General features: G+C 44.4%; 50 protein-coding genes (1 of these 50 running past the window's edge). 16 read left to right on the forward strand and 34 right to left on the reverse strand.

From position 1 onward, the window contains the following. Positions 1 to 590 precede the first annotated feature (590 nt). Positions 591 to 3716, forward strand: a complete 3126-nt coding sequence (locus GCHA_RS12615; RefSeq protein ID WP_007988777.1) for a S8 family serine peptidase — start codon at positions 591 to 593, stop codon at positions 3714 to 3716. An 843-nt stretch (positions 3717 to 4559) separates the two neighbouring features. Here the strand turns inward: GCHA_RS12615 and GCHA_RS12620 are convergent. Then, positions 4560 to 5099, reverse strand: a complete 540-nt coding sequence (locus GCHA_RS12620; RefSeq protein ID WP_007988778.1) for a PEP-CTERM sorting domain-containing protein — start codon at positions 5097 to 5099, stop codon at positions 4560 to 4562. Between the two features lie 246 nt (positions 5100 to 5345). Next, positions 5346 to 6182: a CDP-diacylglycerol--serine O-phosphatidyltransferase gene (gene pssA, locus GCHA_RS12625; RefSeq protein WP_007988779.1), complete on the reverse strand. Its 837-nt coding sequence runs from the start codon at positions 6180 to 6182 to the stop codon at positions 5346 to 5348. Positions 6183 to 6557: 375 nt separating this feature from the next. Between pssA and xdp1 the strand changes: the two genes are divergently transcribed. Next, complete coding sequence (xdp1, locus tag GCHA_RS12630; RefSeq protein WP_007988781.1) at positions 6558 to 7364, forward strand: exosortase-dependent surface protein XDP1; 807 nt, start codon at positions 6558 to 6560, stop codon at positions 7362 to 7364. Positions 7365 to 7521: 157 nt separating this feature from the next. After that, entirely contained in the window at positions 7522 to 10317 is a 2796-nt protein-coding gene (gene prsT, locus GCHA_RS12635; protein WP_007988782.1) for an XrtA/PEP-CTERM system TPR-repeat protein PrsT, read from the forward strand. A 379-nt stretch (positions 10318 to 10696) separates the two neighbouring features. Here prsT and clpB read toward each other — a convergent pair whose 3' ends face one another. From clpB to rluD, 3 genes are all read right to left on the reverse strand, one after another. Then, positions 10697 to 13273 (reverse strand): ATP-dependent chaperone ClpB, encoded by a 2577-nt coding sequence (clpB, locus tag GCHA_RS12640; RefSeq protein ID WP_007988784.1) that lies wholly within the window; start codon positions 13271 to 13273, stop codon positions 10697 to 10699. Positions 13274 to 13394: 121 nt separating this feature from the next. After that, entirely contained in the window at positions 13395 to 14129 is a 735-nt protein-coding gene (gene pgeF / locus GCHA_RS12645; protein WP_039992500.1) for a peptidoglycan editing factor PgeF, read from the reverse strand. 6 nt (positions 14130 to 14135) lie between these two features. Then, positions 14136 to 15119 carry a 23S rRNA pseudouridine(1911/1915/1917) synthase RluD gene (rluD, locus tag GCHA_RS12650; RefSeq protein WP_007988787.1) on the reverse strand — a complete coding sequence of 328 codons (984 nt, stop codon included), beginning with the start codon at positions 15117 to 15119 and terminating at the stop codon, positions 14136 to 14138. 175 nt (positions 15120 to 15294) lie between these two features. On the opposite strand from rluD, the gene GCHA_RS12655 reads away from it, so the two are divergent. Next, positions 15295 to 16059: an outer membrane protein assembly factor BamD gene (locus tag GCHA_RS12655; protein WP_007988791.1), complete on the forward strand. Its 765-nt coding sequence runs from the start codon at positions 15295 to 15297 to the stop codon at positions 16057 to 16059. 81 nt (positions 16060 to 16140) lie between these two features. Here the strand turns inward: GCHA_RS12655 and GCHA_RS12660 are convergent, their stop codons facing one another. The 3 genes from GCHA_RS12660 to GCHA_RS12670 are packed head-to-tail and all read right to left on the reverse strand — an operon-like array spanning position 16141 to position 18042. Continuing rightward, positions 16141 to 16812 (reverse strand): ChrR family anti-sigma-E factor, encoded by a 672-nt coding sequence (locus GCHA_RS12660; RefSeq protein ID WP_007988793.1) that lies wholly within the window; start codon positions 16810 to 16812, stop codon positions 16141 to 16143. Beyond that, positions 16805 to 17419, reverse strand: coding sequence for a sigma-70 family RNA polymerase sigma factor (locus tag GCHA_RS12665; protein ID WP_039992445.1), 615 nt, complete (start codon positions 17417 to 17419; stop codon positions 16805 to 16807). The genes GCHA_RS12660 and GCHA_RS12665 overlap by 8 nt, the downstream gene beginning before the upstream one ends. A 56-nt stretch (positions 17420 to 17475) precedes the next feature. Further along, a complete protein-coding gene (locus GCHA_RS12670) occupies positions 17476 to 18042 on the reverse strand; it encodes an LON peptidase substrate-binding domain-containing protein (protein ID WP_007988797.1) in 567 nt (188 codons plus the stop codon). A 161-nt stretch (positions 18043 to 18203) separates the two neighbouring features. Between GCHA_RS12670 and GCHA_RS12675 the strand changes: the two genes are divergently transcribed. From GCHA_RS12675 to GCHA_RS12705, 7 genes are read left to right on the forward strand one after another with little or no spacing between them, the layout of a single operon-like run. Beyond that, positions 18204 to 18626, forward strand: coding sequence for a nuclear transport factor 2 family protein (locus GCHA_RS12675; RefSeq protein WP_007988798.1), 423 nt, complete (start codon positions 18204 to 18206; stop codon positions 18624 to 18626). Next, positions 18623 to 19339 carry an SDR family NAD(P)-dependent oxidoreductase gene (locus tag GCHA_RS12680; protein ID WP_007988800.1) on the forward strand — a complete coding sequence of 239 codons (717 nt, stop codon included), beginning with the start codon at positions 18623 to 18625 and terminating at the stop codon, positions 19337 to 19339. The genes GCHA_RS12675 and GCHA_RS12680 overlap by 4 nt, the downstream gene beginning before the upstream one ends. A gap of 16 nt (positions 19340 to 19355) precedes the next feature. After that, on the forward strand, positions 19356 to 20627 hold the full coding sequence (locus GCHA_RS12685; RefSeq protein ID WP_039992502.1) for an NAD(P)/FAD-dependent oxidoreductase: 1272 nt from the start codon (positions 19356 to 19358) through the stop codon (positions 20625 to 20627). Beyond that, positions 20627 to 21367, forward strand: a complete 741-nt coding sequence (locus GCHA_RS12690) for a DUF1365 domain-containing protein (protein WP_007988804.1) — start codon at positions 20627 to 20629, stop codon at positions 21365 to 21367. Before GCHA_RS12685 ends, GCHA_RS12690 begins: the two co-directional genes overlap by 1 nt. A gap of 1 nt (position 21368) precedes the next feature. Beyond that, on the forward strand, positions 21369 to 22622 hold the full coding sequence (locus GCHA_RS12695) for an SAM-dependent methyltransferase (RefSeq protein ID WP_007988814.1): 1254 nt from the start codon (positions 21369 to 21371) through the stop codon (positions 22620 to 22622). Between the two features lie 3 nt (positions 22623 to 22625). Next, the gene (locus GCHA_RS12700; RefSeq protein ID WP_496196113.1) at positions 22626 to 23150 is read left to right on the forward strand and encodes a chalcone isomerase family protein; all 525 of its coding nucleotides are present in this window, start codon (positions 22626 to 22628) and stop codon (positions 23148 to 23150) included. An 8-nt stretch (positions 23151 to 23158) separates the two neighbouring features. Continuing rightward, on the forward strand, positions 23159 to 23716 hold the full coding sequence (locus GCHA_RS12705) for a DUF3833 domain-containing protein (RefSeq protein WP_007988817.1): 558 nt from the start codon (positions 23159 to 23161) through the stop codon (positions 23714 to 23716). Between the two features lie 140 nt (positions 23717 to 23856). Here GCHA_RS12705 and GCHA_RS12710 read toward each other — a convergent pair whose 3' ends face one another. Further along, positions 23857 to 24774 carry a flagellar motor protein MotB gene (locus tag GCHA_RS12710; protein WP_007988819.1) on the reverse strand — a complete coding sequence of 306 codons (918 nt, stop codon included), beginning with the start codon at positions 24772 to 24774 and terminating at the stop codon, positions 23857 to 23859. A 3-nt stretch (positions 24775 to 24777) separates the two neighbouring features. Further along, complete coding sequence (gene pomA, locus GCHA_RS12715) at positions 24778 to 25542, reverse strand: flagellar motor protein PomA (RefSeq protein WP_007988820.1); 765 nt, start codon at positions 25540 to 25542, stop codon at positions 24778 to 24780. A 339-nt stretch (positions 25543 to 25881) separates the two neighbouring features. Here pomA and xseB point away from each other — a divergent pair, with 339 nt between their 5' ends. Genes xseB through dxs form a run of 3 tightly spaced genes read left to right on the forward strand, consistent with a single transcriptional unit; the run spans position 25882 to position 28934 of the window. Next, entirely contained in the window at positions 25882 to 26133 is a 252-nt protein-coding gene (xseB, locus tag GCHA_RS12720) for an exodeoxyribonuclease VII small subunit (protein WP_007988821.1), read from the forward strand. Beyond that, on the forward strand, positions 26133 to 27023 hold the full coding sequence (gene ispA / locus GCHA_RS12725) for a (2E,6E)-farnesyl diphosphate synthase (protein ID WP_007988822.1): 891 nt from the start codon (positions 26133 to 26135) through the stop codon (positions 27021 to 27023). Before xseB ends, ispA begins: the two co-directional genes overlap by 1 nt. A 45-nt stretch (positions 27024 to 27068) precedes the next feature. Beyond that, positions 27069 to 28934, forward strand: coding sequence for a 1-deoxy-D-xylulose-5-phosphate synthase (gene dxs / locus GCHA_RS12730; protein ID WP_007988823.1), 1866 nt, complete (start codon positions 27069 to 27071; stop codon positions 28932 to 28934). Positions 28935 to 28976: 42 nt separating this feature from the next. Here dxs and GCHA_RS12735 read toward each other — a convergent pair whose 3' ends face one another. From GCHA_RS12735 to GCHA_RS12830, 20 genes are all read right to left on the reverse strand, one after another. Next, positions 28977 to 29420 (reverse strand): YaiI/YqxD family protein, encoded by a 444-nt coding sequence (locus GCHA_RS12735; RefSeq protein ID WP_006992178.1) that lies wholly within the window; start codon positions 29418 to 29420, stop codon positions 28977 to 28979. 121 nt (positions 29421 to 29541) lie between these two features. After that, positions 29542 to 30030 (reverse strand): phosphatidylglycerophosphatase A family protein, encoded by a 489-nt coding sequence (locus tag GCHA_RS12740; protein ID WP_007988824.1) that lies wholly within the window; start codon positions 30028 to 30030, stop codon positions 29542 to 29544. After that, the gene (gene thiL / locus GCHA_RS12745; RefSeq protein WP_007988826.1) at positions 30030 to 31040 is read right to left on the reverse strand and encodes a thiamine-phosphate kinase; all 1011 of its coding nucleotides are present in this window, start codon (positions 31038 to 31040) and stop codon (positions 30030 to 30032) included. Before thiL ends, GCHA_RS12740 begins: the two co-directional genes overlap by 1 nt. A gap of 71 nt (positions 31041 to 31111) precedes the next feature. Continuing rightward, a complete protein-coding gene (nusB, locus tag GCHA_RS12750; RefSeq protein WP_007988828.1) occupies positions 31112 to 31534 on the reverse strand; it encodes a transcription antitermination factor NusB in 423 nt (140 codons plus the stop codon). Continuing rightward, the gene (gene ribH / locus GCHA_RS12755; RefSeq protein ID WP_006992174.1) at positions 31535 to 32011 is read right to left on the reverse strand and encodes a 6,7-dimethyl-8-ribityllumazine synthase; all 477 of its coding nucleotides are present in this window, start codon (positions 32009 to 32011) and stop codon (positions 31535 to 31537) included. A 299-nt stretch (positions 32012 to 32310) separates the two neighbouring features. After that, positions 32311 to 33408: a bifunctional 3,4-dihydroxy-2-butanone-4-phosphate synthase/GTP cyclohydrolase II gene (gene ribBA, locus GCHA_RS12760; RefSeq protein ID WP_007988830.1), complete on the reverse strand. Its 1098-nt coding sequence runs from the start codon at positions 33406 to 33408 to the stop codon at positions 32311 to 32313. Between the two features lie 95 nt (positions 33409 to 33503). Then, on the reverse strand, positions 33504 to 34169 hold the full coding sequence (locus tag GCHA_RS12765) for a riboflavin synthase (protein WP_007988832.1): 666 nt from the start codon (positions 34167 to 34169) through the stop codon (positions 33504 to 33506). Positions 34170 to 34329: 160 nt separating this feature from the next. After that, positions 34330 to 35448: a bifunctional diaminohydroxyphosphoribosylaminopyrimidine deaminase/5-amino-6-(5-phosphoribosylamino)uracil reductase RibD gene (gene ribD, locus GCHA_RS12770; protein ID WP_007988835.1), complete on the reverse strand. Its 1119-nt coding sequence runs from the start codon at positions 35446 to 35448 to the stop codon at positions 34330 to 34332. 57 nt (positions 35449 to 35505) lie between these two features. After that, a complete protein-coding gene (gene nrdR, locus GCHA_RS12775; protein WP_006992170.1) occupies positions 35506 to 35955 on the reverse strand; it encodes a transcriptional regulator NrdR in 450 nt (149 codons plus the stop codon). A gap of 128 nt (positions 35956 to 36083) precedes the next feature. Then, entirely contained in the window at positions 36084 to 36758 is a 675-nt protein-coding gene (locus GCHA_RS12780; protein WP_007988838.1) for an SPOR domain-containing protein, read from the reverse strand. An 82-nt stretch (positions 36759 to 36840) separates the two neighbouring features. Then, positions 36841 to 39921 (reverse strand): SPOR domain-containing protein, encoded by a 3081-nt coding sequence (locus GCHA_RS12785; protein ID WP_007988840.1) that lies wholly within the window; start codon positions 39919 to 39921, stop codon positions 36841 to 36843. 87 nt (positions 39922 to 40008) lie between these two features. Then, positions 40009 to 40839: a fimbrial biogenesis chaperone gene (locus GCHA_RS12790; RefSeq protein WP_007988842.1), complete on the reverse strand. Its 831-nt coding sequence runs from the start codon at positions 40837 to 40839 to the stop codon at positions 40009 to 40011. Between the two features lie 29 nt (positions 40840 to 40868). Beyond that, positions 40869 to 41369 carry a hypothetical protein gene (locus GCHA_RS12795; protein WP_007988846.1) on the reverse strand — a complete coding sequence of 167 codons (501 nt, stop codon included), beginning with the start codon at positions 41367 to 41369 and terminating at the stop codon, positions 40869 to 40871. Between the two features lie 21 nt (positions 41370 to 41390). Beyond that, positions 41391 to 41990, reverse strand: a complete 600-nt coding sequence (locus GCHA_RS12800) for a hypothetical protein (protein ID WP_007988848.1) — start codon at positions 41988 to 41990, stop codon at positions 41391 to 41393. Between the two features lie 212 nt (positions 41991 to 42202). Further along, positions 42203 to 43294, reverse strand: coding sequence for a FlgO family outer membrane protein (locus GCHA_RS12805; protein WP_007988850.1), 1092 nt, complete (start codon positions 43292 to 43294; stop codon positions 42203 to 42205). Positions 43295 to 43344: 50 nt separating this feature from the next. Continuing rightward, on the reverse strand, positions 43345 to 44013 hold the full coding sequence (locus tag GCHA_RS12810; protein ID WP_007988853.1) for a FlgO family outer membrane protein: 669 nt from the start codon (positions 44011 to 44013) through the stop codon (positions 43345 to 43347). A gap of 13 nt (positions 44014 to 44026) precedes the next feature. Further along, positions 44027 to 44611: a FlgO family outer membrane protein gene (locus tag GCHA_RS12815; RefSeq protein ID WP_039992452.1), complete on the reverse strand. Its 585-nt coding sequence runs from the start codon at positions 44609 to 44611 to the stop codon at positions 44027 to 44029. A gap of 223 nt (positions 44612 to 44834) precedes the next feature. After that, entirely contained in the window at positions 44835 to 46091 is a 1257-nt protein-coding gene (gene glyA / locus GCHA_RS12820) for a serine hydroxymethyltransferase (RefSeq protein WP_007988858.1), read from the reverse strand. Between the two features lie 280 nt (positions 46092 to 46371). Continuing rightward, a complete protein-coding gene (locus tag GCHA_RS12825) occupies positions 46372 to 47391 on the reverse strand; it encodes a Gfo/Idh/MocA family protein (protein ID WP_007988860.1) in 1020 nt (339 codons plus the stop codon). A gap of 94 nt (positions 47392 to 47485) precedes the next feature. Continuing rightward, on the reverse strand, positions 47486 to 48790 hold the full coding sequence (locus GCHA_RS12830; RefSeq protein WP_007988861.1) for a M20/M25/M40 family metallo-hydrolase: 1305 nt from the start codon (positions 48788 to 48790) through the stop codon (positions 47486 to 47488). Positions 48791 to 49063: 273 nt separating this feature from the next. Between GCHA_RS12830 and ettA the strand changes: the two genes are divergently transcribed. Together ettA and GCHA_RS12840 are read left to right on the forward strand one after the other, a co-directional pair. Then, entirely contained in the window at positions 49064 to 50731 is a 1668-nt protein-coding gene (gene ettA / locus GCHA_RS12835) for an energy-dependent translational throttle protein EttA (RefSeq protein WP_007988862.1), read from the forward strand. Between the two features lie 172 nt (positions 50732 to 50903). Continuing rightward, complete coding sequence (locus GCHA_RS12840; protein ID WP_007988865.1) at positions 50904 to 54578, forward strand: PAS domain-containing protein; 3675 nt, start codon at positions 50904 to 50906, stop codon at positions 54576 to 54578. Positions 54579 to 54619: 41 nt separating this feature from the next. On the opposite strand, the gene cyoE is transcribed toward GCHA_RS12840, so the two are convergent. The 4 genes in view from cyoE to cyoB are tightly spaced (at most 14 nt apart) and all read right to left on the reverse strand, a layout consistent with a single transcriptional unit that may run on beyond the window. Further along, positions 54620 to 55510 carry a heme o synthase gene (gene cyoE, locus GCHA_RS12845; protein WP_007988867.1) on the reverse strand — a complete coding sequence of 297 codons (891 nt, stop codon included), beginning with the start codon at positions 55508 to 55510 and terminating at the stop codon, positions 54620 to 54622. A 14-nt stretch (positions 55511 to 55524) separates the two neighbouring features. Continuing rightward, positions 55525 to 55842, reverse strand: a complete 318-nt coding sequence (cyoD, locus tag GCHA_RS12850) for a cytochrome o ubiquinol oxidase subunit IV (RefSeq protein ID WP_007988869.1) — start codon at positions 55840 to 55842, stop codon at positions 55525 to 55527. Next, the gene (cyoC, locus tag GCHA_RS12855) at positions 55842 to 56489 is read right to left on the reverse strand and encodes a cytochrome o ubiquinol oxidase subunit III (protein WP_007988871.1); all 648 of its coding nucleotides are present in this window, start codon (positions 56487 to 56489) and stop codon (positions 55842 to 55844) included. Before cyoC ends, cyoD begins: the two co-directional genes overlap by 1 nt. Continuing rightward, a protein-coding gene (gene cyoB / locus GCHA_RS12860; RefSeq protein ID WP_007988873.1) for a cytochrome o ubiquinol oxidase subunit I crosses the window boundary here: on the reverse strand, positions 56486 to 57671 show its 3' portion. 809 nt of this gene lie beyond the right edge of the window; the window shows 1186 of its 1995 coding nt (coding positions 810-1995); its start codon lies beyond the right edge, outside the window — the gene reads right to left on this strand; it ends in the stop codon at positions 56486 to 56488. The genes cyoC and cyoB overlap by 4 nt, the downstream gene beginning before the upstream one ends.

Raw genomic sequence — 57671 nt, forward strand, 5'->3', positions numbered from 1 at the left:
AAAAAACTGTTCAACTGCCGAATTAATAAGCAAAACCATTTTCTATAGCTATGCGGGTAAAATGCTTTATGTGGTTGAAGTAGCAGAATAGTTGAAGCTGTCCAATGCGCCAGCGGCCTATCTATCTGCATAACAATCTGCATAACAAACAACAGAACAGCAATTTACTATCAACAAGCTTTTCTAAACAAATCCCTCTGGGTGATATATGTCAATTAATGTAAAGAAGTGTCAGCTTTATTTACAATTATATTTCCTTCATTTTTAGACTGCTATTAAAATCCATATTTATCAGCAACCTATATTAAAGGTGTAATATTTGCTTCCCCCACTCGGTAACTTTGTTAGGCATGGATTATTGCTATTGAAGTTATTTATTCGCTATATTTTGCAAGTGTTAGTTGAAACACGTTACAAAGTATTAATTCCATTACAGAGAAAATAAGGAGTAGAAGAGCACAGCTATATTACTTCAGGGGGTAAAATAGCTTCGAATACGTTCCATAATACGTTCAGTATTGTTATTTCAATTAAACAAAAATAAACAAATACTGGAATAAATATAAAAATAAAGTAAGTCGGAGAATCAAATGAAGTTTAAGCGTTCAATTTTAGGCAGTATGATTTCTGTTGCAATGGCAGCACCCTTAGTTTCAGCAGGTGAAATCAATCAACCAGTAGATATGAGCACATTAACTGAAGCTAAATCATCTATCACAGCAGTGAAAGGTTCCGGAATTTATATCGTTCAATTAAAAGGCGAGCCCGGTATAAGCCAAGCTCAAGCAACAGGTGAATTGCTTCCAAGCAATCAGTTAGTCGCTCAAGGGAACCGATACAACGCTAAATCGCCAAGAATGCAAGCCTACACCAATCAATTAAAAGCCAGACAAACTGAAATAAGCAGCTCTGTTGGTTCAATGGAAGTATTGCATAATTATGTGCATAGCTTTAACGGCTTTTCAGCCAAGATGACATCCTCGCAAGCCAAAGCACTAGAAAATAATCCGAACGTAGTCAGCGTTTTTGAAGACAGGGCTTTTGAACCTGCAACGTCTTCTACCCCAGACTTTCTTGGATTAACGAGCGCAAACGGGCAGCATACTTTAGGAATCAAGGGCGACGACGTCATTGTCGGTGTACTAGATTCAGGTATTTGGCCCGAAAACCCAAGTTTCGCAGATGACGGTAGTTACTCTGACCCAGTTGAGTTAGGTTGGACGGGTACCTGTGACACCGGTGAGGAAGCTGAAGCTAATTCATTTGAATGTAATAATAAACTCATTGGCGCTCGTTATTATAACGAATCGTTTGCCTCGACTTATGAGATACAAACCGCTTTAGGTGAATTTATTTCACCACGAGATGCAGATGGTCATGGAAGCCACACAGCAAGCACTGCTGCGGGCAACGAAGGCGTAACAGCAACTATCAGAGGCACCGACGTCACTACCGTTACTGGTATTGCCCCCCGTGCTCGTGTGGCTATGTATAAAGTATGTTGGAATGCCGATTATGTAAGCCCTGAAGGCGTTAATGAAAGAGGCTGTTTCTTTGGTGATAGCATGGCGGCAATTGACCAAGCGATAGTTGACGGCGTAGACGTCATTAACTATTCGATTGGTAACTCTGAAGACTTAACTACCCCGGTATACACCGCGGGTTTGAGAGCTGCACAAGCTGGAATATTCTTTGCTGCCTCTGCTGGCAATGATGGCCCTGATGCTGCAACCGTCAGTAATATCGCTCCTTGGTTAACTACGGTAGCCGCGTCTACCCATGACGGTACTATCTATAATAGTGGTGTCGGAGCCACTATCGATGGAGAAGAGCAAATATTTGCAGCGACTGTTGCTGATTTTTCTCCTGCATTAACGGATATCGAACCAGTAGAGGCTCAATTGGTTATCGCCGATCCGCTTCTTGGCTGTTTTGAAGAAGAAGGTGTAGCCACTCCTCTCATAAATGCAGACCAATTAGCAGGAAGAATCGCATTACTTAGTCGTGGTGCTTGTGCTTTCGTCGAGAAAGCTGAGCGAGCTCAACTTGCTGGTGCGGCTGGGGTGATTATTTATAATACAGATGGCCGCCCTGCATTTGGGATGGCAGGAGACTTCCCAGCCGAAATTCCGGTTGTCGGGATATCAGCAGCTGCAGGTGAAGCGTTAAATGCAGCCATTTCAGAAGGAAAAGATGTTAGCGCGGTACTAAGTGCTAGCACCTTTGTTCAAACCCAAGAAGTGCCAAATCTTATAGCTGACTTCTCATCTAGAGGTGTTAACCCAAGTACTGGGGATATCATAAAGCCTGATATTACCGCACCAGGCGTTAATATCTTAGCTGCGAACAGTGAGCAGCAATTTAACGGCGGCAGTCAAGGCGAGGCATTCCACTATTTAAGTGGTACGTCTATGTCAGGACCTCATATTGCAGGTATGGCTGCACTACTACGAGGCCAATACCCTGACTGGTCACCTGCTCAAATCAAATCAGCATTAATGACCTCCGCACGTCAAGATTTATCAAAAGAAGATGGAGAAACACCAGCAGACCCGTTTGATTTTGGAGCAGGGCACGCTTCGCCAGTTGCGGCAATGGCACCAGGTCTAACATACGATGCAAACGTAAATGACTACCTAGCATTCATGTGTGGCCAAGGGCATGAAGATTTTGTAGAAGCGCAATCTAATGAAACCTGTGACACGTTGACTGAAGCTGGGTTCTCTACAGATGCTAGTCAACTTAATTACCCATCAATTGCTGTAGAATCGTTACTTACAGAAGAAACGGTTAGCCGCACGCTAACGGATGTTTCAGGTGTTGGAGGCGATTATGTTGTTTCTTTAGATGTTCCAGAAGGAATATCAGCAACGGTGAAAACCTTTGATGGTGAAGGCGTCGAAACTGAGTCAGGTAATTTAGTGGTGGCTCCAAACGGTAAAGCTAGCTTTACTATCACATTTGCCAAAACAGACGATTCGATTATAGATGAGTGGGCATTCGGTGGGATTACGTTTACCGGTGCAGACGGAACGGTAGTACGCAGTCCAATAGCTGTAAAACCCGCACCTAGTATAGATATCGATGTGCCCGAAAGCATATCACTGGATCTAAATCGAGGGCGAGCTAGTTTCCCTGTGCAAATGCTTTACTCAGGTCGAACAAGCTTAGATTACACGGGCTTGGTAGCGCCTTTTGGAGCATCAGGTACCGTTAGTCAAGATCCTGACCAGACCTTCGGCTTTAATGAAGCGGGTTTAGGAACGCACTTCTTCGTAATACCTGAAGGTACTAAGGTTGCTCGATTTAGTCTGATTGACGCCTTAGTAGCGCAAGAAGGCGCGGATTTAGATCTATACATTTATAGCTGTGTTGGAGGTTTATGTTCTCAAGAGGCGGTTTCGTTCAATAGCGGCTCAAATGAAGATATAATCTTGACCAATCCTGCACCGGCTGATTTCTACATCGCTTGGGTTCACGGTTGGAGTTTAGCGGGTGCGGAAACGACTGACTATACCATGTTAGGCTGGATTGCAGATCAAGCTGAATCGACCACTCGTGTATCAGGTTCAAGTAGAGCAATTGATGGTAGGTTCAACAACATTCGTATAACCACTAGAGGTCTAGATCCTAACCTATACATGGGAGCGGTCACCTTCTATAACGAAGATGGCACGCCTCAAGGTACGACTGTACTAGAGGTAGTGCAACCATAGAGCAAAATCTTAGCGTGTGAGAGATTCTCACTCTAGTATTATGTACTGTAAAGCCTCGCATTCGCGGGGCTTTTTTATTAACAAGAATAAAAGGCTACTGTGTATTATGAACATCTTAGCTACCGGTCATAAAATAGGCTCGGAATATGGAATATCGCCCTAACTTCAATTCCAATAAATAACCACTCAGCGAAAACTTAAAAGGTCTCAATCAAAGCGCTTGAATGATAGCCCTTTATTAAAAATTAACCTGTGCTCTTTCAACTTCGAACAACACAGAGTAAGCCCTTTTAAACTCGCCCGACGGGGATTTCCCCAGAAGGTTTTGCACAGCAGCGTCCTCGATATTTAAAATGGAACAACCATTACTGCACACAGACGCTTTGTTCAAAACCCGCTGGATAGCTTCTGAGAGAGCAATTATTTAATGAGGTTGATATAAAATAAAACTAAGCCTGCACCTGTTTAGACATATTAGTGATGCCATAAAAACTTGATTTATAAGAAGCGACAATCACTAATATAAAAGTGGGATGAATCAGTTAAGCTCGTTAATGAGACAGACGAGTACGTCAAAGGGCTGTATATAGGGCTTTATCTGTCACTCAGATTGGCCCGCGATCAATTTGTCATCAGCATGCTACTAACTGATCGTAAATTCGCTTCCTCAAACGTGATAAACAATAGTAAAAGTGAGGGAAAGGCCTTTAGGTGTATATAGTCATTGACTAATACCATCCCTCTACTGAGTAAAATTAAAAAATATGAACAATAGCCAAGGTGGGGCAAATATAAAAAAAGAGAGCATATAGCTCTCTTTTTTCAATATAATTACGAAACCTGTTAGTTTTTACGACGACGAAGGCCCATTGCTACTAAGCCTAAGGCAAGAATCGCAACACCAGCAGGAGCAGGAACTCGAGCCTCACCCAATGTAGCTGCTTCCGAAAAGAAAACGAAATCCCCGTTAGCATCGAAAATGTCTACGTAGGTATTTTCCGGTGTAAATATGTCAATGATGACTTGATAAGACCACATATCTGCACTATCCAGCTCAGTCACATCAAATGCTAAAAACTCAATACCCGAATTGACAGCACTTAAAGAGCTTGCATCTACAGTTGCTTCAAAATCAAATACGTCAAACTCTGTACTATCAAATAAATTCAGTGAAACGAATTCAAAAACAGAAACGAGTCCGCTACCAATTTCGCTTGAGTCGAGATCAATAACGACTTCACCCAAGTTAAAGCTACCAAAAATTGGATCATCAACGATTTCTATTGACTGTGTAATTAATACTGCGTTCGCTGAAAAAGAAGTAAACCCTAAGCTCGCGACTACTAGTGCGACGGCAGCACCGAATTTTCTTATAGACATCATATATTCCCATACCTTTGTAATTATTAGTTGATTTGGTCAGATCGTGTGTTTGTCTAACCTGCTAAAAAACAAGCAGGTTTTACGCCAAAAAAAAACAACTTACTTTTCAGGTGGTTAAAAAAATGAATGATAACTATGTAAAAAAAACTGACACTAATGAGTAAGAGAATATCGGGTCGAATTATTGACCCGATAGAATACGAAAGCTAAATCGTGAACGCCCGGAGCTTTGACTCAATGGTGACGTTAGGTATTTTCGTCTGTGTTGTTTTTTACGTGAGGTTCTGTTTCTGCTTGCTCTTTGGGTGCATCACCATCAGTTGACATAAAGTCTGCGTCATTTTCATCGGCATCCCCTACTACATGCTCCAGCTTGACTTTATCTACACTTCTAAAGGTATTAATAGGCCCAGCGAGTGCATATAACGCAAAAACGACAAACAACACCAATGCAGGCTCAGTCGCTACAACAACGAAAATCAACATAATGAGTAGCAAAGCCACAAACGGCACTTTGCCATGCCAGTTGACTTCTTTGAATGAATTGTACTTAAAGTTACTGACCATTAATAAACCCGCTAGGCTTGTTACCAAGGCCACAATAACGCCATAATCATCACCGTTCACGTCGTACTCGCCACCAACCCAGACTAAACCGGCGACCAATGCGGCGGCGGCCGGGCTTGCAAGGCCTTGAAAGTAGCGCTTATCGGCAATACCAATTTGTGTATTAAAACGTGCTAAACGTAAAGCAGCACCGGCTACATAAATAAAGGCGGCTAGCCAACCAATTTTGCCTAAACCGCTTAAACCCCAGTTATACGCAACCAAGGCTGGCGCCATACCAAAAGACACCATGTCGGCCATTGAATCGTATTCGGCACCAAATTCACTTTGGGTATTGGTCATACGCGCAACACGACCATCAAGCCCGTCAAAAATCATTGCGATAAATATCGCTACGGCAGCAGCTTCGAAGTGCCCATTCATAGATGCAACAACAGCATAAAAGCCAGAAAATAGACCAGCAGTAGTTAATAAATTGGGTAAAAGATAAATACCTTTACGCTTTGATTCGGGCATAACAGCTCCTTTGATAAAATAACGGCGCCAAGATAGCATAAACGTTTGGCGTTAGTTATTGGGCAATTTAAAAAATAGTCAGATTAATTCGTTATTATTCTCGGTAACGCATTCCTGACGTATTATTAGGCATACCTATTATACGTATTTCCTATATTCGCTCCTATCAATAAATGTATAATTGCTTCATGTATATATTTTGAGCCACAGGTCAGACGTGCTGTCTGCTTTCTTTACACAGGAATTATTTTCGCACGCTTGCATTTAGTAACCAGCTGAATACAAAGGAATAAAAAAACATGGCACATTTACTGCTTCGTTGGCGAAATAAGAATTTTAAAACGCTCAGCATCTTTAAAGGACTGGAAGGTTAATATGAAGAAACTATTTATTTTGCGCAGTGCAGCGCTCGCGACATCGTTAATGACAATGTCATTTGCTAGCTTAGCAACAAGTACAACAGGTCCTAGCGACGATACATATTGGAATTTTAGGTCTAACGGTTTAGCTGCAACTAATGGCCAAGGCACCACTTGGGGGAGCGGAGCGAATTTTGGTAATAACATGTTATTATCAAACGATGGCATCGAAGTTACTATTACCGCGTGGGCAGATACCGGCGAAGTGTCCGGAGATGATAAAATCGAAAGCGCAGCGGTCTCAAGAAATAATAGTGGTTTATTAAATTATAACCGTCACTATAATGACAACAATGATGGTCACTATGTAGATAATAGCGGTGATACTGATATGTTATTATTTACGTTTGACGAGTTGGTGTCTATTACCGGTATCAATCTCGGGTATTTTAGTGACGATTCTGATATATCTATTGCTGCGTTTGATTCACTACCAACATTGCAGGGTCAGACTTGGGCGAATGTAGCTAGTGCTGCGTCTTACAGCGCAAGCTTCAGTGACTTAGATACGAGCAACTACTCAATTGCGACTAGTACTGCGGGTGTTGATTCAAAATACTGGGTAATTGGTGCATACAATGGTGCTTTTGGCTCACCAGGATGGAGCACTGGCAACGATCACCTCAAATTAGCTGGTATATCTACAGTAGCAGGCACTGGCCCAGATCCTAAGCCGCCTACAGATGTTGCAGAGCCTAGCTCATTAGCAGTATTAGCTTCATTCGGTTTGTTTGCAGTGTGGCGTCGTCGTAAAACTGCATAAACACGTTTAATGTTTTGAAAACCTCACTTTGTGAGGTTTTTTTTTGCCTTGAAATATACATTAGTATATTTGTATCCATCAAATACCTAGGGCATTCAAGTAAAATATGCCGTAGTATTTTAGCCATGCATTCTATGGAAAAGAGTCAATCCAATTTATGAAACTTCGTTCATTATCCATTTCGATTAGCGCCGTTGCGTTTTGCGCTGTATTACCTTCTTTGGCGTTCGCTGACACATCAGCGGACTATGAGAAAGCACTAGCTTCGTTCAATCAAGAAGCTTTCTCTGAATCATATATTCATCTTAAAAATGCCTTACAAGAGTCCCCTTCTCATTTACCGTCGAAACTGCTAATGGGTCGCGTTTTATTAGTAGACGGTTATATCAATGATGCTATCACAGAATTTGAAGAAGTAATGGATGCAGGCGCTGATTTAAACTTAGTGCTGGTACCATTAGCAAATGCCTATCTTATTAGCCGCCGATTTGATGCACTTATCGATTTGCCAACACCGCGTAGCTTATCGTCATCGGTAAAGCTTGATGTTCAGCTATTAAAGGCTGCAGCACATATTCAGAAAAAAGAGTTAGAACAAGCTAAGTCAATTTATGAAAGCGCCCAACTTGAGTTTGGCCAAAACAGCAATATGCTAAATGGCTTAGCGCAGATTTCGCTAATAAACAAAAATTACGCTGAGGCAAACCAATATTTAGATAAAGCCCTCTCGGTTGAGCCCAATAATGCGAAGAGTGTGATGCTGCGCGGTTTAGTGTTGCAAAGCCAAGGTCAAAGTGACGAAGCGCGAAAACAGTTTGAGTTGGCTTATCAATTTGATGAATTTGATCCAACCATTAAACGCGCTTTAGCCAATAGCTATGTAGAAGCTAATATGCTCAGCAAAGCCGAGGAAATGATTGCTCTCATCGAAGAGCAAACCTCTGGTGATTTGCAAACACAATTGTTAAAAGCACGCGTGTTAGCCATGCAAGAAAAAAACTCAGAGGCTGATGCGTTACTCTCGCAACTTAACCAAATGCTAAGCCTAGCGACTGACGAAAACAAAGCGCAAACGAGCTGGATTAGTTTAGTGGCGGGGATAACCGCTTATATCAATAAAAATTACGAAGTCACTGTGCGAGAACTCAGCCGATATGTTAAATCTGGCTCGGCGCCTCCTGAATTGCTAGGCATGTTAGCCGAAGCGCATATTCGCCAAGGCGATGCTAAAAAAGCAATGGCGCTACTTGAGCTAAATGAATCTATTGTACTTGAAAGTATTCCCGTTTCATCACTACTGTGCGACCTGTATTTAGCCAGTAACAAGGTATTTAAATGTAACAATCTCGTAGAAGAGCTCAAACAAGAATATGGAGCTAACCACACGGTCATACTTTTAGAAGCTAAGCTGCTGGTGCGCCGAGATAGAGTTGACGACGCACTCGCATTGCTTAGTAACAGCAACCTTGATACCAATGCGGAAGATGTTTTATTGTTTAAAGCGACGCTTGAAGCGAATAATCAGCGTTATGCAGACGCGCTGGTATCAGCAAACACATTAGTTGAGTTACAACCGGATAACTTAAAATACCAAAATCTGCATGCCGATTTAAATATTCGTTTAGGTAATTTCCAACAGGCTACAACCTCATTAAATAACGTGCTCTTAGCAGATCCTGAAAACATAGCGGCACTGATGAACTTGTCGCGCGTTCAATTCGCTCAACAAGCACTGCCTGAATCGCTTCAAACAATTGAGAAAGTCATTGCCCAGCAAGGAACTAATATTCCGGCACTTGTGCTGCACGCGCAAATATTAATCAAACAGCAAAAATTAGAAGAAGCAATAGAAACGCTACTCACGGCAAAAGCCGCGGCTCCTAATAAAGCAGCCCCCCATGAATTGTTAGCTAATATCTACCGTAAACAACAAAAGTACGCCATAGCTTTAACTGAAGTTAATGCTCTGCTGAAAATTGATCGATTAAATTCAGCGTATATCTTCGAAAAGGCTAATTTACTGATAGCTTTAAATGAGCCGCAACAGGCGAAAAGCCAGCTAGATATATTGTTTGGTCAATGGTCAGATAACGCTGCGCGCCTAGTTGAGTTGAGCCAAGCTCAACGCCAAGCGAAAGATGTGAATGGCGCAAAATTAAGCTTACAGAGAGCCACTTCTATAGCCCCGCAATACGCCCTTGCAAAACTGGAATACGGGCAATTACTTATTAGCCAAGGAAGTTTGCCTGAAGCAAAAGCCCTTATTGAAAGTATGCAAAAGGACTTTTCTAACAACCCAAATGTGTATGTATTGCAAGGCAATTATTTTAAAGCCGTTCAAGACATTGATAGCGCCTACAATGCATATTCTCATGCTGTCACATTAAAGCCTGATTTTACCCTGCCCTTGATCGAGCTATACCAAATCGCCAGCCAAGGACCTCAAAAAGAAGCCTTTAAAGAGTATCTAAGTAATCACTTGTCAAAAAATGAAGATGCTCATTTTCAAAGACACCTACTTGCCGATCTGCTTTATATTGAGGGCAATATGCCTGCTGCCGAGGTGCAATACTTAAAACTGATCTCTATAAATGGGTTACCTAACAAAGACCGTATTTACAACAACCTTGCTTTAATTAAAGCAGAGTCTGAACCCAAACAGGGGCTCGAATATGCAGAAATAGCCGCGCAGCTAACCCCAGATTCTGCCGCAATCTTGGATACTAAAGGTTGGTTACTAGTGAAAAACGCGCAATATCAAGAGGCATTAACGACACTACGTACCGCTTTTACTATGCGTTCGAGTGATCCATCTATTCGTTATCACTTAGCCGCCGCGTTAACGGGTCTTGGGAAAGCTGAACAAGCAAAAAGCGAGTTGACTCAAGCACTGGCAAGTACCAGCCCTTTTCCTGAAAAACAGCAAGCCGAAGCTTTGTTAAAAACGCTATAATACCATTCCACGTTAATAAGTGATCACTCAGCGAGAGTTTAAAAGGGCTTAAACAAGGCGCATGACTGACAGCTCTTTATTAAAAGAAAACTAGTTCTCTTTCGAAGTCATGCAACGCAGTGTAAGCCCTTTTAAAACTCGCCTGCAAGGAATGCCCCAGCGGCTTTTGCTCTGCGTTCTCACTATTTGAAAGGGAACAACCATTACTACATAGCGACGCCTTAATCAAAAACCGCTGGACGCATTCTGAGGCGGTCACTTATTAATGCGGATTGGTATAACTTGTGTGCTTATTAGTTGACGAACAAATAAGTTTCTCACCCAAAAAAACGGCTACCTCTTGGTAGCCGTTCTTATATATGAATACGTTACGCAATAACTAGTCGATAATGAGCCCATTTTCATCAGCATCAATACTGACCACACTGTCGGTCATAAGCTTTCCTGACAGGATCTTTTGCGCTAACGGATTTTCGATTTCCATCTGAATAGCCCGTTTTAGTGGCCGCGCTCCGTATACTGGATCAAACCCTGCTTCTGCAAGTTTCTCAAGAGCGGCATCGGTTAATTCTAGCCCTATGCCTTTATCTTCTAGTCGTCTACGTAACAACTGCAATTGCTTACTCGCGATAGACGTTATTTGTGCTAATCCCAGTGGATGGAATACCACGGTTTCATCCACGCGATTTAAAAATTCAGGCCTGAAGTGAGTGCTGAGCACATCAAGTACAGATTGCTTCATTTTCTCATAATCATTTTCACTGTGCTGCTCTTGAATGATATCTGAGCCAAGATTAGAGGTCATGATGATAACCGTGTTTTTGAAATCAACCGTTCGCCCTTGCCCATCAGTTAAACGGCCGTCATCTAATACCTGAAGCAAAATATTAAACACATCAGGATGCGCCTTTTCAATTTCATCAAGCAAAATCACTGAGTAGGGTTTGCGCCTAACAGCCTCTGTTAAATAGCCACCTTCTTCGTAGCCAACATAGCCTGGAGGTGCTCCCACCAGCCTTGATACTGAGTGTTTTTCCATAAACTCCGACATATCAATACGTACCATGGCATCTTCAGTGTCGAACAGGAAGTTTGCCAAGGTTTTACATAGCTCGGTTTTACCTACCCCTGTAGGGCCTAAAAATAAGAAAGAGCCTATGGGTTTGTTCGGATCTGCAAGGCCTGCTCTAGAGCGACGTATAGCGTTTGATACTGCATTAACTGCTTCACTTTGCCCTACTACGCGCTCGTGTAATGCGCTTTCCATGTTCATGAGTTTGTCTTTTTCGCCCTCAAGCATTTTAGACACTGGAATGCCTGTCCAGCGGGAGAGCACATCTGCAATCTCGCTTTCAGTTACACGGCTTTTAAGCAACTGATGTTCGATCGGCTGAGATTCAGACTCAGTGGCAATTTCTAGCTTGCTCTCAAGCTCTGGGATCCTGCCATATTGAAGCTCAGACATACGGCTTAAATCAGAAGCTCGACGAGCAATCTCGAGATCTAGCTTAGCTTGATCTAGCTCGGCACGAATGTTTTGCGTGCCCTGCATAGCCTGTTTTTCTGACTTCCAAATCGCTTCTAATTCTGAGAATTTAAACTCTGCTTGCTCGCGCTCTATTTCAATTAACTCTAAGCGCTTATGACTCGCCTCGTCTTTTTCTTTAGCAAGCGCCTGCTCTTCCAATTTTAATTGGATGATACGACGCTCAAGTCTGTCCATATCTTCAGGTTTTGAGTCCATCTGCATACGGATACTTGAAGCAGCCTCATCGATAAGATCAATAGCCTTATCTGGCAACTGCCTATCGCTAATATAACGATGAGACAAAGACGCTGCCGCTACAATTGCAGGATCGGTTATCTCAACCGAATGGTGCAGCTCATAACGTTCTTTTAAGCCGCGCAGTATGGCAACGGTATCTTCAACGCTAGGCTCTTCCACCAGCACTTTTTGAAAACGTCTTTCTAAGGCTGCATCTTTTTCGATGAATTGGCGATATTCATCAAGCGTAGTCGCGCCCACACAATGCAACTCACCACGAGCTAGCGCCGGTTTGAGCATGTTACCAGCATCCATAGCGCCCTCGCCCTTACCGGCCCCTACCATGGTATGCAATTCATCGATGAACAGGATCACGCGACCTTCTTCTTTGGCAAGTTCGTTTAGCACTGCCTTTAAGCGCTCTTCAAATTCACCGCGGAATTTTGCCCCAGCAATAAGTGCGCCCATATCAAGGGATAAAACGCGTTTGTTTTTAAGCCCTTCAGGCACTTCTGAATTGATTATTCGCTGGGCAAGGCCTTCCGCAATAGCCGTTTTACCTACCCCTGGTTCACCAATGAGTACAGGGTTGTTTTTGGTTCTGCGCTGCAGTACCTGAATAGTGCGGCGAATCTCGTCGTCTCTGCCAATAACGGGATCAAGCTTACCTTGTTCTGCTCGTTCGGTTAGATCAGTAGTGAACTTTTCAAGTGCTTGACGCACGTCTTCCGCATTTGGATCATTAACTGTTTGCCCACCGCGCATGTCTTCAATCGCTTTTTCGATGGACTCTTCTGTCGCCCCGTTTTGGCGAAGTAAATCACCAAGTTTGCCTTTGTCCTGCACCGCAGCCAAAACGAAGATTTCAGAGGTGATGTATTTGTCTTTACGCTTTTGTGCAATTTTGTCGCTCAGGTTTAACAGTACGACGGTTTCTTTGGCTAATTGCACATCGCCACCAACGCCTTCTACGCGAGGCAGATGATCTACCGCTTCAGCTAAGGCGGAACGTAGGGTATTGACATTGACCTTCGCATGGTCAAACAAAGCGCGCACCGAGCCACCTTGCTGATTTAGCAATGCCGTCATCAAATGTACAGGTTCAATAAATTGATGGTCACGCCCAAGCGCAATGGATTGAGCATCAGAAATGGCAAGTTGAAACTTGCTAGTAAAACTATCTAAACGCATATGCCACTCACATTTAAAGGATGATTAATTAACCTATAAATGGAGCGCAGCAAAAAATTATCAAGCGCAAGAGGTGTTTTTAGTAAAAGAATTTGAGCCAGATCAAGTTATCAATCAGTGGCTAGGGTTGTAGGTAAATTCCGGTCACCATACGCCCAGTCTGAGTTAAACCTTGATGCGTTGCCCTGCGGTGAGAGAAAAATAACGCTTCATTCTCATAAGTACACATATCAGCGCTGAAAATCTGCTTAATACCCAGCGCGGATAACTTGGCTTGGGTAATACGCTGTAAGTTTGCGTGGTATTTTCCAGTTACCTTTGTGGGCAAGAAGCAATCTGGGTAAGCTTGAAAATGCGCAAAAACAAGATCGTCTACTTCAAAATTTTTCTGGCTAATATGCGGGCCGATCCAAGCTATTAATTCTGACGCAGCGCTGTGCATTTGATTGCAGCTGTTTTCAATCACCCCGTCAGCTAAGCCTTTCCACCCAGCGTGCACAGCAGCCACTTCCGTGCCTTGTTTGTTGCACAATAATATGGGCAAGCAATCGGCGGTCATCACAGCACAAACAAGGTTCGGTTCTGATGTCGTGCTGGCATCAAAACTCATGTTTTGCACACTGTTGCTATCAAGTGAAATACAACTGTTGCCATGTACTTGATTTAGCCACTTGATATTTTGATGAAGTGGTAACTGCTTGCGATTCGCCTGCACTGTATCGAGCGAATCCCCTACATGCTCCCCAACGTTTAAAGAGTCGTAGGGAGCTTGGCTCTGCCCGCCGATCCGTGTAGTCGAAAACGCTTTTACACGTTGTGGTGCGGGCCATTGGGGGATAATGAGATTTAGCGCCATCATGTATTAAACAAGATCATCCGGATTTTGTGCCGTGTCTTCTTTTAGTACGTCTAGCAAGTTAACAAAATCGTCAGGCAAGGGAGCTTGAAACGACATCCACTCCCCTGTAATTGGGTGCTCAAGTTCAAGCTGGATTGCATGCAAAGCCTGACGTTTAAAGCCACGAATCGTTTCTATCATTACCTCACTGGCTGCTTTTGGTAAACGAGGCCGGCCACCGTACGCTTGATCTCCTACCAAAGGGTGGCGTAAATGCGCCATATGCACACGAATTTGATGGGTACGGCCTGATTCAAGTTTCAAACGAAGATGGGTGTGGGCGCGGTACTTATGCTTAACTCGGTAATGCGTTAAGGCTGGCTTGCCCGATTGTACGACAGCCATATTAGTGCGCTTAGTAGGGTGTCGACCAATGGGCTCATCTACACTGCCACCGGCTATTAAATTTCCATACACCACAGCTTCATATTCGCGGCTAATTTCCCTAGCTTGCAGTTTTTCAACCAAGTGTGTTTGGGCCGGTATTGTTTTAGCGACTACCATCAGACCTGTCGTGTCTTTGTCTAAGCGGTGTACGATACCTGCGCGCGGCACGCTTGCTATATCAGGCACGTGGCTTAGCAAGGCATTTAAAATGGTGCCATTGGCGTTACCCGCCCCCGGATGCACAACCAAATTTGTTGGCTTATTGATCACCAAGATATGTTCATCTTCATAAACAATGTTTAAATCGATTGCTTGCGCACTGTGGCGCTCTTGTATTTCGATGCTCGCATCAATTTCAATTAACTCTTCACCAAGTAGCTTTTCTCTTGGCTTGTTCACTATCTGACCGTCAATCGAGACTTGATCTGCCAAAATCCAATCTTTTATGCGAGATCGTGAATAATCAGGGAACATTTCAGCCAAAGCTTGATCCAAACGTTTACCTAATAACGTTTGCGGCACCACGGCCTGTAGTTGTATTTTTTCATAGCTGGTAGACATGCAAAGGAGACCCTAGTAGTGTTTCGGACGATTTATATGTGCATAGCCCCAGACGCTGGGTTAGAATATGCAGTTGTTATCGGTTCGGTAAAACCCTATTCTAACGGATTTTTGCCAGCAATGAATCGGCGAACGCTTATCGCAAGCATAAATAAGAGCAAATAAGACAAATATGATGAGAAAGTTATCGTTACCCAAGGTTTTTCTAGCCGCTGCAATCATCGCACTAGGTGGCTGTTCGTCCTCTCCAGATGAAGAAGAAGTCGTAGTAAACAATCGTAGTGCTCAATCTTTGTATGAAGATGCGAAAGAAAAAATGGCAATTGGTAACTTCAATGCCGCAACTGCAACCCTTAGCGCATTAGACTCCAGATACCCTTTTGGCCCCTTGTCCAATCAGGTTCAACTTGATTTGATTTACGCTTACTACAAGTCAGGCAAAGTAAATGAAGCAATATCGACCATAGATCGCTTTACACGCTTGAACCCTAATCATGCTGACGTTGACTACGCAATATATATGCGTGGTTTAACCAACATGGAATCTGACAAAAACTTGTTTCAAGAATTGGTCGGTATTGACCGCTCAGATCGTGACCCAAGTAAGTCACGTGAAGCCTTTGAAGATTTCAGACGTTTAATTGAAAAATTCCCAGACAGTAAATATGCAGCCGATGCACAAAAACGCATGTTGCATATCAAAAGCCGCTTAGCGAAGTATGAAATTGCTATAGCCCGCTTTTATATGCGTCGTGAGGCGTACGTTGCCGCAGCTAACCGTGGACGCTATGTGCTTGAATACTACCCAGATACGGATCATGTCCAAGAAGCGCTGGAAATCATGGTGGAATGTTACGACCAACTTAAGCTCGACGAGTTAAAGAATAACGTCATGAAAACACTGAAATTGAATTACCCTGACAGTAGCTTTATTAGCTAAGTCAGCACTCAATTCAGACATAAAAAACGCGCCAATGAGCGCGTTTTTTTATGGCCTTAGCAATGTCCCAAAAGCCAAAATCTACTTAAAAAACAACTGACTAAACGGGTTTAATAAGCGGGCTAAACCAGAGGTAAAATACAAAGGTTTATCAACCATGGTGAACACTAAGCAGCCTTCATCCGCCTCAGAAAACGGCATGTGCTTGTTGGTGCTGTCCATAATGGTAAAGTCGCCGCAGTCGTAATCCGCTAAGCCATCACTGAACTGGCCATCAATGACCAGTGTGAATTCTGTTCCTTTATGGGTGTGCTCTGGCACCTTGCCGCCCTTTTCCATATAAATAAAGTTAGCTTGACCTTCTTGGCCTAAATCCACTGGGGCTTGCCACAATTTACCGACTAGGCGTGACCAATTACCTGTTTTCTCGCTATAGCGTGCTAAAGCTCTGGGCAATTCAAAGCGTTTCCCATCAAGCTCAAGTATATTTGAAATGGCTTTAACTTCAGGTACTTCAAACGCAGGAGACTGCATTATCTGTTGCAACATATCGTTGTAATCTGGAGGTGTGTCAATCACATCAGAGCTAGCCGAAAACACTTCGCTGCCAATTTCCTCTTGTGCTTGCATAACCAGTGCTTGACAGCGAGGACACATATCAACATGAGCCGAAACCATCAACGCTAAATTTGTTGGGCATGTACCTTGTGCAAAAGCACGAAGATGAACTAAGTCTGGGTGAAAATTAATCATTGTCTTTTAACATCTCTTTCAAACGCTGAAGGGCAAGGCGCGTTCTAGATTTAACCGTTCCCAAGGGGATATTGAACTGTTCAGCTACTTCCTGTTGCGATTTTCCCTCAATATAAATCGCTTCAATCACTTCACGCTGCTTTTTCGGCAATTCCTCGAATAAAACACCAAGTTCCTGAAGCGTAATTTGTTCATCAAGTGACACTTCATTTACGTCTGCGGTTTGTTCACACAGCACTGGCCACAAATCGTCGGCGCAAATATCCTCTTTGCGATTACGCTGCTTGCGCAACATATCGAAGCGAATGTTTCGAGCAATGGTGAAAATCCAGGTAGAAGGCGCGCCTTTTTCAGCGTTGAACAAATGAGATTTTTGCCAAACATTTGACATCGTGTCTTGCACTAGCTCCATCGCTAATGCTTCATTGCCCATCTGTTTGAGCGCGTAAGAACGAAGGCGTGGTGCAAAGTAATTAAACACTTCGGCAAACGAGCGTTGACAACGTGATTGGCCAACTAACACCAAATAGGCCGACATTTCATCAGCACAGTCTTTAGGGGCAACAACGTGTGAATGTTTTGATTCCAAAGGGATTCCGACTAGCATCACTTTCCACCGGTATTGTATTGATACCCTTTATACTGGCTTCATTGTGAAAAAGATCATTTCACCAATTGTGTCAAATATTCGACCGTTTTGACATAGTCTCTTTGGATCATTAGCTGCTGCTTTTTCTCAGCCGAAACCGGCAACAATTCAAGCCACCGATAGACAACCCACAAGGGGTCATCAAATCGAGGTTCTGGATAAAGATCTTTAATTTCGGGGTACTTGTTGAATATGTCTATCAAGCGTTGCCGTACAAGGGCTGAATCGGTTTTTGACTCAGGTTGCCACATCTCTGACCAAATGCATTGCCCTACTCGCAAACCATCATGCTCTGTGACGACCTGCTCAATATTAAAACACTTGTCACCCTCAACCGTTATCCCTAGTAAACCGTCGTCGAGCATATCGAAATCAATCACCTTTACGTGAGTCCCAACTGCGTGAATATGCTCGTTTCGCTCTTTATCGCCCTTTGCGTTTAGCATACAAACCCCAAAGCCGGTTTGCGTCGCACAGGCATTTTTCACCATACGAACATAACGTGGCTCGAAAATCCGTAACGCCATACGCCCCTGAGGCAAAATATGTGCGGATAAAGGAAACAAAGGTAAAGTAATCATATTCTAGCGACATCGATTTTTGCTGGTTGATATGCCTTGATACGCTTGCTCAAGAATTTAGATCGCTCTGACATAGGTGTTTTTTTAGTGATCTAAAATGCTCACTTTCCATTAATAATTAAAATACATTCCCGTAAACACACTTTTGACGGACACAGCACATGGAAGCAATCGCGCATTTTGTCAATTTTTATAAAAAATTAGACACTCAATCCCTCGCTGAACTTTCAAACCTTTACAGCGAGGACATCAAGTTTGTCGACCCTGTCACCGAGCATAATGGTTTAGCAGCTGTTCATCAGTATTTCGAACAATTACTCGAAACCGTCAATGAATGTCGTTTTGATATTTCTCAAGTGAAGGATAATACTCCGGATGTTGTGGTGAACTGGGTCATGCATTTTTGCCACCCAAAACTTAAAGGCGGTAAACAGATCAGTGTTGAGGGCATTAGCCAGTTAATCATTACCGATGGCATAGTTAGCTACCAACGAGATTACTATGATTTGGGTAGCATGCTGTACGAACATATTCCTTTAATGGGCTCGGTGATTCAATTTTTGAAAAAGCGACTTGCATCATGAAACGAATACTTGTCACAGGCGCCACCTCCGGAATAGGCGAAGCGCTGGTAAAGCTCGCATCAAACAATGGCTATGAAGTGATCGCTTGCGGACGCAACGCGGAAAAGCTAACCCGCCTTAGTGCTCTTGAGCATGTCACCACAGAGCAATTTGACGTCAGCGATAAACAGCAAACACGACTTAAATTAGCCTCTATTGACGCAGATATTTATGTGTTGAACGCTGGCGTATGTGAGTACGTTCAATTAGACGATTTTGAACCTGACATGTTTAGACGCGTATTTGAAGCCAATTTTTTTGGTGTCGTGAACTGTATTGACGCCCTACTCCCGAAATTAGTGGCCGGTAATCAATTACTCATCGTTGATAGCATGGCGCGGTTATTACCCTTCACACAAAGCCAAGCATATGGGGCAAGTAAAGCGGCCTTGCATTACCTAACTAAGACGATGGAAGTGGATTTAGCCCCACGGGGCGTGATAGTTCAAAGTGCGTCACCCGGCTTCGTTGAAACGCCGCTAACAGATAAAAATGACTTTGATATGCCGATGCAGATAACGGCAAAAGAGGCGGCAGAAAGCATTTTAAAGGGCATTCAAAATCAATCTAGTAGTCTATATTTTCCAAAAATATTCGGCTTTATTTTGCGCTTTCTTTCACACTTACCAAACTCGATGAAAGTCGCCTTAAGCAAACGCATGAAAAACAAATAACGGGATGCAAACCAAGATGTCTAAACGAATTGCCATTGTCGGCAGCGGTATTTCAGGTTTGACCTGCGGCCATTTACTCCATAAAAATCATGATATAACAATATACGAAGCCAACGACTACGTAGGCGGCCATACCGCAACGAAAGACGTTACGGTCAAAGGGCGAGATTACGCGATAGACACAGGCTTTATTGTTTACAACGATTGGACCTATCCCCACTTCATTAAGCTAATGAATAAATTAGGGGTCAAAAGCCAGCCAACTGAAATGAGTTTTAGCGTTAAAAATGAGACGCAAAACCTTGAATACAATGGCAATACAATCAATAGTTTATTCGCTCAAAGACGCAATATAGTTCGCCCGCTATTTTGGCGTATTGTTAAGGATATCTTGCGCTTTAACAAGCTGTGTAAATCACAGAACGTAGACGCGCTTCCTCAGCAGCAAAACTTGTTTGGCTTTTTGACTGAGCATCGCTTTAGTGATGCGTTTATTTACAATTACATTTTACCTATGTGCGCGGCAATTTGGTCTACCAGCGTCGAAGATATTAAGGCATTCCCATTTAAATTTTTTCTGCGTTTTTTTAATAACCATGGTCTTTTGAATATTACTGACAGGCCTCAGTGGTATACCTTGATTGGCGGTTCACGAGAATACATTGCCCCGCTGACCGAAGGTTTTGAAAAAAAAATAATGCTCAATGCAGCTGTTACCTCGGTAGCCAAAACAGAGCTAGGGTATCAAGTCAATAGTTTGCGGGGCAGTAGAGAGTTCGATGAGGTGATATTTGCTTGCCATAGCGATCAAGCGTTGGCGATGCTAGACAATCAAGATATTCCGCAGCGAGAAACAATAAACCACATTTTGGGAGCAATAAAATACATTCCCAACGAGGTCGTACTGCACACTGACGAAAGCGTATTACCTAAACGGAAACTCGCTTGGGCCAGCTGGAACTACAGCATTTGTGACGCCCAAAATGCGCACTTATCACCCGCGGTATTAACCTACAATATGAACATACTGCAATGTATTGATTCTAGTACCACCTTTTGCGTCACCCTTAATGATCGCCAATCGATAAACGACAAAGATATACTTGGTGTGTACCACTATGCCCACCCACAATTCAACGACGATGCCATCGAAGCTCAAGCTCGGCGTAGTGAAATATCAGGTGTAGCCGGTTTACACTTTTGCGGCGCGTACTGGTTTAACGGCTTTCATGAAGACGGCGTTCGCAGTGCCTTGGATGTATGCCAGCATTTTGGTGAAAGCTTGTAATGCAAAGCGCTATTTATCAAGGTCGCGTATTCCATGCGCGTCATTTTCCCAAAAAGCATGCGTTTAACTACGACATCTTTCTCATGTGGCTGAAATTAGATGAGATACAAAAAGTTGAACAAAACGTGCGTTTTTTTTCAATGTCTAGATGGGCACCACTGCGCTTTAAACGACAAGATTATTTAGGTGACAACAGCGAGCCGCTGCAAGATAGTGTGCTTAAACGTATGAACGAACTCGCCGATAGCCCAAACGAAAATCCACTGTGTGGAGATGTCTATTTACTAGGTCAAGTACGTACATTTGGCCTGTATTTTAGCCCAGTAAATTTTTATTACCTGCGTCAAAGCGACGGCTCATATAGCCATATGTTAGCAGAAGTCAGTAATACACCGTGGAATGAGCGCCACCACTATTTGGTCGATTTAAACCATCAACAAGATTCCCAAAAAGCGTTTCATGTTTCCCCTTTTAATCCATTAGACATGCACTATCAGTGGTCAGTTAAGCAGCCAAATCAAAAGCTTAATTTAACCCTAAAGTGCGTGAAAGATATTACTCATTTAGACACAGGATTAAATTTAACCCGCGTCGAACTGAACTCAAAATCCTTAACGCGCGTACTAATGTCAATTCCTAGCATGGCGCTAAGAACGGTAATCGGGATTTACTGGCAAGCCATTAAACTCTTTATTAAACGTGTGCCTTTTTATGGTCACGCAACGCAAGGTAAGAAGTAATATGATGAATAGCGAACAGACACTCCAAGCGATCGAGTCTCTTTCATGGCAAGACAAAATTAGCCGCCAAATCATGTTGAAAATATTTGCTAGCCTACCCGAAGGCGAGATGGTTATTAAAGAAAATGGCGTGCTGGTTGATGTTTTTGGTGAGAAAGGCTCTGACCTACACGCAGAAATTAACTTTATCGATTTGCGCGCCTACCGCCATTTACTTTTTGGAGGCAGTATCGCCTCTGGCGAGACCTACACTGACGGCATGTGGACAACACCTAACTTAACCAATGTTATTCGTATTTTCGCTCGAAACTTGCCCATGTTAGACCGCTGGGAAAGCAAGATGGAATGGCTTGCCTTACCGCTTAGAAAACTCAGCCACTTGGCTAGGCGCAACTCAGCTAGCCAGGCCAAAAAGAACATTGCGGACCACTACGACTTAGGCAATAAGTTATATACCCGTTTTCTTGATGAAACCATGATGTACTCTTCGGCTATTTATCCCCATCAAGATGCTGACTTGCATCAAGCACAGCAACACAAACTTAAAACCATCTGTGAAAAATTACAGCTCAGCGCAAGCGATCACCTACTAGAAATAGGCACTGGCTGGGGCGGTCTAGCCGTTTACGCAGCTAAGCATTATGGTTGTAAAGTGACTACAACGACCATTTCTGAAGAACAATATCGTTTCGCTGAGCAGTGGGTTGCCAAAGAAAATTTACAAGACAAGATAACGCTACTCAAAAAAGACTACCGATTGCTTGATGGGCAATACGACAAACTCGTTTCGATTGAAATGATTGAAGCCGTTGGCAAAGAGTATTTACCCACATTTTTCGAGCAATGTTCTAACCGGCTAAAAAAAGATGGAGTCATGTTATTGCAGGCGATCACCATCAGTGATCAGCGCTTAAACAGCTATGCAAAGAGCGTTGATTTTATCCAGAAACACATATTTCCTGGCGGTTTTCTGCCCTCTCAGCTGTTGATTAATCAACATCTTAAAAAACACACAGATATGATGATCCGCGATCTGCATGACATTGGCTTAGACTACGCTAAAACCTTACAGCATTGGCACCAAGCCTTTAATAACAATATCGACGCCTTAGCCAAAGACGGCTACGACGAGCGCTTTAGTAATATGTGGCGCTACTACTTCAGCTATTGTGAGGGTGGTTTTCTAGAACGCACTATCAGTACTGTACAGCTGGTGTTGAGCAAACCCGCTTACAGCGCCCCACTTAGCCGTTAACCGATGAAACCGTTAATTTTTCTGGCGTTTAAGTGCGCACTGTTGTTCCCTGTTATCTTAAGTGCTTCGCCAATAGATGCGCTGAAACCAGTGGGTAGCGCAAAATTATCCGTTGTTTTTTGGGACATATATCAATCAACCCTCTACAGTGATGACGGTACGTTCACCAGCGACGATTTACTCCCAGAAAGTCACAAACCCCTTGCCCTAAACATTCAGTATTTACGCGATATTGAGGCAGATGAGCTAATAGAAGCCACCGCCGATGAATGGGACAAATTAGGCGTGGAAAAAGCAACCTACCAACCTTGGTTAAACCAACTTGGCGCAATATGGCCTGATATTCAGGAAAACGACGAGCTGTTATTTGTACTGAAGCAAGCTGAGGGTGGCGTATTCTATTTTAATCAAAGCGAGATAGGACGCGTCGAAAGCGCTGAGTTTGCTAAGCAATTCTTGCGTATTTGGTTAGATCCTCAATCTAGTTACCCTAAATTACGCAATAAATTAATCGGCCAGGCAAAATAGGAGCACATATGACCGCCTTAAAAGTGTTGGCATTATCAGCAAGCCTTGCTGTCGTCAGTGGTTGCAGCACGTCAATTGATGATTATCGCGACACAACCCCTACCTTCTCTTTAAAGAGCTATTTTGATGGTGAGCTGACGGCCTGGGGAATAGTGCAAGATTATTCAGGGAAACTTACCCGGCGTTTTTGTGTTGATATCATCGCCACATGGCAAGGAAATAGCGGCCAACTTCACGAATCATTTTATTTTAACGACGGCACTCGCCAAACCCGAATATGGAACGTCAATATTGCACCAGATAAAAGTGTAACAGGCACCGCTGGGGATGTTGTAGGCCAAGCAACTGGTCAGTCCCAAGGCAGTGCTTTTAATTGGCAATACTCCTTAACGGTACCTATTGATGGCACTGAGTATGATTTTGCGATTGATGATTGGATGTACGCCCTAGATGACAAGCGTATGATGAACCGCTCGTACATGAAAAAGTTTGGGGTTACGGTTGCGGAGTTTTCAATATTTTTCGATAAAGGCGCGCGTCTTCCCTCTTGTGAGTCACAAATGTAAATTAATACAGAGAAATAGAGGAGACAAAAAAGCGGCATATATGCCGCTTTTTGGATTTGAATTTATTTACTAAGCTAGCGCCACTTTGCTAACAGCTGCTTTACTAGGAAAAACGCTAACTGCGCTTAGGTTAACCCCCCCTATTCTACTACGGATATAGGCTCAGACTCTTTCGCTTTACCTTGTTTAACCGCTATTTCAACTCGGCGGTTGCGGCTTCTGGCCTGAGCGTCATCTTCACCTAACAAAGGAGCCGTATCCGCTTTACCAATGACAGCCATGCGTCCCTCGTCAAACCCTGGCGCTTTACGCAACTCTTCAGCAACGGCTACCGCTCGCTGTGCTGATAAGTCCCAGTTAGAGCGATACAATTCATTTGAAATAACCAAACTGTCACTGTGACCGGAGATCTCAATATCGCCTGGCATGTCCGCCAGAAGCGTCCCTATTTTGCGTAGAATGGGCTTAAACTGAGGCTGTAAAAATGCAGAACCGGCAGAAAAGGAACCGTTCTCTCGGATACGGATGATCAATTGCTGACCCAGCGATTCCATTTCAATCGCCCCATCCAAAATTTCCTTTTCTAGCTGCTGTGCCACTTTCTTCATCTGTTTAGCCACTTCTTCTTGGCTAGCCGTGGTTTTCGCACTGGACTGTTCGCTCGCCGTTTGCTGAGCTGCACCGCCTTTTTGCTCGCCCCGTTGTTTTTGGCGCCCACCAGCGGAGTCTTCGTTGCCAGCTTGAAATTCCAACATTTGTTGGGTCATTTCTATGGTTTGCTGCTGAATCGTTTCAATGGGGGTAGGATCAGGTCGCCCGGGCCTAAACTCCATCGCGATCACGCTGGTGCCTTTTGGAATATCTTTTACTTCAATTTTGTTTTGCACACCAAACGCAAACTTCATTGAGCCGGCAATTTGTTTAAACTTGAGCACGTCCATTTCAGAGAATGACAACAACAAAACGAAAAAGCACATCAACAGTGACATTAAATCAGCGAATGTCCCCATCCACGCGGGTAGCCCTGCGGGGGGGCATTTTGGGCATTCGTCTTCCATCAGTTATGCATCTTCTGTGGCGCTACCGCGCTTACTGGCTGCAAGGTAATTTTTCAAAATACCTTCAATAACACGAGGGTTTTGACCATCTGCGATACCGATAATACCGTCTAGAATAAGGCTTTGATTTAGTTTCTCTTCCACGGCTCGGTTACCTAGTTTTTCTGCGATAGGTAAACACACAACGTTAGCTAAAACAGCGCCGTAAAGTGTGGTTAACAGTGCAACAGCCATCGCTGGGCCGATTGATTTAGGATCGTCCATGTTAGATAACATCGCCACCAAACCAATCAAAGTACCTATCATTCCCATGGCGGGCGCAACATCACCCATGCCTTTAAATATGGTGGCACCGAATTCATGACGCTCAGTGGTCATCGATATGTCTTTGGCCAGCGTCGCACGCACCACGTCTACATCGTGACCGTCTACGAGCATATCGACACCCTTTTGCATAAATTCGTTTTCAATTTGCGCTTCTTCTAAAGCTAAGAAACCACCTTTGCGAGCAGCGTCAGCCATTTCAACGATTTTTTCGATTTGAGATTCAGGCGATTCAATTTTGAACATAAAGGCTTTGCCAGCCACTTTACCCGCCCCAAAAAATTGCCCGAGCGTGAATTGGGATAACACAACGAACAAACTACCGCAGACGACGATCAATATTGAAGGCACGTTAAAAAACATGCCTAAATCACCGCCCAGCACCATGGCCATGATCACAAACCCAATTGCGCCAATCATGCCTATAAGGGTTGCTAAATCCACATTGTACTCCCATCAAAAAAGTGTGTTACGCGAAACAAAAAATGGCCCAGCTCTTAAAACGCCTGCACATGAGCTCAAAAATTTGCAGAGTGTGCATTTAGGTTGTTGACTTGGTTAATCATTTTATCGACAAAGTTTAAATAATCTATAGTACTTAGCGATAATTCCTATCTAATCAAATACAAACTACCCCACTGTTCTTGTGATAAGCAGGCAATCAAGAGACAATCCGTGTCAGGTTAGCGCGCGGCGCTATGAAAAAGGTTTGACCACTATTTACCCCTCAGGTAAGGTGCGCTCAACTCGCAAAAGAGCACGAAATATAAAGAAGCCAATACTATGACCAGTCGTAAAAAAACCGAAAACTTGAGCTTTGAAGAATCAATGCAAGAGCTCGATAGCATAGTCAATCAAATGGAAGAAGGTGAGCTAAGTTTAGAAGATGCGTTAAGTCGTTTTGAGCGAGGTGTACAATTAGCTCGCCACAGCCAAAACAAACTGAAACAAGCCGAACAAAAAGTTCAGATATTAATGGGTCAAGACGAGCAAGCGCCGCTGGCTGATTTCGACCCCGCCAATACGCAAGACTAATGACATTTGATACCCAACAAAAACGTGTACACCAGCGCGTTGACGCTTTGTTACAAGCGCAGATAAGTGATCTTGATGAGCACGCCCCTCGACTAAAAAATGCTATGCAATATGCCCTGTTAATGGGTGGCAAACGCATGCGTCCCTTTTTAGTCTACGCCGTAGGTGAAGCACTCGGCGTATCGGAGTCTGATCTCGATGCGCCTGCTCTGGCCATTGAGTGCATTCATGCTTATTCCTTGGTACATGATGATTTACCCGCCATGGACGATGACGACCTGAGGCGTGGTCACCCTACCTGCCATATCCAATTCGATGAAGCGAATGCCATATTAGCCGGTGACGCCCTGCAAACATTGGCTTTTGACATTATCATTAATTATCCATTGTCAGATTTTGCCAATCAGCAGCGTATAGAGTTGGTGCGTATCCTGAGCCGAGCATCAGGTTACGACGGTATGTGTGGCGGTCAGGGGATCGATTTACAATCTACCAATACACTTATATCTCAGCAGCAATTAGAGCAGTTACACAGCAAAAAAACCGGTGCTCTTATCATCGCAGCAGCAAAAATGGCAGCGACCCTGAGTACCTCTATCAGCGACGAGAGTAAGGCGCTACTAAGCCAATACGCCAAGACCATCGGCTTAGCGTTTCAAGTGCAAGATGACATTTTAGATGTAGTAGGCGACTCAAAAACGCTTGGGAAACCCCAAGGTTCGGATCAAGAACAGAATAAAAGTACCTACCCTGCACTGCTTGGTCTAGAAGGTGCGCAGGCTTATCTTGCCCAACTTCATCAAGAAGCGCTTCAAGCTTTGACTGCTTTACCTTACAATACGCAGGTGTTGAAATCATTTACCGATTTCGTCATTCATCGTAATCATTAATTACGAACGATACATCATCAAATAATAATAGTAGAAACGTACCTCATGACCCTGGATTTAGCCCACTACCCGCTTTTAGCTTTAGCGGACACGCCCGAGCAATTGCGCGAGCTTCCTCAAGATAAACTAAAACAAGTTGCGCAAGAATTACGTCAATATTTACTCACCAGCGTAAGCCAAAGTAGTGGTCACTTTGCCTCAGGGTTAGGCACAGTTGAGTTAACCGTTGCACTGCATTATGTGTATAACACCCCATTCGACCGCCTCATTTGGGATGTGGGCCATCAAGCTTATCCGCACAAAATTTTAACCGGCAGACGTGATCGTATGCCGACAATTCGCCAGAAAAACGGCTTGCACCCTTTCCCTTGGCCGAATGAAAGCGACTATGACACCTTTGCTGTAGGGCATTCATCTACTTCCATAAGCGCTGCTGTAGGCATGGCAGTTGCCGCCGAGAAAGAAGCGTTGGGCCGAAAAGTCGTTGCGGTTATCGGTGATGGTGCCATGACAGCAGGCATGGCATTTGAAGCCCTTAACCATGGCGGTGACATAGATAAAGACATGCTAGTTATCTTAAATGATAACGAAATGTCGATATCAGAAAACGTAGGGGCGTTAAACAGTCACCTCGCTCGTTTGCTAACAGGTAACTTTTTTAACTCTATTCGTGACGGTGGCAAAAAGCTACTCAGTAGCGTACCGCCGATTAAAGAGTTTGCTAGCCGCGCAGAAGAGCACATCAAAGGCATGGTAGTGCCAGGCACTATCTTTGAAGAATTAGGCTTTAATTACATTGGTCCCATAGACGGGCACGATGTTAACGGTGTGGTAGATACGCTTAAGAACATGCGCAATATCAAAGGTGCGCAAATTCTGCACGTGGTTACCAAAAAAGGTAAAGGCTATGAGTTAGCCGAGAAAGACCCAATTAAGTTTCATGCCGTTCCCAAGTTCAACCCGTCTGCTGATGGCTTGCCCAAAGCGGCCCCGAGCGACCCGACATTCTCGAAAATATTCGGCCGTTGGTTGTGTGACATGGCAACGCAAGACCCTAACCTAATGGCAGTCACGCCAGCGATGCGTGAAGGCTCTGGCATGGTGGAGTTTTCACAAAAATTCCCTGAGCAATATTTTGATGTAGCCATTGCGGAGCAACATGCAGTGACGTTTGCGGCAGGGCTTGCAAAAGAAGGCCAAAACGCCGTTGTAGCGATTTATTCAACGTTTTTGCAACGTGCATACGATCAGGTAATTCACGACGTAGCGTTGCAAGAACTGCCAGTGCTGTTCGCCATTGACCGTGCCGGTTTAGTGGGCGCTGATGGCCCTACCCATCAAGGTGCGTTTGATATTCCGTTTTTACGCTGCATTCCAAATATGGTGATCATGACACCTGCAGATGAGAATGAATGTCGTCAAATGCTCTACACAGGGCACAAACTAAACAAACCAGCCGCTGTACGCTACCCAAGAGGCTCAGGCACAGGTGTTAAACCTGATACCACTATGCAAGCTTTAGAAATAGGCAAAAGCCGCAGTATTCGCCAAGGTGAAAAAGTGGCTATTTTGAATTTTGGTGTGCTGCTACCTTATGCTGAAAAAGCCGCTGAGGTACTCAATGCGACTGTGATTGATATGCGCTTCGTAAAACCGCTGGATACTGACGCAATTGCCAAGGTTGCCAAGGATCACGAGTTACTCATTACCCTTGAAGATGGCGCTACCACAGGCGGAGCAGGCGGTGCGGTGGCAGAATACTTGTTAAGTACTGTGCATACGAGTCGATTACTGCAAATTGGACTACCTGATGAGTTTATTATGCAAGGTACCCAAACAGAAATGTACGCTGAAATAGGCATGGATGACGCTGGTATTATTGCTAAAGCGCAAGCGTTCTTGAACCAATAAAGCCCATTTCAAGGCTGTCGTTTATTGATTAAAAGCGACAACCTAACGTTGAGCCAGTAGCCTATCTAGGTTATTGGCGAACGCCTGTTTCTCTTTGTTGCCATATGCACCTGGCCCACCCGTTTGCACGCCACTGCTGCGCATGGTGTCCATGAAATCACGAATATTCAAAATACTACCGATACTCTCTTTGGTGTATAGCTCACCCCGTGGATTCAACGCATGCGCGCCCTTAGCGATGACTTCTGCAGCTAACGGAATATCAGCCGTGATCACCAAGTCATTCGCAACACATTGCTCAACAATATAGTCATCGGCCACATCAAAACCACTTTGTACTTGAATACTTGTAATGTTTTTATCGGGCGGGACAGGAATATGTTGATTAGCCACCAAGGTCATTTCAACCTGTGTGCGCTGAGCGGCTTTAAATAAGATTTGTTTTACCAATACCGGACACGCATCCGCATCGACCCAAATTTTCATGATGTTCCTTTTCGATTATTCTATTAACCCTGAAGAAAGCGCACCAACACACCCATTCAAATGCACATGCTAGGGCTTCTTCAACGGATGAGCTTGCGCACGAGTGGCGATACGTAAACGCTTAAAGCCAGCCAAGATAAAGGGTGATGTGCATAAGAATAAGGGCAAATACACCAGCGAGTATGTCATCAATCATAATGCCGAACCCGCCATGCACCCGTGCGTCTAAATAACTGATTGGCCATGGCTTTAGAATATCGAGAATTCGAAATAAGACAAAGCCCAACAGCAATGTTTGCCAGTTCAAGGGAACCGCAATCATGGTGATAAGCAAGCCCGCTATTTCATCCCAGACAATAGATGAATCATCATGCACCATCATATCGTGGGCAGTTTTACCGCATAGCCAGATACCAATAAGTGATGCAAGTAGAGTCACCAGCACATACCCCGTAAGGGTCGTGCTATAGGCAAGTAAACACACCAAAGGAATGGCCGCGATCGTGCCGAAAGTGCCCGGCGCTTTTGGTGCTAAGCCGCTACCAAACCCCAAGGCTAAAAAGTGAATAGGGTTGGCAAGCGATACACGCTTTCTAATATGCCTATCCATTAGGCGCGCTTAGCGTTGTTGCAGTGCTTATTACTTGATTCGCCTGAATTAAAATGCTCAAAGCCTGTTTGACTATAGGCGTAACTTTCATCATTAAACTTCAAGTCGACCTTACCAACAGCACCGTTAATTTGGCCGATACACGTCGCCGGCACGTTACTGCAGGCTAATACACGATCAACACTGCTTTTTTGCTCTTCACTCACAGTGAAAAGTAATTCATAGTCATCGCCTGAGCTTAACGCATAATGAAACGCTGAGTCTTGATCAACCGAATCTACCATGGCGCTAGACAGAGGTAACTTATCAAGCTGTAAACAAGCACCACATTGTGACGCTTTTAAAATATGCTTGATATCGGCCAGTAAACCGTCAGAAATATCGATACAAGCGTTCGCTACACGGCGTAAACTCGTACCCGCAAATACACGAGGCGATGGATAATGCAAACGATTAAGCAAGTACGCTTTGTGCTCGGCGTTGTCAACGTCTGTATGGTCTTGCAAAATATCTAACCCGAGCCCAGCATCCCCTAGGGTGCCTGTCACGTATACAAAATCACCTGGTTTAGCCCCAGAGCGTTTTAACGCTTGATCAGCCGCGACAAAACCTTGGGCAGTAATCGTAATAGCCAAAGGTCCCTGCACCGTATCACCACCGATAAGTTGAATAGAGTAATACTCGGTCAGCTCTTTAAAGCCTTCTGAAAACGCTTTGAGCCAGTTTTCATCAACATTCGGTAAAGACAGCGATAAGCTTAACCAAGCGGGCTCAGCCCCCATAGCAGCTAAGTCGCTCAAATTTACCGCAATGGCTTTTTGTGCGATGGCTTTAGGGTCGGCATCTGGTAAAAAGTGTACGCCGCTAACGAGTGTATCTGTTGTCGTAGCAAGGGCTTGGCCAGCAGGAATTTGGGTAATGGCACAATCATCGCCTATGCCTAGCAGTACATCCTTGCGCTGAAAACTTACATCGCGAAAATAGGTATCAATTAACGAAAATTCTTTCACATTCTTATTTTAAAACTCTGAGATTAAAGGGAATACACAGCCTGTGTCACTCCCTAAAATATAACGATATCTTATGACAATTCGTGTTTGCGAAGGGTCTTAATTGCTTTGTCTAGCACACCATTGATGAACTTATGGCTCTCTTCAGCGCCGAATGACTTAGCTAACTCAATCGCTTCGTTAATCACGACTTTGTATGGGACATCAATACGCTCAACAAGTTCGTAAGTAGCCAATCGTAAAATGGCATTTTCGACAGGATCAAGTTCTTCAGGCAAACGACCTAAATAAGGCTTTATTTTCGCGTCTAACTCAGCGGTTTTACGCACAACTGCGCGAAGTAATTCAAGAAAGTACTCGGTATCTACGTCTTGCATATTATTGCTAGTGACAATACTGAGCTCTACTTGATCAAGTGGATTTTTTGACATCTGCCAAGAGTAAACGGCTTGAACCGCAAGCTCTCTGGCTTTACGACGGGCTGCTGGTTTCACCTACTCTGCCCCTTCGATATTGGCCATGACGTTCACCATTTCAAGCGCACCTAGCGCTGCTTCAGCGCCTTTATTACCTGCTTTAGTACCTGAGCGCTCTATAGCTTGCTCGATACTGTCAGTGGTGATAACGCCAAAAGAAACTGGAATACCAAACTCAAGTGAAACTTGGGCTAAGCCTTTATTACATTCGCCAGCGACGAATTCGAAGTGAGGTGTACCACCACGGATAACTGCACCTAAAGCGATAATGCCATCAAACGTGCCTTTTTCAGCTAGCTTTTTAGCCGCGATAGGAAGCTCATATGCACCAGGCACGCGAACCAATGTGATGTCTTGGCTGTTTACTTCACCGTGACGCTCAAGCGTATCAAGTGCGCCTTCAACCAAACTCTCAACAACGAAACTGTTGAAACGTGACACAACCAACGCAAATTTTTTGCCTGTTGCGCGAATATTGCCTTCAATGATATTCATGCCTAATTAGCCCTAACTATAAAAAATGGCGCGTATAATAGCACAGCACAATATGATCCCAAACAGCTTAATGCTCTGTTTATAAAATACTCATAATCGGCAAGGGATTATTGTGTAATAAAGCATTAGTAACTCACTCAGCCCTCGATGATTGCTGAATATTCGGTAAGAAAGTAGATTGATAGAGGCAATAAAAAACGCCCGTTAAACGAGCGTTTTTAGCGATGGCTTTGTCATTTACTGGTTACCTACTGATATCCTACTAAATGACAGCGATTGAAAAGGCTATAACAGTCAACTTAATCGACGTACTCAACCACTTCTAAACCATAGCCAGATAATGCGTGGTATTTCTTAGGTCGACTTAGTAAGCGCATTTTCTTCACGCCAAGGCTAGCAAGTATTTGACTACCGACCCCTACAGTGCGTGATGTGCCACTCCATGCAGCACCTACCGGCTTCTCACCGTTGTCTTCTGCTTCAAACTGTTTTACTTGCGTCAATAAATCTTCGTCTTTACCCAATAACACCAAAACCCCACCTTCAGCGGCGATACGTTTTAATGCTTGCGGTAAGTTCATGCTGCGCTCAATAGCGCGCTCTGAACCAAGTAAATCACTTAGTGTATTGTGTAAATGCACACGCACCAATGTTGGTTCATTCGCATTGATATCCCCTTTGCTCAGCGCAAAGTGCACTTGGTTATCAATTGAATCTTTGAAAGTGACTAAATCAAACTCACCGTACTCTGTAGGCAATTTGCATTTTGCCACTTGCTCAATCGTGGTTTCGTTTAGGTTACGATACTCAATCAGATCGGCAATGGTACCAATTTTAAGGTCATGCTTTTTCGCGAACTCTTGTAGCTCAGGGCCGCGGGCCATGGTGCCGTCTTCGTTGAGTATTTCAACGATCACTGAGGCGGGCTCTAATCCAGCTAAGCGCGGTAAATCCACGCCCGCTTCAGTGTGCCCAGCGCGATTCAACACCCCGCCTTCTTTGGCGATAAGAGGGAATATATGCCCTGGCTGTACGATGTCATTGGCTGTTGCATCTGGGGCAACCGCCGCCAAAATAGTCCTTGCGCGATCCGCCGCGGAAATACCTGTAGTCACCCCTTCGCGTGCTTCAATAGATACAGTGAAGTTCGTCGAGAACTGTGCGCCATTATTATCAACCATTAACGGCAAATTCAAACGTTTACAACGCTCAGCTGTCATGGGTAAACAAACCAAACCCCGTGCGTGAGTTACCATAAAGTTAATGTCTTTAGGGGTAACGCACTCGGCGGCCATAATCAAATCGCCTTCGTTTTCACGATCTTCGTCATCCATCAAGATAACCATTTTGCCAAGACGAATGTCTTCGATAATTTCTGCTGTTGTGTTCATTGCCATAATATTATGATTCTTTCTGGTTGTGTCCTAGGGTGAGCAGTTATCTGCAAATGTCATTGTGTGCTAAAGCACACCTTTATTTCTCAGCATGTGTCCTAGCGTAAATAGCCGTTCTCGGCCAGAAACGCCATGCTGATATCTGATTTTTGTTGGCCTGATTGTGCCGCTTTATCACCGAGCATTAAACGCTCTAAGTAACGAGCAACCACATCAACTTCCAAATTAATTTTAGTGCCTTTTTTGTAGCCACCAATAATGGTTTCCTGCAAGCTGTGCGGAATCAGCGTAATCAAAAATTTAGCACCATCGACGGCATTCACCGTCAAACTCACACCATCTACCGTGATAGAGCCTTTTTCTGCTAAATAGCGCGCTAAATCATTGGGTGCTTGAACCCAAATTTCCACATAACGCCCTACTGGGTTAATAGAAATCACTTCGCCAACACCGTCGACGTGACCGCTAACAATATGCCCACCAAAACGAGAGCTAGGTAACATGGCTTTTTCTAAATTAACCTTGCTACCGGCTTTATAGTCAGCAAAGCCACTGCGCTTTATGGTCTCGTGAGACACATCAGCACTGAAACCACTTGCGCTCATGTCTACCACGGTTAAACACACACCATTGTTGGCGATGCTGTCACCGAGAGCAACATCGGACATATCTAATTTATTTACCCGAATTCGTAAGCGAATATCATCGCCCGTTGGGGTTAAGGATTCGATGTGCCCTACATCTTCTATTATTCCGGTAAACATAATGTCTTTTCACTCATCTTATACGTGCAGTCTTTGTTACTCACACCGCTTGTCTTTATTGCTCCGCTTTTCGTAAAACGGACGACTAGTTCTACACACCACTTACCTCAAATGCGCCGAACATAGCTGCAATTTACAGGTCAATGGCATGGATATTACATTAGGTTAAGCGTGCCGTTAGCTTTAAATCAGGCCCCACTTGGCGTACATCCTGCCATTGTAATTCAAAAGCTTGCTGCATTTGGGTTAATTCGTCTACAGCAAATAAATCTCGGCCTTTATCCCCTAATAGTTTGGGCGCTTGGTACAAAATCAATTCATCGATCAATTTATTCTGCAATAAGGCCCCTGCAAGCTTAGCCCCTGCTTCGACCCATATTTGATTAAAGCCACGCTGGCCAAGGTGTTTCATCACATCCTGCAGGTCAAGTTGCGCACCGTTCGAAAGGGCTTGATATTGTTCAACGTGCGCCGGAAAATCAGCTGTATTTGGCTGGCTATTGATAATCACAATGGGTGACGATAAAGAAAATAAATGCAGGTCGGGGCGCATCTGGTTTCGCCCGTCGAGTAAAATACGCACTGGCTGGCGTAAGTTTTCTTCTGACAGCTCACTTTTGACATTGCCTAATTCACTGTACCTTACATTCAATGAAGGGTTATCGGCCAAAACCGTGCCAGAGCCCGATAATATCGCACAACTCTTTGCACGATGACGCTGCACATCTTCACGAGCAAGTGGACCGGTTATCCACTGGCTTTCACCATTATTTAATGCGGTTTTACCATCTAAGCTTGATGCCAGCTTAACGGTGACCCAAGGTATGCCGGTTTTCATTCGCTTAATAAAACCAAGGTTTAGCGCCTTGGCTTCACGCTCAAGAAGACCGCTGCTGACGGCAACACCGGCGTCGCTTAGTTTTTGTAAGCCACTACCTGCCACTAAAGGGTTTGGGTCAACCATGGCGGCTACAACACGGCTCACCCCTGCTTTTATTAACGCTTCAGAGCACGGGCCAGTGCGGCCATGATGATTGCACGGCTCTAACGTGACATAAGCAGTTGCGCCTTTAGTGCGCTCACCTGCTTGGGCAATGGCATGAATTTCAGCGTGAGGAGTACCAGCCTTTTGGTGCCAGCCTTGGCCTACAATGTTGCCCTTTGGATCAGTGATCACGCAACCCACATTGGGATTCGGAGAAGTAGTATATTGGCCTTTTTCAGCCAAGCGGATAGCCAGAGCCATCATTTTTGCGTCAAGCGCAGAGAATTGCGTCACTCTACAACCTTATTTATTCAACTCATGAAGCATACAAATGCATTAACGAATAACGCGCTAATCACCCAAACGCGCAATTTCCTCACCGAACTCGCGAATATCTTCAAACGAGCGGTACACAGAAGCAAAGCGCACGTAAGCGACTTTATCGAGTTCTTTAAGGGCATCCATAATCAAGTTGCCCAAGTATTCACTGGTAATTTCACGCTCACCTGTGGCGCGCATAGCCGATTTAAGCCGACTAATACACTGCTCGACTTGTTCGGTGCTTACGGGGCGTTTTTCAAGGGCGCGCTGCAAACCAGCGCGCAGCTTATCCTCGTTAAACGGCTCACGGGAGCCATCACGTTTAACCACACGAGGCATCACCAATTCAGCCATTTCAAAGGTAGTGAAACGCTCTTTACACATAGTACATTCACGACGACGGCGCACTTGATGCCCATCAGCCACTAAGCGAGAGTCAATCACCTTGGTTTCTTGGATAGAACAGAAGGGACAAAACATAACGTTCTCTTGTACCGGAAATTTGCCCGTAAATTACCAAAAAAACGCCAAAGTTGATAGGGAAATAGAATGACAACGCAATAGAGGCACCGTAGTTACGACACCTCCCGATGAGCATAAGTGCCTAATCAGATGACATTCAACCCACTGCTGTTACTAACAATACAGTTCGCGCCTAACTTTTTAAGTGTTGAACAACCTTGTTTTGCTAGCTTCTCGGTTGAATAAAAACCTGCTTTAATTCGATAATACGTTACACCAGATAACACGACTTCTTGATATATAGCCTGCCGGTTATTCAACTCTGGTGAATATGATTTTTGCAATGTGCGCCAAGAGGTAAGTAACTTATTTTTGTCAGTCACAGCTGATAACTGCAAGGTATACTGACCCATTGGGGGCTTAACCTGAATAGGTGCAGGCGCACTATCGTTTACATTTTCTGCCTCATCACTACCTTGAGTCGTAATACTGCGTTTTGCGTTTTGTGGTGCTTTAGCCACCTTATCGGGCATTGGATTAATCTTATTTGACTTAGCGGTTTGCGCAGAACTCTCAACCTTTTCTTCCGCTTGTAACCTAGTGTCTTCATCAATTTTCTCTTGCGCTTCAGCCGCTTGAGCTATTTGGTTTAACTGCGCAATCAGCGCTTTAAGTTCAGGCTCAAGTGCAGCGAGACGCTGCAAACTTGGTTTCATTCTTTCAAACTCGGCCATGGTATCGTGAAACTCTTGTGCACTGAGCCCGTTTGGCACTTCGGCAATCTGCGGTTTGGGCGCACTAGAACATCCGTTAAGCAACACAAGGCCGCCTAGCAACGCCGATAATTTCGCGGTGTGGCAGAAATAAAATTTTCTAGTATTCATTGTCTATATCTCGACTAACTTAAATATCAAAGGTAAAGGGAGCGACATTGCACGAAATGTTTTTCGCTGCAAAACGTGCGCAAACTGCATTTGCGTATGCTTGTTTAGGGTAAAACGCCACGTTCAAAGTATATTTCTTGTCACCATCCGCTTTGTAATAAAAAGGTTTAGGGTCAACGACGTATACACCTTTCTTAATCAAAATCTGCCAAAATGCCTTTAGCATTCTAAGTGAATTGAATTCACCAATTGAAACTACATACCCTTCAGCAGCTTCTCGCTCTTGCAAAGTGAAATCAGCACCGTTCACTATTTCACCAGCACTGGCAAGGCTGACTTCCATCACCTTACCACCGCGCAAGTTTTTCTTTTCTAGGTAACTTGCATCAATGCGCATTTGATAATCATCTGGCAGCAAATCGGTAAATAAGTAGTAGCCGTCAAACTCTGTCACAGTGCTGTTTACTTCGTTACCTTTACTATCATACAAACGAATAGGGGCATAAGTAGCCACTTCTTCATCACCGCTCGCATTGCTGACGTAAACAACCCCTTCTAGCTCACCAGATTGCACCACTGGGAAATCAAGTACATCTAGATGCCCAGCTCGCGGTGTAACCGACACACCTGGAATAGCATTGATCAAAAAGGGATCTTCAAGACTGCGCCTATCTAGCACTATGTCCGTTCGCACGTTATTGGTCATGCTGCTTAGCATAGCCACACCTGTTTTATCAGTGGTGCCGTGGCGATAATTTTGCAGTGCTTTAATTTTCGCGTTCTCGATTAACGGTTCATCGTTATCAAACTGACCATTTAAGTTTAAATCTTCAAATACCCTAACAGCCATTGCACCGCTACTGGCCATTGAACGGCGGTTCATAAAGAATTGCTCGCCAAGTGGGTCATAACCAAAACTAAACCGCATATTCAAACCGACCGACCAATCTCCGTCTTTATCGTATTCAGTGTCAGCAGTGAAATAGAACAAGTCATGCTGCCAATTCAAACCCAGTTTCGCTCGGTAATCATCAAACTGTGGATAGTAGATAATTTCAAGTTGACTTTGCAGTTCTGTGGTCAGAGGCATGTACAATTCAGTACTGACTTGCTCTAGTTGTGATTCAGGTTTAATTGAATAGATTGCGTTCAAACGCGTAAAAATGCGGCCAAAACTCTTTTGTAAACGTAATGTGCCGCTAAATTGCTCTTCGGTGAATTCGTCGTCTGTTTTAAGCCAATTCAATTCATGGGACACATAGAGTAAGCGACTATTAATCGATAACTGGTTTGAGAATAAATCACTGCGTAAACCATCTTCAAGCGTGGTGTGACGCCACTCGTTTTGGTAGTTAACCCCAAAGCTACTTGCTTTGTATAACTCACCTGACATATTCAAAGCGAATTGCTGATATAACTGGGTATCATCTAAATTGGTTTGTTCATCGTTTAACTGCTCGTCCGTGAATAACACGCTACGTTCGTCCAGATAATAATCAGCGCTTAACGCAGTATCACCGATGCGAGTTCGGGCACCAAATTCAGCTCGGGTTTGTTGGTCTTGATTAATTTGCACTATGCCGTCGAGTAACACCCGATCAAACAGTGCTAAGTTTGAGCCTAAAGAGAAATATTGTTGATCTTCTCCTTCATCAGCCAATAAAGATGAAACGCCCGCGCTCAGTGAAAACCAATCAGTGATACCTCTGTTATATACCCCCGAAAGCAGTACTCCAGGGTCTTGCGCAGTGCTAACAGTAGAAACTCCGAACAATGACTCCCCCACATCAGCAACAGAGAAGCGATATTGCCCTTCGCCCTGCTCTACTGAGTTAGTGGTAATAAAATATTGTTCAGTTTTACTTTCAATTTGCCCTTGAGGTCCGTACATGATGAGCTCGAACTGGTTATCACCAAACAGTAAGTCTACGTCGTTAAACTCATATCGTCCGCTTTGCAGGCTCATTTGCTGGTCGATCAATATTCCATTTCGATAGAGCTCTATGTCCCATCCCAACTGAATATCACCGGTAAGATTAATCGTTTTATTATCATTAATTTGTGCGAGCTCACGGTTCGTTACGCTGAAGCCGCGACTTTGCGAGGCGGTATTACCGATCCCGACGTTAACCGGGGTGATATCACCGAATTGCACTTGGGTGGCATTCAACGGACCAAGTAAATCCCCATTTAATGATTCCTTTGACAGCGTTAAGCGCACATCGCTAAGCTCGTCTTGATCGTTACCCGCGACAAAAAATTGACTGTTTAAGTATGCAAAATCATGACTACCTAAAACAGAGTAGCGAGCGCTGTCACGATCAGGGTCAATCGTGCTGGCTAACTGCACATCAACTAACGGAGCGGTTATCGCTTGGTAATTCGACTGCAGCATAGGCAGCACCGCCTCACCTCGACCTGAACCTTGATTTACGCGGCGGCTCTGGCGCGCTAGACGCTGCTCAATCGGTAACGGAGTATCTGAATCGGTGAATAATTCTAGGTTAGCAAAATCGAAGTTGAACTCTAACCCCATCCACTGACTTATTGCATCAGCTTCAACATAAATATCGCCATCATCGGTTAGGGTGTAATCTTGGTTATTAAGCTTATACTCTTGCCCATTCACCGTGACTTCAATAGGTTCCCCCTGAACGGTAGGCAGTTGTAAATCAAAGGTGTTGTCTTCACGAATAAACCAACCTGACGCCCCGCCTGCATGGACCGCGCTGTTTTCGGGCTCAACAAACTGAATAGGAAAATCAAGCGTTTCGAATAAGGTCATCAGGCTAACGTGTGCTTGCTTGGCGCTTTTAATCGCGTACACATCAGCCAAATAAAGCTTACCTATGTTCAGCGATAGAAATAGCTCCTCACCTGGAGCAAAGCGAGAAGACACAGCGCTTTTATCCACTGTATCAAGTGCATTAGTTTTGATTGGCTGCTGATATTTTTGGTTTATATCTTTGAGTAATTCAATCAACTGCTTGTTGTGCATCGCAGAAGGCAACACAGACTTTTGGCTAGCATGCACCACACTTCCACCAACCATTAATGCGCAGGTTGTGCCGAGAGTGATAGATTTGATTGTTTGGCGCATAAAGTTCCATTTCCGATTAACAGAACTTATTTAGCAAAGCCCACGCCAGTTTTGCGCCGAATAATTGACAGTGCTATATCTGAATTATTATTTCTGTATCAGGGGGGTAATTTCAAATGTCTTGTTTTCTAGTTGGCGTCCTGAGTATTCTCCTTGTCCTTCGTAAATAATTGACAAGGAACCAGCGCTAGGCTCAAAAGCGTTGCCAACCCAGATCAAATTAGCAGTCGCCTTATCTAACTCGGCATAAACACTATAACCACTTAGTCGTGCTACAACTACAGGCTCAGCACTACTCCCTTCAGATAACCAATACGCGGTGATATTTCCATAAGAAGAGTACTTACCAACGCGAGTAAAATCGACTGAAACGTTTCCTTTTTCATCCTCTGGATTAAACGTAAAATTAACTTTGCTAGCTTTCACCTCTAAGTTGTTATCTCCTTGGCGAACGATTACAGGCAGTGAATAGCTCATGCGCAGTTTTAAGTCTATTGCGAAACCCGTTTGCTTAGGAGCCGTTTTATCTTGGGAAGGCAGTGCTCGTAGAGTCAAGTGCGATCTATATTCGCCTGGTTTCAAACCTTTTGGTTTTCTTAACGCTAGCTTCACAACTTGCCTTTCATTAGGCTGTAAAGTGACTTGGCGTGGACTATAACGCAACATATTGCTCGCTATGGGAAAGTCACTTTCATTACTTATAGCTTCATAGCCACCATGTTCGAGAGCTTTTTTCTGTTGCCACTCAATACGATAAGTTTTCACACTATCACTAGTATTAATTAAAACAATTTCTTTTGAACGCTCTCTCGAATCAAATGCCACGTGAGTTGGTGATACAAGTAAACTTGCTTGCACACCACTAGCAGTAACCAACAATAAAAATGTTAACACACTAACGCAGATCCTAATTTTCATTAACCTTCCTTCAAAAAGATAAGTTGATTTTAATAATTGATAGTAAAGCGAATGCTAAAAATGAAATCCGTATCTAAATAACTTTGCCCAGTACCCGAGGACTCAATCGTACCTCCGAGCAACATACTTGCCTCTCCTGCACCATCTGTTGTTACCGAGGCTGGTATATCTAAGTCTGTCAAAATAAATTCCGCTGAATTACCTGACTGAACTCGCCCCGTAGTCGGAGTGATAGGATTAAGATATAAAGTCGTATAGGCAGGGTAATTAATAAACTTTAGCAGGGCTGGTGCGCCTGGCGTTATTATTCGAAGCGAGTTAGATGAAAATGACTGGCCATATCGAGTTACTGTGAGCTCGCTGACATTCGAGTTATTAACAATGGAGAACTTACCAAAATCGAGATTCTCTTCAAAAATGATTTCAGCAAACGTACATTGCTGATAAAAAATCAGCAATGTACCAGCTTTTAGTACAAGACGAATAGTATTCGCTAAAAATTGACCGTAACAAAAAATTATATTATCCATAACAGTCAACTCAAATGCATTTTAATACTCAACGACTATGTCGTAATTACCACTGTAGACCGCATCAATATACGCAGTAGTACTAGCTGCATCATCGGTATTTAACGTCGCACCGACAGCAAACGTTACTTCGCCCGCGGCGTCAGTTTGCAAATTAGAAGCGGCATAAGCAGTATTTGCATTCGGCCCAGTTAGTATGTATCCACTCCAGTTATCTGCTATGAGTTTAGGTGCAGAAGGAGGAGCTGAAGCACCGGTTAAATTAATATCACCAGTTGGTACTGTCAGTGTCAAGGAAGTAAAAGGTGCCACACCAGATACAGCGTATTCCCCTGGAGTGCCAGGTACCAAAATCTGCATAACTGCCGCAGGCCCGCCAGAAGCTGGCGTTGACGGATCGATTGTAGGATTCGCAGGAATAATTATTGATGCTTGCACAGTACCCGCTGGGTCAGCAGTTGCTCGTACCGTACCAAATGAAATGGCTGCAGTTTCATCTAGCGTGAAGGCATTTTGAACCGTTGCAGTTGCGACTGAAGACACTGTTTCTTGAGCTTGAGCTGCACTTACTAATAAAAGTGATGCTGCTAATCCGGCAGCTATTTTGTTCATTTTTGTCATCGTGGTTCCCTATCTTTAAATAAACGTAATGTAGTTAGCGCCAAAATAAACACGCTTGTTTACTAAGGGCTAACTCATTTATCGGTGGGATTAGCATTTTATTGAGCAAATAATTCAACTTTCGTCTAAAAATCATAAATTAATTTGTAAACCCGAAGAATTTATCGCCTAAAAATTATACAATTAGGGCATTATGTATATTTTTTGAGCATCTAAGGTTTCATTTGCGCTAAAAGCCCTCTAGGAACAAAAGTACTGGCTGCAGCGATAACACTGTTATCATTGACAGATACTACCCGGCTGTTGATTTTCACGCCACGAGGCGTCGCCACTAATGTGCCTGTGAGCACATAATCCATATTGGTTTGGCCGTTAAGTTGCGCGCCATTGCGTGATAGCGCCAGATCTCCCATAGCCGACACGTCAATGTGCTTCGTCAGCTTAAAATCCACCACGTTAACGCCATAACGTGGCAGCTCAGTCGCTAGCGCTTCTGCAAATTGATTACCTAAGCTACTGGAATTTCTTAATGTTTCATCAAAATCCACAAAGCTAGCCACGCCAACTGTAGTGCCTTCTATGGCTGAAAATTTTGCAAGCTTACCAGCCAATTGCTGAGCGTAGTCATCTAGCTGCACTTTGCTGTTAGCAAAAATGCCACCATAAGTTGTGCCGTTACGCCCGATCGACTTATCAGGTTTTAGTTCATCATTTGAGGTAGCCTGAGAGTTGTCAGGCGAGTTTTGGTTATTGAGCGCTTTATATCGCTGAGTGCGCGCTAGTTTCTGCAGGTCGGTCATTAACTGTGTCAATTCTGCCGGTGTATCAACCAGTGGGGCAAGTGGATTGGCATAAGAAGTATTACCGCTATTAACGTTGTTAACATTAATTGAGGTATTCGTGTCGCCTGAATTGATAGTTTGTGAGCCTCCAACTGAAATACCGTTACTTTTCGTACCATTAGCCTTGTCTTGGACATATTGTGGTTGGCCGAGCATATATTGCTCAAGAGAAGGCGAACTACCGATGATCGACATCTTACTCAAGGCATCAATCAGAAAAGCAAGATCTTCTTCGTTTTTCACCAGTCGCTCTAACGCGGGTTTCTGGGCTTCCCATTCGATTTTTTGTTGTTCCAACATGGCTTTTAATTCAAGGTATTGCGGGTCGCTTTTATCAACTACGATGTCATCTTCGCCTTGAAACATAGAACAACCACAAAGCGATATTAACATCAACCCAGCGCAGCCGGCTCTTGACAGCACGCTAATCGTTTTCGCGTTATCCATAATAAATTTACTCACAATACACCTCAGAATGTCTACCAACACGAAATCAAATTAAACGAATAGCGTTAGCTCTCTTCGTTTTGCTTAAACTTAAGGCTGATACCTGGCTTCCCTTGACTGCGGTGCAATGCATTTACGACGCTAGCCGGAATGAACCCTTGCGCGCTAGACAACACCTTTTTAGTATTAATTGATACCATTCTAGCGTTAACAATTACGCCATCTTGATGCTTCACCATGGTGCCGCCCATTACGTATTGCACAGGCATATCTGGGTTTAACTCTTCATAATCTCGGCTGAAGTTAAAATCGCCAGTGGGGGTCACGCGGATAAAATCTGAGCTTTTGAAGTCCAATACGTTTAATCCAAATTGATGCAACTCATGCATAAAGCTTTCTGATAATTGATTGCCAAGTAAGTCGGTTTCATCAAAGCTGCCGTCAAGATATACGAAGCTAGTCACGCCTATGTCCATCGTGCTCTCTGGATTGTCCATGTTGGCAATCAAGTCTTGCATTATGCCTTGCACATAATGGTTTACGTCACCTACTTCAACGCGTTTATAAATGTCTGACATGCGCTGATTATTGAAGCGACTAACTGATCCCATCGCTTGTTCGCTTGAGTCGGTTGCTTGCATTTCTTGTACTTGCTCGTCGCTCGAAAACCAACTTGAGCATGACGTACTTAAGAAGCACATGAGTGGTATGGCGGCTAGTTTTATCAATTTCATAATGGGCTCACTTTTATAATGACGAGCGATACAGCTTGTTGTGTTTCATCTGGATTTGATTGGCATTTAGACCAATCACACTATTAGGGACATTGTCTGATACAGCAGCAATAACAGTACCTTCACGCAAATCTAATAATCTGGCATTGACGGTAGTCATCTGATTACCTTGAAGTAGCGTACCCACAACCATGTAGCGCACATCTATATCTTTGCTGATATCACCACTGTCACGGCTTAAAAGACGTTCATGGTCTTTGAATAATTGCACTTGATTCGCAGCCCGAATCTCAACCACATTGAAACCGCGTTGAGTAGATACCGACAACATACTTTCTTGCAGCTGCAAGCCCAACATATTCAAGGAATGATTCGCTTTTGATAACGCTAAACTTTCTAATTCAGTAAAACTCACGACCGCTAAATTGCCGTATTCTATTGGCGTTAAGCTGGCAAACAATTTATTGGCTATCTGTTCGGTGTGCAGTAATAAAGGCTCTTCGGCCACAATCTGCCCTTCTTCGGCATCTTCTTGCCATGAAGGTAAATGGGCACAGCCAGAAAGGATTAACGCCAGTAGGCTCAAAAAAATCTTCAAAACATAAGCTCCGCATCATCAACGCGTTGCAGCCGCCAACCTTATGGCGCAACGCTAAAACATGATTGAAGCGTCAAAAAACAGTGCTTCAATACTCAGTATTAATGCTTTCAGCAAATATCAGGCCATAAAAAAATCCGTTGAGGACACCCTCAACGGATTTTTGCTAAATCGTTTAAAGTAATGCGTTAGCTTAATTTTCTTTTATTAAGCTAAATCAAACCTAAGCGTATACAGGGAACTTGCCGCAAAGGGTTAATACTTCGCCTTTTACGCGCTCGATAACGGCATCGTCTTCGATGTTGTCGATAACGTCACAAATCCAAGTGGCAACTTGTTTGGCCTGTTCTTCTTTGAAGCCACGGCGAGTAATAGCGGGTGAGCCGATACGTAAACCACTGGTCACAAACGGTGAACGTGGGTCGTTTGGTACCGAGTTTTTGTTCACTGTTATGTTCGCGCGACCCAGGGCTGCGTCAGCATCTTTACCTGTGATGTCTTTGCTGATCAAATCAAGCAAGAACAAGTGGTTGTCAGTGCCGCCAGATACAATGTCGTATCCGCGTTCTTGCATTACGCTGACCATGGCCTTGGCGTTAAGCAATACTTGCTGTTGGTATGCTTTGAACTCAGGTTGTAATGCTTCTTTGAATGCAACGGCTTTCGCTGCAATCACGTGACATAAAGGGCCACCTTGGTTACCAGGGAATACCGAGCTGTTAAGCTTTTTGTAAATGGTTTCATCGCCACAGGCTGATAAAATCAAACCGCCACGTGGGCCCGCTAGGGTTTTATGGGTGGTGGTTGTCACCACATGCGCATGAGGCAACGGGTTAGGATACAAACCTGCTGCCACTAAACCGGCTACGTGAGCCATATCCACTAATAAGTAAGCACCTACTTTGTCCGCGATTTCACGGAAACGCTGCCAATCAACAATACCTGAGTACGCTGAGAAACCACCGATGATCATTTTTGGTTTATGCTCAACTGCTAGGGCTTCTACCGCGTCGTAATCGATTTTGCCAGTTTGCTCATCAATACCGTACTGAACTGCGTTATACGTTTTGCCCGAGAAGCTAACGTGTGCACCGTGCGTTAGGTGACCACCGTGGGCCAAGCTCATACCTAATACGGTATCGCCAGCTTCAAGCAGCGCCATAAATACGGCTGAGTTAGCTTGTGAACCAGAGTGAGGCTGCACGTTCGCATAATCAGCGCCGAATAATTGATTAGCACGCTCAATCGCTAAGTCTTCTGCGATATCAACGTATTCACAACCGCCGTAGTAACGCTTGTGCGGGTAACCTTCAGCGTATTTGTTAGTAAGCTGTGAGCCTTGGGCTTCAAGTACGCGCGGGCTACAGTAGTTTTCAGAGGCGATCAGTTCAATGTGATCTTCTTGGCGCTGGGTTTCTTGCGCGATAGCTTGACTCAACTCGGGATCAAAATCGGCAATATTCATGTCACGTGATAACATCAGTTCTCCTCGGGGGCCGTTACACTTGCTCGATAAAAGTCGCTTAGCTGCATGCGCTTTGGCCTATCAAGAATGCATTTTCTCAACAGACACTTAACGCCGAAGCTGCATTTTTCATCAAACGCGGTATTGGCTGGCAATTTAAGTGCTAAAAATTAAGTGCTAAAAAGAGCGCACATTCTAGTCATTTTGCACTTTTTGTACATAGCTTTTATGCAATGTTCTATAACCTAAAAGTGTAAAGAAGGATCACCACGGGGCAAGTGGTGAACCAGTCAACCTATATACGCTCTGCGTCAGGGGGGAATTTCAAGCCAATTTGGCGGCGAATTTCATCCATCGTTTGCATGACCGCTAAGCTGTCACCGTGGGGCATATAATCACTGCAAACTTGATTTTTCTCAATCATATTCATGGCTTCTTCAATTTGATATTCAAAACCATTTACCCTGTGAGCAAATTCAATCACTTCATCTTGTTCGCCTTCGTGTTGCAAAACAGCTTTATTGCCGTTCCAAAACATGTAGGGCAATACGATGCGCCCTTTGCTGCCCATCAGCGTCATTGAATTACTCGCCTGTGCAGCAATGGTGCAAGTAAACTGGGCGAAGCGTCCCGATGGGTAACGCATGTTAACGGTCGTGTTTTCGTCAACCTGAAAATGACCGAAGTGACTCATGGCATGTATTTCACTTGGGTGTTCTTGCATCAAGCATTGGCTTAACGTGATGCTGTAAACGCCTAAATCGAGTAAGGCACCACCGCCCAGTGTAGGATTGTGCAACCTGTGCCCTTCTCTATCGCCAAAAGCAAAGCCTATATCTGAACAAATATATTGCAGTTCACCAATGCGCCCTTCGTCAAGCCACAGCTTTACTTGTTCAAAGCACGGCATAAAACGGCTCCATAAGCCTTCTTGAAGCAATAGTTGTTTCTCTTGCGCTAAGGCGATTAATGCTTCGGTTTGCGCAGCGTTAATGGTCAAAGGCTTCTCCATTAACACATGCTTACCGGCGTCTAGGCACATTTTCGCTTGAACGTAGTGCAGGCTTTGCGGCGTGGCGATATACACCACGTCAATCTCTGGATCTGCAAGCATGTCTTGATAACTACCATAGGCTTTCGGAGAAGCTTTATGAGAAGCGCCGTCAGCTCGGTATTTATCGGCAAACGCTTGGGCTTTAGCCAAATCACGGCTAGCTACAGCATACAAAGAGCCTCTAGATGATGGCAATAATGCATCAGCAAACATACCTGCAATGGAACCTGGGCCGATAATGCCCCAATTAAATGATGTCATATTACTCCCTTGAGCTGGCTGTTTTATAAGTTGGCGAGCCCGCTAACGCTAACTTTTACTGACGCTAGCGGCCTCGCAGATTTGCATAATAGATTTATGGATTCGACAAGCGATACATCAGCACCGCCGTTTTCTCAATATTTTGTTTGAAAGTGCTCATATCTGCCACTTCGTCTTTGGTGTGACCGCCTTCGCCCATTAACCCTAAGCCGTCAATCGCCATTTTCACGTGCCCAGCAGTAAACGAGATATCCGCCGCGCCTGCATTACGTGGGTTCACCGCAGTAACAGGGCCATAACCTAAATCCACACTGACTTGACTGTATTGCGCCAACAAAGATTTATTCCCTTTGGTCGCTTTCATCGGTGGGTAACCTTCGTCAAACGTGAAGGTAGCGTCCGTTTGCGCTAGATGCTGCTTGACCACGTCGTTCATGATTTGTTGTGCTTCTTTAAGTTGCTCTTGTGAGGCTGCTCGCAAGCCACCTTTAACCGAAGCATGTTGGGCCACAACATTGGTTTTGCCAAAGGCAGTGACTTCATCGCCGCCTTTACTCTGCGTAACTCGAGTACCACCAGCAATCACCCCAGGGTTGAAACTAAGCAAGGGTAAATCGGCCAGTTGTAAACGGAATTCTTGTAAAATACGCGCTATTTCGAATATTGCTCCATCACCGACTTTATCGGTAAATATTTGTGATGAATGGGCAGCATTGCCGGTTGTGGTTACCTGCCACGTTGACGCACCCCGCCTCGCGGTTACCGCCGTGCGAATGTCTCCATCGGCGTCTTCAAAGCCAAGGGCGACATCAGCCCATTTAGCTGCGTCAATTAGCGCTTTTTTCGATTTCGCTAACGGGCGTCCACTTGATTCTTCATCTCCGGTGAGTACCACTTTGATATTCAAACGTTCAAGCATACCTTTGGCTTTTAACGTTTTAATTGCAGCAAGCATGATCACATTGCCGCCCTTCATATCTGAAATACCAGGCCCTGCAATATGCGTTTCATCTATTTCTTTGCTCTGCTGAAAACTATCGTCTTTAGCGAAAACCGTATCTAAGTGGCCGATTAGCAAAAGCTTTTGCCCTGTGGGATGGGTTGGTGATTCGTAGGTAGCCACAAGGTGCCCAGCGCGGTTAAATTCGCTGCCATCTACCCACTCAGTTTTAAAACCGAGTGCGTCATATTCTTTGCGCATGATACTGCCAACTTCTTTGACGCCCGCAAAATTCATAGTACCGCTGTTAATATTAACGGTTTTAAGCAGTAACGCTTTGGCACTCGTTAACTCTTGGCTGGCCTGTTCGACTAAGGCATTTTCAACTAAACGGCTGGCTAGTACTGGCTGGCATAAAAGGCCGGCACACATAACTAAAACGGATGATTTTTTTAACATAGCGCTCTCTTTTTATTCCCTAAGACCTGTTAAATACTACGCGAGTGAGGTGCCCGATGCACAGCGAAATTTGTCAATGAATGTGTGCTGGTTAGCAATTATGGAACAAACCATAAAATAACGAATATCACTATATTTATCAGGCAGATAAACTCCGTTAGAGACTCAAAAATGTTCACAATATAAACAATTACAAAAATAGTATCAGCTAGCGCTTTCATCGCTTATGTGCAGTGTTTACAATAGGCAAAATTTTATGGAGTTGTTTTCATCATGGCGCAATACGTATATAGCATGAATCGAGTGGGCAAAATCGTGCCCCCGAATAAATACATTCTTAAAGACATATCTCTGAGTTTCTTCCACGGGGCTAAAATTGGCGTACTTGGTTTAAATGGCTCAGGTAAGTCTACCCTGCTAAAAATCATGGCCGGAATCGATAAAGACATCGAAGGAGAAGCCATCCCTCAAGCGGGCTTAAAAATAGGTTATCTACCTCAAGAGCCCCAGCTTGACGAAACAAAAGACGTGCGCGGCAATATTGAAGAAGCCGTAGCCGACGTGGCGCATGCCCTTAAGCGCATCGAAGAGGTTTACGCCGCCTACGCAGAAGAAGATGCTGACTTTGACGCACTCGCTAAAGAGCAAGGCGAGCTTGAAGCGATTATTCAAAGTAAAGACGGACACAATTTAGAAAACGCCCTAGAGCGCGCCGCCGACGCGTTACGTTTGCCCCCATGGGATGCCGACGTAAGCAAGTTATCTGGTGGTGAGCGTCGCCGCGTCGCCTTGTGCCGCTTATTGCTTGAAAAACCTGATATGTTGCTACTTGATGAACCTACCAACCACTTAGATGCAGAATCGGTTGCGTGGTTAGAGCGCTTCTTACACGACTATGAAGGCACCGTTGTGGCCATTACCCACGATCGTTACTTCTTGGACAACGTAGCTGGTTGGATCTTAGAACTTGACCGTGGCCAAGGTATTCCATGGGAAGGTAATTATTCATCTTGGTTAGAGCAAAAAGACGCACGTTTGAAACAAGAAGAGAAAACCGAGAGCGCTCGTCAAAAATCAATTAAAACCGAATTGGAATGGGTTCGCTCAAACGCCAAAGGTCGCCAATCTAAAAGCAAAGCCCGTATGGCACGCTTTGAAGAGCTCAACACAGGCGATTATCAAAAACGCAACGAAACCAATGAACTGTTCATTCCACCGGGAGACCGCTTAGGTGAGCAAGTAATTGAAGTTAACCACCTGCGTAAAAGCTACGGCGACCGCTTACTGATCGACGATTTAACTTTTGCCATGCCCAAAGGCGCCATTGTCGGTATCGTTGGGCCAAACGGCGCAGGTAAATCAACACTGTTTCGCATGCTAAGCGGCGAAGAACAAGCCGACTCGGGCGAAGTGACAGTGGGTAGCACCGTAAAACTGGCCAGTGTTGATCAGTTCCGTGACCACATGGACGGTAACAACACTGTGTATAAAGAAATCTCTGACGACTCAGACGTGATCCGCATCGGTAACTTCGAATTAAACAGCCGTGCATATTGCAGCCGTTTTAACTTTAAAGGTAACGATCAACAAAAGTTCATCAAAGATTTATCGGGCGGTGAACGCAACCGCGTACATTTAGCAAAACTGCTAAAAGCGGGTGGCAACGTATTATTGCTCGATGAGCCAACCAATGACTTGGACGTAGAAACTTTGCGTGCCCTTGAAAATGCGCTACTCGAGTTTCCTGGTTGTGCCATGGTTATCTCGCACGATCGCTGGTTCTTGGATCGTATCGCCACGCACATCATGGATTACCGCGACGAAGGTAAAATCAACTTCTTCGCAGGCAACTACACAGAGTACGCAACTTGGCTTAAAGAAACTCAAGGCAAAGATGTGGTTGAACCCCATCGCTTGAAGTACAAAAAAATTAGCAAGTAATGCTTTGAACGCTGCGCCAAATGCGTTCTTAGCTAGCAAAACGATACGCCGCTGACGGGAAACCTAAGCGGCGTTTTTATTTTTATTATTTACTTGAAATAACTGAAAAACAGTGCAAAATCGGCCAAATATGATGAGGGAAATTGGCACCCTCCACAAACGGATTTTGCTGATGTCACTTAGCACGCAACTACGCTTTTCTTCGGTTAATATTAACGGCTTACTAAGCGTATTAGTGACGTTTATTTTTAGCGCCATTTTCGCCGCGCTTTTCGCTGGTCAATTCGCACCCGGCGAAGCCTTATGGTTATTTTTACCTCCAGTATTACTTGCTGCACTTCGCAATAACAAAGCCGTAGCCTATCTAGTGGCGATCTGTGCAATATGTTTTGTCAGTTACTTTTATCGACATCAAATACCCTATGAATTTGTCTCTTCTTTTTCGTTGCAATCAGTGTGGTTTTTCTTACTCAGCTTTACCTTAATAAAGTTACTAACTCACTCCACTGGCCAAAGTAAACGCAGCTCAAGCACCGATGAAAAGGATAAAGTATTAGCCAAAGACAGTAGTGGCAAAGTCGTAACAGATGTATTAGAGCGCTTTGCGGTTTTTATGGGCGTAATGACACCTGACGGGATCCTACGCGAAGCAAATAAAACGGCCTTGGTGTCTGCCTCATTAACAGAAAGTGAAGTCATTGGCTTGCCATTCGAGCAAACGTATTGGTGGTCACACGATCCTCAAGTGCAGCAAGTTATTCGCAAGGCGATAAACAAAGCGAAGCACGGCATGTCCTCCCGATTCGATACCACTGCAAAACTAGCAGACAACGTACTGATCGATTTGGATTTTATGCTACACCCCATATTTGATGAGCACGGCAGTGTTGTGCAACTGATCCCTTCGGGTATTGATATCACTAACCGAAAACGCACTGAGCGCAATTCAGCCATGCTAACCCAGGTAAGTGCAGACTTACTCAGTATTGGCAGTTTAGAACGAATTAAAACCATTATTACCCATAACTTAGCCAAACACTTGGACTTAAGCGCGTGTCTTTTTTGTGAAACCCACCCAATTTCAGGGCAACTTGCGATCTCTCACTCTTGGCACAAGGACCCGCTGAAAGCGCCCCTTAGCCCAACGACACCGCTGCCGTTTGAAGTCAACATGTGCCAAAAAGAAAACCTGACATTGATAGTCAATAACATCGCTACCGACCCTAGGTACACTGAAAGCCAATACGAACAACGCGGGATTGGCGCATTAATATGTGTGCCTATCAGCTTAGATAAAAAGAACAATTTTGTGTTGAGTATATATCGCGACACGCCATATGAATGGCGCGTTGACGAAATTGAACTGGTGGTTGAGTTCGCTCGGCGTTTTTGGGTGCGTACCGAACACTTGAGAATTTTAGAAACCTTGCGTGCCAGTAAAACCACGTTAGATATCACCTTAGAAGCCGCCCAAGTAGGTGATTGGGAATTAGACCTCATCACAGGTAATACCCGGCGCTCTTTGCACCATGATCGGTGTTTTGGTTATAAAGAAGCCATTCCGGATGAGTCATGGGGTGTGAACGGGTTTTACCAGCACGTACACCCGCTCGACAGAGAAGAGGTTCAGAGAAAGTTTGAAAAATCTTTAAAAGACGCGAGTGATTTTCGCACTGAATTTCGGGTTATTTGGCCAGATAATACTGTGCATTGGATAGCCGCCCATGGCAGTTTTTACGGTGAGGACGAGGGCAAGCCAACACGTATGTTAGGGATTGTGGCGAATATCAGCGATCGCAAGAAAAACGAAGCGCTCCAGATGGCCCAAACCAACGCGTTAGAACTCATGGCTCAAGAAGCCCCTTTGAATGATGTGCTTGCTACCCTGATATTGTCTTTAGAAGAACACTCTGAAAATAACATGCTCGCAAGTATTATGTTGGTCGATGAACAATCAGATACCTTGCAATTTGCCGCTGGGCCAAGCTTACCAGCCACTTATATTGAGCAGATAAATGACTTAAAAATAGATGCGGAGCGCGGCGCGTGCGGAGCATCTGCAGCCACAAGAGAGCCTGTTTTTGTGCCTGATATTGCTTCTGAACCTTTGTGGGAAAATTATCAAGACTTGGCGCTTCAACATGGTTTAAAAGCGTGTTGGTCTTTGCCCATTTTATCAGGCAAAGAGATTCTTGGGGTGTTCGCTATGTACTACCCTACGCCACAATCGCCAGATAAAATGGATTACGACAGTCTTGATATCATCATGCGTACTGCTGAACTGGTGATTAAACGCAGACAAAACGAGCGCTCACTGCGCCTAAGCGAAGAGCGCTTTCGCGCCGTGGTCGATAACGTACCTCAACTCGCTTGGATGGCTAACGCCCAAGGGGAAATTGAATGGTTTAATCAGCGCTGGTTGTCATACACGGGGACCACACTAGAACAAAACCTCAATGGTGGATGGAAGGCTCATCACCACCCAGCTCACGAAGAGGCCGTGTTTGCTAAATTTGCAGCCAGCTTGGAACAAGGTATTGACTGGGAAGACACTTTTCCCCTGCGTGGTGCAGACGGTAAATTCCGCTGGTTCTTATCGCGTATGAACGCGATTTACGACCAAAATGGTAAACTTATTCGCTTTTTTGGCACCAATACCGATATCACAGAACAACGTAAAATGGCTGAAAAACTGACCAAGCTGACGAATAAGTTATCGACTGCGGATAAGCGCAAAGATGAATTTATTGCCACCTTGGCTCATGAACTGCGTAACCCCCTCGCCCCGTTGCGAAACTCTATGGAGCTAATACGCAATTTACAGACCGACCCGGCTTCGATGCAAACCGCCCTTACCACCATGGAACGTCAAGTTACCCAAATGGTACGCTTAATTGATGACTTGCTGGATATCAGTCGAATCTCCAAAGATAAACTATCGCTAAAACGCCAACACGTCGTGCTAAAAGATATCGTCGAACATGCTGTTGAAGTCGTAACCCCTTATGCAAACCGTTTGAAACATACCGTGCAAATTAACTTGCCCGAACAGCCAATTCATCTCTTTGCCGATCCTGCGCGTTTGGCGCAAGTGTTAGGCAACCTGCTGAATAACGCCTGTAAATACACGCCCAAATCAGGCTTTATTTCACTCACCGTCACCCAAAGCGATGAGCAAGTTCACATCAGCGTAAAAGATAATGGTTTGGGAATTGAACAAGAGATGCTCAACCAAGTATTCGACTTGTTTACTCAGGTCGATCAGCACTTAGAGCAATCTGAAGGTGGGCTCGGGATCGGGTTGTCTTTGGTGCAACGCTTAGTAGAAATGCACGGCGGACACGTAGACTGTATAAGCGATGGTTTAGGCCGCGGTTCAGAGTTTATCGTTTCTTTGCCGTGCAAGGCAGGCAAGCTTAGCGATAATACCGAGTCTAAAAACCGGCAAACAGCCCAGCCTGATGTGTCTAAAACGTTACCACTATCGGTACTGATTGTTGATGATAACCAAGACAGTGCCGACAGTATGCAAATGCTATTAGATATGCACCAACATACCACGCACGTTGTTTACGACGGTGAGCAAGCGGTTGTAGCGGCTGAAAAGCATAAGCCCGACGTTATATTACTCGATATAGGCTTGCCGATACTTGATGGGTACCAAGTGTGTAAAACCATTCGACAACAGCCTTGGGGCAAGCGTATAACCATTATTGCGTTGACCGGCTGGGGGCAAGAAGAAGACAGACGTAAATCGAAAGAGGCGGGGTTTGACCACCATATGGTTAAACCGATTACCTTGAGCACCTTGTTGGCACTCTTAGCAAAAGTGACTCCCTCGCCCTAGGGGATATATGCGGACAAGAGAGTCAAACTAAAAACTAAAGGTTAGCTTAGCATCACCAACAAGCTAGGCGGTAAGGCTTGAAAATCAAAAGCCATACCTATGCTAAGAGCGGTAATAGTTAAGATTGAAAAGCCAAATACTTGCCTCGCCCACACCACCAGTTCCGTGTTTTTACGATAGCCGCGTAGTGCCATAAACAACCACCACAGGCTGGTAACACACGCCACAACCATAAACGTAAGACCTGTGTATCCGCTCAAGGGTAGCAGTACGCTTACTATGGCAAACACAGCGATATACAACACAATATGCAGCTTGGTTTTCGCTATACCCTTTGCTACCGGCAACACCGGAATATTGGCTCTGGCGTAGTCGTCAAAACGAAAAATGGCGATGGCATAGGAGTGCGGCATTTGCCATAAGCTGAACATCAATAGCAAAATCCCTGCACCGGCATCAAACTGACCACTTGCGGCGCAATAACCCACCACAGGCGGCACAGCACCTGATAAGCTGCCTACCAGCGTGCCATAGACTGACTTTCGCTTCATGTACAAGCTATAAACGCCTACGTACACCAGATAACCTAACGCTGCAAAGCCAACCGCAATACCATTGGTATAATGCACTAGCAAACCGAACCCTAACACTGCCAAGGCCAAGCCAAATTGCAATGCACGGGTAATCGACACAGCCCCTGTCACGGTTTCTCGTTGGCAGGTGCGCTGCATTTTGGCGTCAATATCGGTATCAATGCAGTTATTGATTACACAACCAGAGGCCACCACAAGCGATAAACCTAACACCGTCATGATCATCAATAAGCTGTCAACTTCACCTCGCGAGGCAAGCAAAAATCCACCCGCAACGGAGATTAAGTTACCCATGATGATGCCGGGTTTAGTAATGTTGATATAACGTTTTACATTCATGGCGGCCTCCTTAATTACATCATCATCGCGTTGGCGCTATAGATGATCCAAATGGACAACCCAACCACCATCACAATAATCAGCGCGGTAAACAGAAATGCAAAGGTGTCCATTCGCCCCTTGACCGAAAAATCCAAGTGCAAGAAGTATTTCAAGTGCACCACTATTTGCACTATCGCAAAGGAAACCACACTGTAAAACAGAACAGATTTACCAAAATGCCCACTCATCACCATCCAAAACGGAATACCAGTGAGAATAACGGATAACACAAAGCCAACTAAATAGGATTTCACGCTGCCGTGGGCAGTCGTTTCAGCAGAATGACTCATCACATTGCTCCTAATAAATATACAACGCTGAAGACACAAACCCAGACAATGTCCAAGAAATGCCAGAATAGGCTCAAGCACCCAAGGCGCGTCACTGTTTGTGCCCCTAAGCCGCGCTTAAGCACTTCAAGCACCATAACCAGCATCCAAATCAAACCCGCGGTAACGTGCAAACCGTGCATGCCCACCAAAGCAAAAAATGAGCTTAGAAATGCACTGCCATCTGGGCCATTGCCTTCAACAATCAAGTGATGAAATTCATACACTTCCATGGCGATAAACACACAACCAAGGGCCATAGTGACCAACAACCACAGCAAGGTGCCTGCTTTTTGCTGTTTATGGGCGCACAAAAGTGCGAAACCATAAGTAATACTACTGACCAACAGCGCAGCCGTTTCGACTAGCACGAAGTTAAGGTCAAATATATCTTTACCTGACACCCCACCGTCCGTGTTCATATACAACACGGCGTAAGTGGCAAAAACCGAAGCGAACAAAATACAATCGGTCATTAAATATAACCAAAAGCCGAACAGTGTATTCCCACCTGTATCCTGGTGTTCGTCATGATGACCGCCACCATGATCATCGGTATGTAAGCCGTGATCATTGGCGAATTTCAATGTTTCTGGTACGGCACTCATAGTGCTTCCTCCTTCACAGTGGCCACACTGGCTAAGTGCGCTCTCTCAATTTCCGCCACTTCTTGTGGCTCAACGTAATAATCCACGTCTTTGGCGTAACAGCGTGCAATTAACGCCACAACCATACCCAGTGATCCCACAATCGCTAGCCACCAAATATGCCAAATCAAGGCGAAACCAACGATGCCAGCGGCACCTGCGATCTGCATACCGGCAGCGGTGTTACGCGGCATGTGAATTGGCATATATTCGTCAGGAGCTTGGTACTCAATGCCTTTTTCTTTCATATCAGTGAATGCATCAATGTCATGTACTTTAGGTAGAACTGCAAAATTGTAGAACTGAGGCGGTGACGCAGTTGACCACTCTAAGGTGTGGCCATTCCACGGGTCGCCGTCTACATCAGGGTTTTGCTTACGATCACGAATACTCACGTAAAGCTGAACAAATTGCAGAACAATACCTACAAAGATAATGACCGCACCCAGTGCTGCGATGTACAACCAAATATTCCAATCAGGGTTGTTGGTGTGGTTTAAGCGACGAGTCATGCCTAAGAAGCCAAGTACATACAAAGGCATAAAGGCGACATAGAAACCTATTTGCCAGCACCAGAAAGAGTATTTACCTAAGCGCTCGTTCAAATGAAAGCCTGTGGCTTTAGGGAACCAAAACGCAAAGCCCGCCATGTAACCAAATACCGCACCACCTATGATGGTGTTGTGAAAGTGAGCCACTAAAAATAAGCTGTTATGCAATACGTAATCAGCGCCAGGCACAGCAAGCAATACCCCTGTCATACCACCGATACTGAAAGTAACCATAAAGCCTAAGGTCCACAGAACTGGCACCGTAATGCGCAAGCGCCCGCGGTACATGGTGAACAACCAGTTAAATAACTTCACACCCGTGGGTATGGCAATGATCATGGTCATTACGCCAAAGAACGCATTTACGTCAGCGCTTGAGCCCATGGTAAAGAAGTGATGCAACCACACCACGAAGCCTAAAATCGAAATAGCACCACTTGCCCACACCATAGAGGTGTAACCAAACAGACGTTTACCGGTAAAGGTTGAAATGACTTCAGAGAAGATCCCAAACGCAGGTAATACCAAAATATACACTTCAGGGTGACCCCACGCCCAAAACAGGTTGATGTACATCATGGCGTTACCGCCA

The organism is Paraglaciecola chathamensis S18K6 (assembly GCA_000314955.1).
In the GTDB taxonomy this organism is placed as follows: Bacteria; Pseudomonadota; Gammaproteobacteria; order Enterobacterales; family Alteromonadaceae; genus Paraglaciecola; species Paraglaciecola chathamensis.

Bases quoted from the DNA above. Each gene is read 5' to 3' on its own strand.
- GCHA_RS12785 (WP_007988840.1), bottom strand. From the start codon at position 39,921: ATGCGCCAAACAATCAAATCTATCACTCTCGGCACAACCTGCGCATTA.
- ettA (WP_007988862.1), top strand. From the start codon at position 49,064: ATGGCGCAATACGTATATAGCATGAATCGAGTGGGCAAAATCGTGCCC.
- GCHA_RS12800 (WP_007988848.1), bottom strand. From the start codon at position 41,990: ATGACAAAAATGAACAAAATAGCTGCCGGATTAGCAGCATCACTTTTA.
- clpB (WP_007988784.1), bottom strand. From the start codon at position 13,273: ATGCGTTTAGATAGTTTTACTAGCAAGTTTCAACTTGCCATTTCTGAT.
- GCHA_RS12620 (WP_007988778.1), bottom strand. From the start codon at position 5,099: ATGATGTCTATAAGAAAATTCGGTGCTGCCGTCGCACTAGTAGTCGCG.
- GCHA_RS12740 (WP_007988824.1), bottom strand. From the start codon at position 30,030: ATGGATAGGCATATTAGAAAGCGTGTATCGCTTGCCAACCCTATTCAC.
- GCHA_RS12710 (WP_007988819.1), bottom strand. From the start codon at position 24,774: ATGGAAGACGAATGCCCAAAATGCCCCCCCGCAGGGCTACCCGCGTGG.
- xdp1 (WP_007988781.1), top strand. From the start codon at position 6,558: ATGAAGAAACTATTTATTTTGCGCAGTGCAGCGCTCGCGACATCGTTA.
- xseB (WP_007988821.1), top strand. From the start codon at position 25,882: ATGACCAGTCGTAAAAAAACCGAAAACTTGAGCTTTGAAGAATCAATG.
- GCHA_RS12700 (WP_496196113.1), top strand. From the start codon at position 22,626: ATGAAACCGTTAATTTTTCTGGCGTTTAAGTGCGCACTGTTGTTCCCT.
- GCHA_RS12840 (WP_007988865.1), top strand. From the start codon at position 50,904: ATGTCACTTAGCACGCAACTACGCTTTTCTTCGGTTAATATTAACGGC.
- pssA (WP_007988779.1), bottom strand. From the start codon at position 6,182: ATGCCCGAATCAAAGCGTAAAGGTATTTATCTTTTACCCAATTTATTA.
- GCHA_RS12830 (WP_007988861.1), bottom strand. From the start codon at position 48,790: ATGTTAAAAAAATCATCCGTTTTAGTTATGTGTGCCGGCCTTTTATGC.
- nrdR (WP_006992170.1), bottom strand. From the start codon at position 35,955: ATGTTTTGTCCCTTCTGTTCTATCCAAGAAACCAAGGTGATTGACTCT.
- GCHA_RS12680 (WP_007988800.1), top strand. From the start codon at position 18,623: ATGAAACGAATACTTGTCACAGGCGCCACCTCCGGAATAGGCGAAGCG.
- GCHA_RS12765 (WP_007988832.1), bottom strand. From the start codon at position 34,169: ATGTTTACCGGAATAATAGAAGATGTAGGGCACATCGAATCCTTAACC.
- glyA (WP_007988858.1), bottom strand. From the start codon at position 46,091: ATGTTATCACGTGACATGAATATTGCCGATTTTGATCCCGAGTTGAGT.
- GCHA_RS12675 (WP_007988798.1), top strand. From the start codon at position 18,204: ATGGAAGCAATCGCGCATTTTGTCAATTTTTATAAAAAATTAGACACT.
- GCHA_RS12660 (WP_007988793.1), bottom strand. From the start codon at position 16,812: ATGATTAATTTTCACCCAGACTTAGTTCATCTTCGTGCTTTTGCACAA.
- GCHA_RS12685 (WP_039992502.1), top strand. From the start codon at position 19,356: ATGTCTAAACGAATTGCCATTGTCGGCAGCGGTATTTCAGGTTTGACC.
- GCHA_RS12795 (WP_007988846.1), bottom strand. From the start codon at position 41,369: ATGGATAATATAATTTTTTGTTACGGTCAATTTTTAGCGAATACTATT.
- cyoE (WP_007988867.1), bottom strand. From the start codon at position 55,510: ATGAATGTAAAACGTTATATCAACATTACTAAACCCGGCATCATCATG.
- ribH (WP_006992174.1), bottom strand. From the start codon at position 32,011: ATGAATATCATTGAAGGCAATATTCGCGCAACAGGCAAAAAATTTGCG.
- GCHA_RS12655 (WP_007988791.1), top strand. From the start codon at position 15,295: ATGAGAAAGTTATCGTTACCCAAGGTTTTTCTAGCCGCTGCAATCATC.
- GCHA_RS12735 (WP_006992178.1), bottom strand. From the start codon at position 29,420: ATGAAAATTTGGGTCGATGCGGATGCGTGTCCGGTATTGGTAAAACAA.
- GCHA_RS12825 (WP_007988860.1), bottom strand. From the start codon at position 47,391: ATGACATCATTTAATTGGGGCATTATCGGCCCAGGTTCCATTGCAGGT.
- GCHA_RS12665 (WP_039992445.1), bottom strand. From the start codon at position 17,419: ATGCTAGTCGGAATCCCTTTGGAATCAAAACATTCACACGTTGTTGCC.
- GCHA_RS12695 (WP_007988814.1), top strand. From the start codon at position 21,369: ATGATGAATAGCGAACAGACACTCCAAGCGATCGAGTCTCTTTCATGG.
- dxs (WP_007988823.1), top strand. From the start codon at position 27,069: ATGACCCTGGATTTAGCCCACTACCCGCTTTTAGCTTTAGCGGACACG.
- cyoD (WP_007988869.1), bottom strand. From the start codon at position 55,842: ATGAGTCATTCTGCTGAAACGACTGCCCACGGCAGCGTGAAATCCTAT.
- cyoC (WP_007988871.1), bottom strand. From the start codon at position 56,489: ATGAGTGCCGTACCAGAAACATTGAAATTCGCCAATGATCACGGCTTA.
- ribBA (WP_007988830.1), bottom strand. From the start codon at position 33,408: ATGGCAATGAACACAACAGCAGAAATTATCGAAGACATTCGTCTTGGC.
- GCHA_RS12705 (WP_007988817.1), top strand. From the start codon at position 23,159: ATGACCGCCTTAAAAGTGTTGGCATTATCAGCAAGCCTTGCTGTCGTC.
- pgeF (WP_039992500.1), bottom strand. From the start codon at position 14,129: ATGGCGCTAAATCTCATTATCCCCCAATGGCCCGCACCACAACGTGTA.
- GCHA_RS12615 (WP_007988777.1), top strand. From the start codon at position 591: ATGAAGTTTAAGCGTTCAATTTTAGGCAGTATGATTTCTGTTGCAATG.
- GCHA_RS12810 (WP_007988853.1), bottom strand. From the start codon at position 44,013: ATGAAATTGATAAAACTAGCCGCCATACCACTCATGTGCTTCTTAAGT.
- rluD (WP_007988787.1), bottom strand. From the start codon at position 15,119: ATGTCTACCAGCTATGAAAAAATACAACTACAGGCCGTGGTGCCGCAA.
- ispA (WP_007988822.1), top strand. From the start codon at position 26,133: ATGACATTTGATACCCAACAAAAACGTGTACACCAGCGCGTTGACGCT.
- prsT (WP_007988782.1), top strand. From the start codon at position 7,522: ATGAAACTTCGTTCATTATCCATTTCGATTAGCGCCGTTGCGTTTTGC.
- GCHA_RS12670 (WP_007988797.1), bottom strand. From the start codon at position 18,042: ATGATTACTTTACCTTTGTTTCCTTTATCCGCACATATTTTGCCTCAG.
- GCHA_RS12790 (WP_007988842.1), bottom strand. From the start codon at position 40,839: ATGAAAATTAGGATCTGCGTTAGTGTGTTAACATTTTTATTGTTGGTT.
- GCHA_RS12690 (WP_007988804.1), top strand. From the start codon at position 20,627: ATGCAAAGCGCTATTTATCAAGGTCGCGTATTCCATGCGCGTCATTTT.